The organism is Pectobacterium polonicum, assembly GCF_005497185.1.
Taxonomy (GTDB): domain Bacteria; phylum Pseudomonadota; class Gammaproteobacteria; order Enterobacterales; family Enterobacteriaceae; genus Pectobacterium; species Pectobacterium polonicum.
In genome coordinates this window covers 57672-115342 of record NZ_RJTN01000016.1, presented here as the reverse complement: position 1 = coordinate 115342, position 57671 = coordinate 57672, and the positions used below count along the sequence as shown (strand labels likewise).

At 47.7% G+C, this 57671-nt stretch carries 54 protein-coding genes, 2 tRNA genes and 3 pseudogenes (1 of these 59 only partly in view); 28 read left to right on the top strand and 31 right to left on the bottom strand.

Annotated features, from left to right (window positions below):
* A protein-coding gene (locus EDI29_RS15905) for a class I SAM-dependent methyltransferase (protein WP_137741667.1) crosses the window boundary here: on the top strand, positions 1–701 show its 3' portion. Its footprint begins 34 nt before the window's first position; the window shows 701 of its 735 coding nt (coding positions 35–735); the start codon falls outside the window, past its left edge; its stop codon occupies positions 699–701.
* 91 nt (positions 702–792) lie between these two features.
* Here the strand turns inward: EDI29_RS15905 and EDI29_RS15900 are convergent.
* A pseudogene (locus EDI29_RS15900) lies at positions 793–1723 on the bottom strand (IS3 family transposase); the annotation flags it as partial.
* On the opposite strand from EDI29_RS15900, the pseudogene EDI29_RS15895 reads away from it, so the two are divergent.
* Positions 1720–1854 (top strand): annotated as a pseudogene (locus tag EDI29_RS15895) (IS110 family transposase); the annotation flags it as partial. The pseudogenes EDI29_RS15900 and EDI29_RS15895 sit on opposite strands and share 4 nt — an antisense overlap.
* Before the next feature lie 218 nt (positions 1855–2072).
* Here the strand turns inward: EDI29_RS15895 and EDI29_RS15890 are convergent.
* Positions 2073–2188, bottom strand: a pseudogene (locus EDI29_RS15890) (transposase); the annotation flags it as partial.
* Positions 2189–2388: 200 nt separating this feature from the next.
* Between EDI29_RS15890 and EDI29_RS15885 the strand changes: the two are divergent.
* From EDI29_RS15885 to phoH, 5 genes are all read left to right on the top strand, one after another.
* Positions 2389–3843, top strand: coding sequence for a flagellin N-terminal helical domain-containing protein (locus EDI29_RS15885; RefSeq protein ID WP_120358599.1), 1455 nt, complete (start codon positions 2389–2391; stop codon positions 3841–3843).
* A gap of 32 nt (positions 3844–3875) precedes the next feature.
* Positions 3876–4673, top strand: coding sequence for an HNH endonuclease (locus EDI29_RS15880; protein WP_137741666.1), 798 nt, complete (start codon positions 3876–3878; stop codon positions 4671–4673).
* A gap of 217 nt (positions 4674–4890) precedes the next feature.
* Positions 4891–5613, top strand: a complete 723-nt coding sequence (locus EDI29_RS15875) for an RNA polymerase sigma factor FliA (protein ID WP_137741665.1) — start codon at positions 4891–4893, stop codon at positions 5611–5613.
* 203 nt (positions 5614–5816) lie between these two features.
* Complete coding sequence (fliZ, locus tag EDI29_RS15870) at positions 5817–6332, top strand: flagella biosynthesis regulatory protein FliZ (RefSeq protein ID WP_107167754.1); 516 nt, start codon at positions 5817–5819, stop codon at positions 6330–6332.
* 531 nt (positions 6333–6863) lie between these two features.
* The gene (gene phoH, locus EDI29_RS15865) at positions 6864–7652 is read left to right on the top strand and encodes a phosphate starvation-inducible protein PhoH (RefSeq protein WP_005970633.1); all 789 of its coding nucleotides are present in this window, start codon (positions 6864–6866) and stop codon (positions 7650–7652) included.
* A 342-nt stretch (positions 7653–7994) separates the two neighbouring features.
* On the opposite strand, the gene EDI29_RS15860 is transcribed toward phoH, so the two are convergent.
* The 4 genes from EDI29_RS15860 to EDI29_RS15845 all read right to left on the bottom strand — a co-directional run bounded on the left by EDI29_RS15860 (position 7995) and on the right by EDI29_RS15845 (position 11660).
* Complete coding sequence (locus EDI29_RS15860) at positions 7995–8216, bottom strand: Flp family type IVb pilin (RefSeq protein WP_137741664.1); 222 nt, start codon at positions 8214–8216, stop codon at positions 7995–7997.
* A gap of 245 nt (positions 8217–8461) precedes the next feature.
* Positions 8462–8551, bottom strand: a tRNA-Ser gene (locus tag EDI29_RS15855).
* 219 nt (positions 8552–8770) lie between these two features.
* Entirely contained in the window at positions 8771–9409 is a 639-nt protein-coding gene (locus EDI29_RS15850) for an RpiB/LacA/LacB family sugar-phosphate isomerase (RefSeq protein WP_010287191.1), read from the bottom strand.
* Positions 9410–9626: 217 nt separating this feature from the next.
* Positions 9627–11660: a choline transporter gene (locus tag EDI29_RS15845; RefSeq protein WP_137741663.1), complete on the bottom strand. Its 2034-nt coding sequence runs from the start codon at positions 11658–11660 to the stop codon at positions 9627–9629.
* A gap of 351 nt (positions 11661–12011) precedes the next feature.
* Here EDI29_RS15845 and betI point away from each other — a divergent pair, with 351 nt between their 5' ends.
* The 4 genes from betI (at position 12012) to EDI29_RS15825 (ending at position 16638) form a co-directional block, all read left to right on the top strand.
* Entirely contained in the window at positions 12012–12599 is a 588-nt protein-coding gene (gene betI, locus EDI29_RS15840) for a transcriptional regulator BetI (protein ID WP_137741662.1), read from the top strand.
* A gap of 67 nt (positions 12600–12666) precedes the next feature.
* The gene (betB, locus tag EDI29_RS15835; RefSeq protein WP_137741661.1) at positions 12667–14139 is read left to right on the top strand and encodes a betaine-aldehyde dehydrogenase; all 1473 of its coding nucleotides are present in this window, start codon (positions 12667–12669) and stop codon (positions 14137–14139) included.
* A 19-nt stretch (positions 14140–14158) separates the two neighbouring features.
* On the top strand, positions 14159–15838 hold the full coding sequence (betA, locus tag EDI29_RS15830) for a choline dehydrogenase (RefSeq protein WP_137741660.1): 1680 nt from the start codon (positions 14159–14161) through the stop codon (positions 15836–15838).
* Positions 15839–15984: 146 nt separating this feature from the next.
* Positions 15985–16638, top strand: coding sequence for a tellurite resistance TerB family protein (locus tag EDI29_RS15825; RefSeq protein WP_137741659.1), 654 nt, complete (start codon positions 15985–15987; stop codon positions 16636–16638).
* Between the two features lie 94 nt (positions 16639–16732).
* Here EDI29_RS15825 and fabA read toward each other — a convergent pair whose 3' ends face one another.
* Positions 16733–17251, bottom strand: coding sequence for a bifunctional 3-hydroxydecanoyl-ACP dehydratase/trans-2-decenoyl-ACP isomerase (fabA, locus tag EDI29_RS15820; protein ID WP_005970620.1), 519 nt, complete (start codon positions 17249–17251; stop codon positions 16733–16735).
* A gap of 91 nt (positions 17252–17342) precedes the next feature.
* Positions 17343–19112 (bottom strand): AAA family ATPase, encoded by a 1770-nt coding sequence (locus EDI29_RS15815; protein WP_137741658.1) that lies wholly within the window; start codon positions 19110–19112, stop codon positions 17343–17345.
* Positions 19113–19289: 177 nt separating this feature from the next.
* Here EDI29_RS15815 and matP point away from each other — a divergent pair, with 177 nt between their 5' ends.
* Positions 19290–19751: a macrodomain Ter protein MatP gene (matP, locus tag EDI29_RS15810; protein WP_137741657.1), complete on the top strand. Its 462-nt coding sequence runs from the start codon at positions 19290–19292 to the stop codon at positions 19749–19751.
* A 151-nt stretch (positions 19752–19902) separates the two neighbouring features.
* Here matP and ompA read toward each other — a convergent pair whose 3' ends face one another.
* Positions 19903–20988, bottom strand: a complete 1086-nt coding sequence (gene ompA / locus EDI29_RS15805; RefSeq protein WP_137741656.1) for a porin OmpA — start codon at positions 20986–20988, stop codon at positions 19903–19905.
* 362 nt (positions 20989–21350) lie between these two features.
* Positions 21351–21857 carry an SOS-induced cell division inhibitor SulA gene (sulA, locus tag EDI29_RS15800; RefSeq protein ID WP_137741655.1) on the bottom strand — a complete coding sequence of 169 codons (507 nt, stop codon included), beginning with the start codon at positions 21855–21857 and terminating at the stop codon, positions 21351–21353.
* 222 nt (positions 21858–22079) lie between these two features.
* Between sulA and EDI29_RS15795 the strand changes: the two genes are divergently transcribed.
* Positions 22080–22700 carry a TfoX/Sxy family DNA transformation protein gene (locus EDI29_RS15795; RefSeq protein ID WP_137741654.1) on the top strand — a complete coding sequence of 207 codons (621 nt, stop codon included), beginning with the start codon at positions 22080–22082 and terminating at the stop codon, positions 22698–22700.
* Between the two features lie 15 nt (positions 22701–22715).
* Here the strand turns inward: EDI29_RS15795 and yccS are convergent, their stop codons facing one another.
* Together yccS and EDI29_RS15785 are read right to left on the bottom strand one after the other, a co-directional pair.
* Positions 22716–24851 (bottom strand): YccS family putative transporter, encoded by a 2136-nt coding sequence (gene yccS / locus EDI29_RS15790; RefSeq protein ID WP_137741653.1) that lies wholly within the window; start codon positions 24849–24851, stop codon positions 22716–22718.
* A gap of 20 nt (positions 24852–24871) precedes the next feature.
* On the bottom strand, positions 24872–25318 hold the full coding sequence (locus EDI29_RS15785) for a YccF domain-containing protein (RefSeq protein ID WP_137741652.1): 447 nt from the start codon (positions 25316–25318) through the stop codon (positions 24872–24874).
* A 186-nt stretch (positions 25319–25504) separates the two neighbouring features.
* Here EDI29_RS15785 and helD point away from each other — a divergent pair, with 186 nt between their 5' ends.
* Entirely contained in the window at positions 25505–27562 is a 2058-nt protein-coding gene (gene helD / locus EDI29_RS15780) for a DNA helicase IV (protein WP_137741651.1), read from the top strand.
* A 78-nt stretch (positions 27563–27640) separates the two neighbouring features.
* On the opposite strand, the gene EDI29_RS15775 is transcribed toward helD, so the two are convergent.
* Both EDI29_RS15775 and EDI29_RS15770 read right to left on the bottom strand, forming a co-directional pair.
* Positions 27641–28099: a methylglyoxal synthase gene (locus EDI29_RS15775; RefSeq protein WP_137741650.1), complete on the bottom strand. Its 459-nt coding sequence runs from the start codon at positions 28097–28099 to the stop codon at positions 27641–27643.
* 137 nt (positions 28100–28236) lie between these two features.
* Complete coding sequence (locus tag EDI29_RS15770) at positions 28237–28761, bottom strand: DUF2057 family protein (RefSeq protein ID WP_137741649.1); 525 nt, start codon at positions 28759–28761, stop codon at positions 28237–28239.
* A gap of 195 nt (positions 28762–28956) precedes the next feature.
* On the opposite strand from EDI29_RS15770, the gene EDI29_RS15765 reads away from it, so the two are divergent.
* A complete protein-coding gene (locus EDI29_RS15765) occupies positions 28957–29370 on the top strand; it encodes a CoA-binding protein (protein ID WP_137741648.1) in 414 nt (137 codons plus the stop codon).
* An 80-nt stretch (positions 29371–29450) separates the two neighbouring features.
* Here EDI29_RS15765 and hspQ read toward each other — a convergent pair whose 3' ends face one another.
* Entirely contained in the window at positions 29451–29759 is a 309-nt protein-coding gene (gene hspQ / locus EDI29_RS15760; protein ID WP_107167734.1) for a heat shock protein HspQ, read from the bottom strand.
* Between the two features lie 230 nt (positions 29760–29989).
* On the opposite strand from hspQ, the gene yccX reads away from it, so the two are divergent.
* Entirely contained in the window at positions 29990–30268 is a 279-nt protein-coding gene (yccX, locus tag EDI29_RS15755; RefSeq protein ID WP_137741647.1) for an acylphosphatase, read from the top strand.
* A 10-nt stretch (positions 30269–30278) separates the two neighbouring features.
* Here yccX and tusE read toward each other — a convergent pair whose 3' ends face one another.
* Positions 30279–30608: a sulfurtransferase TusE gene (tusE, locus tag EDI29_RS15750; protein ID WP_107167732.1), complete on the bottom strand. Its 330-nt coding sequence runs from the start codon at positions 30606–30608 to the stop codon at positions 30279–30281.
* 155 nt (positions 30609–30763) lie between these two features.
* Entirely contained in the window at positions 30764–31423 is a 660-nt protein-coding gene (gene yccA / locus EDI29_RS15745) for an FtsH protease modulator YccA (RefSeq protein ID WP_107167731.1), read from the bottom strand.
* Between the two features lie 288 nt (positions 31424–31711).
* Here yccA and EDI29_RS15740 point away from each other — a divergent pair.
* Positions 31712–31799, top strand: a tRNA-Ser gene (locus EDI29_RS15740).
* Between the two features lie 367 nt (positions 31800–32166).
* Here EDI29_RS15740 and EDI29_RS15735 read toward each other — a convergent pair.
* Positions 32167–32421 (bottom strand): biofilm/acid-resistance regulator YmgB/AriR, encoded by a 255-nt coding sequence (locus EDI29_RS15735; RefSeq protein ID WP_137741646.1) that lies wholly within the window; start codon positions 32419–32421, stop codon positions 32167–32169.
* A 465-nt stretch (positions 32422–32886) separates the two neighbouring features.
* On the opposite strand from EDI29_RS15735, the gene EDI29_RS15730 reads away from it, so the two are divergent.
* The 4 genes from EDI29_RS15730 to EDI29_RS15715 all read left to right on the top strand — a co-directional run bounded on the left by EDI29_RS15730 (position 32887) and on the right by EDI29_RS15715 (position 34972).
* Positions 32887–33309 (top strand): NUDIX hydrolase, encoded by a 423-nt coding sequence (locus EDI29_RS15730; RefSeq protein WP_137741645.1) that lies wholly within the window; start codon positions 32887–32889, stop codon positions 33307–33309.
* An 85-nt stretch (positions 33310–33394) separates the two neighbouring features.
* A complete protein-coding gene (locus EDI29_RS15725; protein WP_137741671.1) occupies positions 33395–33919 on the top strand; it encodes an isochorismatase family protein in 525 nt (174 codons plus the stop codon).
* A gap of 4 nt (positions 33920–33923) precedes the next feature.
* On the top strand, positions 33924–34379 hold the full coding sequence (locus EDI29_RS15720) for a GNAT family N-acetyltransferase (protein WP_137741644.1): 456 nt from the start codon (positions 33924–33926) through the stop codon (positions 34377–34379).
* A 164-nt stretch (positions 34380–34543) separates the two neighbouring features.
* Entirely contained in the window at positions 34544–34972 is a 429-nt protein-coding gene (locus EDI29_RS15715; RefSeq protein ID WP_107167727.1) for a universal stress protein, read from the top strand.
* Positions 34973–35025: 53 nt separating this feature from the next.
* Here EDI29_RS15715 and EDI29_RS15710 read toward each other — a convergent pair whose 3' ends face one another.
* Together EDI29_RS15710 and EDI29_RS15705 are read right to left on the bottom strand one after the other, a co-directional pair.
* Positions 35026–35532 (bottom strand): 2-thiouracil desulfurase family protein, encoded by a 507-nt coding sequence (locus EDI29_RS15710; RefSeq protein WP_137741643.1) that lies wholly within the window; start codon positions 35530–35532, stop codon positions 35026–35028.
* An 81-nt stretch (positions 35533–35613) separates the two neighbouring features.
* The gene (locus EDI29_RS15705) at positions 35614–35799 is read right to left on the bottom strand and encodes a GhoT/OrtT family toxin (RefSeq protein WP_107167725.1); all 186 of its coding nucleotides are present in this window, start codon (positions 35797–35799) and stop codon (positions 35614–35616) included.
* 157 nt (positions 35800–35956) lie between these two features.
* Here EDI29_RS15705 and EDI29_RS15700 point away from each other — a divergent pair, with 157 nt between their 5' ends.
* From EDI29_RS15700 to EDI29_RS15690, 3 genes are all read left to right on the top strand, one after another.
* Positions 35957–36256 (top strand): hypothetical protein, encoded by a 300-nt coding sequence (locus EDI29_RS15700; RefSeq protein WP_107167724.1) that lies wholly within the window; start codon positions 35957–35959, stop codon positions 36254–36256.
* Positions 36257–36414: 158 nt separating this feature from the next.
* Positions 36415–36696, top strand: a complete 282-nt coding sequence (locus EDI29_RS15695) for a hypothetical protein (protein WP_137741642.1) — start codon at positions 36415–36417, stop codon at positions 36694–36696.
* Positions 36697–37427: 731 nt separating this feature from the next.
* On the top strand, positions 37428–39092 hold the full coding sequence (locus EDI29_RS15690; RefSeq protein WP_137741641.1) for a methyl-accepting chemotaxis protein: 1665 nt from the start codon (positions 37428–37430) through the stop codon (positions 39090–39092).
* Positions 39093–39205: 113 nt separating this feature from the next.
* Here the strand turns inward: EDI29_RS15690 and EDI29_RS15685 are convergent, their stop codons facing one another.
* Positions 39206–40729 carry a PepSY-associated TM helix domain-containing protein gene (locus tag EDI29_RS15685; protein WP_137741640.1) on the bottom strand — a complete coding sequence of 508 codons (1524 nt, stop codon included), beginning with the start codon at positions 40727–40729 and terminating at the stop codon, positions 39206–39208.
* Between the two features lie 101 nt (positions 40730–40830).
* A complete protein-coding gene (locus EDI29_RS15680; protein WP_137741639.1) occupies positions 40831–41331 on the bottom strand; it encodes a DUF2946 domain-containing protein in 501 nt (166 codons plus the stop codon).
* 442 nt (positions 41332–41773) lie between these two features.
* On the opposite strand from EDI29_RS15680, the gene EDI29_RS15675 reads away from it, so the two are divergent.
* Positions 41774–43276 (top strand): glucan biosynthesis protein G, encoded by a 1503-nt coding sequence (locus EDI29_RS15675; RefSeq protein WP_137741670.1) that lies wholly within the window; start codon positions 41774–41776, stop codon positions 43274–43276.
* The gene (gene mdoH, locus EDI29_RS15670) at positions 43269–45833 is read left to right on the top strand and encodes a glucans biosynthesis glucosyltransferase MdoH (RefSeq protein WP_137741638.1); all 2565 of its coding nucleotides are present in this window, start codon (positions 43269–43271) and stop codon (positions 45831–45833) included. The genes EDI29_RS15675 and mdoH overlap by 8 nt, the downstream gene beginning before the upstream one ends.
* Before the next feature lie 119 nt (positions 45834–45952).
* On the opposite strand, the gene EDI29_RS15665 is transcribed toward mdoH, so the two are convergent.
* Together EDI29_RS15665 and EDI29_RS15660 are read right to left on the bottom strand one after the other, a co-directional pair.
* A complete protein-coding gene (locus EDI29_RS15665) occupies positions 45953–46873 on the bottom strand; it encodes a Kdo(2)-lipid IV(A) acyltransferase (RefSeq protein WP_137741637.1) in 921 nt (306 codons plus the stop codon).
* Between the two features lie 268 nt (positions 46874–47141).
* Entirely contained in the window at positions 47142–48236 is a 1095-nt protein-coding gene (locus tag EDI29_RS15660; RefSeq protein ID WP_137741636.1) for an NADH:flavin oxidoreductase/NADH oxidase, read from the bottom strand.
* 216 nt (positions 48237–48452) lie between these two features.
* Between EDI29_RS15660 and trhO the strand changes: the two genes are divergently transcribed.
* Complete coding sequence (gene trhO, locus EDI29_RS15655; protein ID WP_137741635.1) at positions 48453–49520, top strand: oxygen-dependent tRNA uridine(34) hydroxylase TrhO; 1068 nt, start codon at positions 48453–48455, stop codon at positions 49518–49520.
* A 75-nt stretch (positions 49521–49595) separates the two neighbouring features.
* Here trhO and EDI29_RS15650 read toward each other — a convergent pair whose 3' ends face one another.
* The 6 genes from EDI29_RS15650 to pyrC all read right to left on the bottom strand — a co-directional run bounded on the left by EDI29_RS15650 (position 49596) and on the right by pyrC (position 53569).
* The gene (locus EDI29_RS15650; protein ID WP_137741669.1) at positions 49596–50171 is read right to left on the bottom strand and encodes a YceI family protein; all 576 of its coding nucleotides are present in this window, start codon (positions 50169–50171) and stop codon (positions 49596–49598) included.
* 29 nt (positions 50172–50200) lie between these two features.
* Positions 50201–50755, bottom strand: coding sequence for a cytochrome b (locus EDI29_RS15645; protein WP_137741634.1), 555 nt, complete (start codon positions 50753–50755; stop codon positions 50201–50203).
* Between the two features lie 459 nt (positions 50756–51214).
* Positions 51215–51469, bottom strand: coding sequence for a biofilm formation regulator BssS (bssS, locus tag EDI29_RS15640; RefSeq protein WP_005970542.1), 255 nt, complete (start codon positions 51467–51469; stop codon positions 51215–51217).
* A 364-nt stretch (positions 51470–51833) separates the two neighbouring features.
* Positions 51834–52091: a hypothetical protein gene (locus tag EDI29_RS15635; RefSeq protein WP_107167714.1), complete on the bottom strand. Its 258-nt coding sequence runs from the start codon at positions 52089–52091 to the stop codon at positions 51834–51836.
* A gap of 88 nt (positions 52092–52179) precedes the next feature.
* Complete coding sequence (gene dinI / locus EDI29_RS15630) at positions 52180–52419, bottom strand: DNA damage-inducible protein I (RefSeq protein WP_137741633.1); 240 nt, start codon at positions 52417–52419, stop codon at positions 52180–52182.
* Between the two features lie 106 nt (positions 52420–52525).
* Positions 52526–53569, bottom strand: coding sequence for a dihydroorotase (pyrC, locus tag EDI29_RS15625; RefSeq protein WP_137741632.1), 1044 nt, complete (start codon positions 53567–53569; stop codon positions 52526–52528).
* Positions 53570–53753: 184 nt separating this feature from the next.
* Between pyrC and EDI29_RS15620 the strand changes: the two genes are divergently transcribed.
* Positions 53754–54041, top strand: coding sequence for a putative quinol monooxygenase (locus tag EDI29_RS15620; protein WP_137741631.1), 288 nt, complete (start codon positions 53754–53756; stop codon positions 54039–54041).
* A gap of 60 nt (positions 54042–54101) precedes the next feature.
* Here EDI29_RS15620 and rne read toward each other — a convergent pair whose 3' ends face one another.
* Positions 54102–57425 carry a ribonuclease E gene (rne, locus tag EDI29_RS15615; protein ID WP_137741630.1) on the bottom strand — a complete coding sequence of 1108 codons (3324 nt, stop codon included), beginning with the start codon at positions 57423–57425 and terminating at the stop codon, positions 54102–54104.
* Positions 57426–57671 lie beyond the last annotated feature (246 nt).

Below are 57671 nucleotides of genomic sequence, written 5' to 3'. Positions count from 1 at the left end.
ATATGTATCTTGGTGATGTTTATGGGGACTTTTTTATTGAGAATATTCAGCATGGTGAAAATTTTAACCGTATAATAGATATTATAAAAAACAGTGGTGCTTCATCAGTTTTAGATTGTGGATATGGTACTGGTATTATTGCTAGTCGGCTGAATACATTGCCGTCCTCTATAGCTATCGATATTATTGAAGGTTCAGACTTGTTATGTAAACAGGCCGAGGAGCGTTTTGGTGGCCGCATATGTATCATAAATAGTTTTTTTGAATATTATGAGCCAAGTAAAAAATATGATGTTATTCTTGCTCTTCACATTCTCGAGCATGTTGAAGAACCAATAAATCTTCTGCGAAAGTTTAACTCTTGGCTTAACGTTGGTGGAGTTGTTATTGCTGCAGTTCCAAATGCGAACTCAATTCATCGTAAGTTAGCTGTTATGCTGGATCTTCAGCCTTGTCTGGAGCATTTAAGTCAGAGAGATATTGCGGTAAGTCATAAGCGCGTATATATGCCATGGCAACTAGAGTCAGATTTTAAAGCCGCAGGATTTTTTGTAGAAGAAATATCAGGATATTTTTTGAAAGTGGTACCTAATTCAATGATGCTGAATTGGCCACCGGAACTTATTTCTGCTTTAACAAAAATATCTGATAATATCCCAAGTGAGCTATTGGCTAATATATTATTGGTTGCAAAGAAATAAAATTCATAGCATTTAATTGGTAATCATTTCTAATGACTTTTTCTAATAAATTAATTTTTAAGTAGTATTAATGCATGTAAGCACACCCGTTTTAGCTCCATGCACTTTTTAAGATTTCCGGGTCTTCAGCCATCAGCCGATACTCATCCGGCGTCAGGTTATTCAGGGATTCATGAGGACGTTCGCTGTTATATTCATGCAGCCAGCGTTCTGTTATTTCCGGCGCTTCATTCAGTGTTCTGAACAGGTAAAAATCCAGTACTTCTGTTCTATACGTTCGGTTAAAGCGTTCGATAAAAGCATTTTGTGTCGGCTTATCTGGTTTAATCAATTCCAGTACCACACCATGCTCTTCCGCCCACTGCGCCAATGTCAGCGACACCAGCTCTGGACTGTTATCCATCCGCATCTTTAGCGGGTATCCACTGTTGGCCTCTATTCTATCCAACACCCGAACAACACGCTGTGCTGGGATATTAAGGTCAATTTCTATCGCCAGCACTTCACGGTTAAAATCATCCACCACATTGAATGTGTGAAAACGCTTGCCACACACTACTGCATCATGCATAAAATCCACTGACCAGCTCTGATTCAGATATTCCGGCGTCGCCAATGGTGCTAGATCACGTACGGGCAAACGTTGCTTTCCTTTACGACGAAAATTCAGTTTCAGTAAACAATAAATACGATGAACGCGTTTGTGATTCCACGCATGTCCCTCCCTGCGTAGCTTCTGGAATAACTTCTTGAAGCCGTATCCGCCATGTCGGTCAGTGCCGGAATGGCTGGCTCATCACGCCGAGTGTCAGGCTGATAAAAATAGACCGTCCTGCTCAGCGGTAACGTCCTGCATGCCTGGCGGATGCTCATCGTAAACTGCGCGGTCAGATAACTGACGAGCTCACGCTTTATCGCTGGTTTTAAAGCTTTTTTTCGATAACATCTTTGAGTGCCCGGCACTCCAGACTCAGATCAAAAAACATCTGTTTCAGTCGCCGGTTTTCGTCCTCCAGATCTTTCTCAGTGGGTTAACCAGTTAAAGGAACGGCGCGGGTTTAATAAAACGACCGTGGCGGTCGCTAACAAGAACGCGAGAATAATCTGGTCGATGCTGAAAAATGATACCGAGTATCAGGCAGTTGGAAGTTAGTACCCAGCCAGACGAGTTGCAGTGTACTGAAAAATGGTGACAGGTTGCACCTGCACAATCGGAGCCTGACTATTATATTGGCCTCAGAGGCCGTCCAGTTGTTGAGGCGATTGTGTGCGGATTACCCATTTGGGCACAGGTTTTCCTGATGCCGGATAGATGTAAGCAACAACCCAAAACCAGATTCTGTACTTGCAAAACGGAGGTAGTCCATAGATATAAAAAGTAGCCTCAGAAATACCCATCTTTCTGCAGACTTCCCGATGCGGGTGCCGGTTTCGGCCTGCTTCAACGCAAACGCAATCTGTTCTTCAGTATAACGGGTCTTTTTCATGGCGATACACCTCTCTGTGAGATGAAAGAAAGACCGGATACTTCAGTTTAGCCTTGTACTGTTTTCAGGGGGAAGGTCAGTACGAAGGAAATAGTTTTCAGGCATATAAATATTTTGTAATCTGTTTTAAGTAAAATTTCGCGCCCACGGTTAGGTGCTTTTGCTATTTACTAATACGTCAAATAATAAAAAGGTATATCATGGCTTCGATTAATACCAATATGTTCTCTCTGACAGTACAAAATAAAAGTTCTCATTCGGCATCAGCACTTTCTCAAAGCATCGAGCGTCTCTCTTCTGGGCTACGAGTCAATAGTGCTAAGGATGATGCAGCCGGACAGGCGATTGCTAACCGGATGTTGGCGAATTTAAATGCCAATGATGTTGTGGCACGCGGCGTGAATGACGGTGTCAGTCTGATGCAGATTGCAGAAGGGGGATTGGGTGAGGTCAATAACCTTGTACAGCGAGCAAGAGAATTAGCCGTTCAGGCGGCAAATGAAACGCTGTCTAGCATCGATCGAGCGAGCCTGAATGGGGAATTTCAGCAGGTGCGTGCGGAAATTGATCGTATTGCATTTTCAACTACGGCATTTGGAAAATATCCGTTAGCGCCCTCAACACAGCGTGAATTACCTATTAATTTAGGGAGTACGCCGCCGCTGGCGGAAAAATTTCCAGTAAGCGGCGCAAGCCGTTCTTTTCCCTCTGGCATTGTTTCATTAGCCTATATCCCTGTGGGTGCTAAAAATTTAACAATTACTATTGATTCATTGGGTGCGGATGATGATATTCAGATATTTAGTCGAGATGGAAAACATTTAGTTGGAACGCCATTAATCGGAGCTGATGCGGATATTGTCTGGCAACAAAATGGAATAACCGATGCTGCATCGGCTAAACTGCGTGTACTAACGGAAGATAATGCTTTTTTATCCTCCGCAAATTACTCTGACAGTGACCTTGCGCAAGGCGGAGTAAGTTTTAATTTGAATGGCAGCGCCACTGCTTCTTATAATGGTATGACTATTACTTACAGTGGTGATGGCGATCGCTATGAAGATGACAGCAACGGGAAGTTTAACGATGGTGTCAATGGTGCTGAACGTAATGAACGCATCCATATCGATGAAACGACAGAAGATTTGATTGTTATGGTTATTGGAAAAGGATCATTTACGGGGGTTGCTACCTGGGATGTGTTGCCTAACCCAACACAGTTACCACCTCCGCCTCTGCCCCCTGTCAGTACGCCGACCGATATTGTAGTTAGTGCTAATTATGGCGAAGGTGTGGAAGCAGTGACGATTAATCCGACACCTTCTGATAGTGAATCTCTGGGGTTGAAAAATACAGCATTAGACCCTTTTGAGGAGGCGCGTAAAGCCATTGATTCATTTGATCATGCACTAGAAAAAATAAATGGCTATCGCAGTGAGTATGGGAGCCAAATCAATCGCTTTGAGTCTATTCGCGCTAGTATGTCTGACGTTTCTATTGCTACAAGTAATGCACGTTCACGCATTTTGGATGCGGATTATGCTCAAGAAGTGTCTCTGATGACAAAACAGCAAATTCTCCAGCAAGCATCTTCATCAATGTTAGTACAAGCGAACCAAGCCCCACAGGCGATGTTGATGTTATTACAACGATAATAGATTTATTTTCTATATTTTTAGGCTGAATAATGAATAAGAAATTTGGTGAGCTATTTAGACTATCTCGCTATCAACATTGCAAGAATGCCTACTTAGTATATGGAAAATCAAGGCTTGATGAACAGAATCGAGGCCTCCTTGCAGAAAATAAAACCGGTTATTGGAAGATTAAATCAGGAAGAATCAATAAAGGTGATCTCATCGTGCTACTGCTTGAGGTCGCAGATAAGCCTAAATGCTATGAGTTATTTTCTGGAATTATGCAAGATATTGAGAGGGTTCGGTCTAAGATTACGGGCGCTGAACGTTCTGTAATTACTGTTGATCGGTTTGATAAGTTTACTGACATAAATGATCAATCGATAATGAGCTATCTTATGGGGAGCTCGATTCCTCAAGGCAATAACGTCAATCAAATAACGCTGGCTAACTATGTATCAAAAGTATCAGTACCAGATGACTTTATTGATGAAGTGATTGAAGAACGTAATGAGTTTCTAGAACAGGTAATGAAGGCCGCATCGGATTCAACGGCGGCTCGTCGAAAACGACTAGCGAAGAGTACACAACACGATCCTGCTTTCAGCATTAAGAAAACAAAAATATACCATCGAAATCCCGATGTCGTTGCAGAAAGGCTTCATTTGGCAAAAGGGATTTGTGAAGAGTGTAAAGAAAAAGCCCCGTTCATGCGCAAGAGCGATGGAAAACCTTATCTTGAAGTTCATCATCGTATTTCGTTGTCGCAAGGTGGTGCAGATTCAGTGGAAAACACCATTGCGATTTGTCCAAATTGTCATCGTCAGGTACATCATGGAGTGGTGTAGAGCGATTATCCTTCTATAGGCTTATGATTTTTATGAAATATTAAATAATTAATAATCCGTTGAACGATAGAATAAATCGCAAAAAAATGCAGTTGTGAGCATAACTGCATTTTTTCACCTAAATAACCCCCTTTTTTTGACGCTATTCAGGCGATTGGCTACCCTACCTAAAAGCATAATAGTGTCGATAACATTATCATCGTAGGTATTTGTCACTGTGAGCGATTTGTATACCGCCGAAGGCACAATGGATAAAAATTCCCTTTGGAAGCGCTATGTTCCATTAGTGCGCCATGAAGCCTTGCGTTTACAGGTTCGTCTCCCCGCGAGTGTTGAGCTTGACGATCTGCTACAGGCTGGTGGCATTGGCTTGTTAAGCGCTGTTGAACGTTATGATTCGTTACAAGGTACGGCGTTTACCACCTATGCCGTCCAACGAATTCGGGGCTCGATGTTGGATGAATTACGTAGTCGTGATTGGGCTCCACGCAGCGTACGGCGTAATGCACGGGAAGTGGCACAAGCAATGCAGCAGGCTGAACAACAACTCGGTCGTACTCCAACGGAGCAGGAAGTTGCGCAGACCCTGAATATCACGCTTGAGGATTATCGTCAGATATTGCTGGATACGAATAACAGCCAGCTTTTTTCTTACGATGAATGGCGTGAAGAGCATGGTGACAGCGCAGAAGCTCTACTGGAAGGCAATGAAGATGCGAATCCGTTACATCAATTGATGGAAGGTAATTTGCGCCATCGAGTGATGGATGCGATTGAAAGCCTGCCAGAACGTGAGAAATTGGTGTTGACGCTCTACTATCAGGAAGAGTTGAACCTGAAAGAGATCGGTGCCGTTCTTGAAGTCGGAGAGTCGAGAGTCAGTCAACTGCATAGCCAGGCGATAAAGCGCCTGCGCGTGAAATTAATGAATGATATCTAATTGCGTCGCGTAGGAATATTGTTATCAACATATATCTTCAGCCACTGAAGTTGTAAGCCATAGCAATTTTTGAATATCGATAAGTGCCTTGCACCAGTATTCAATTGATTAATGCTACCTGTTTTCAGTTCGCCAGATTCTCTGACGTCATGAAAAATGCTACTGCTTCACGTTGAGATTATGTATTGTCATGGAATGGATTCATGCACTCATCAATTCGGAAGAAACAGCTGTTAAGCCGTTATCTGAAAGACTTCAAACATAGACAGACCAACTGTTCCCAGTGTGATAAAGAGCTCGATCGTGTTTCACTGGTATTTCGCAATCAGCTTATTAATAAAAAATCGATTGGCAGCATCGACAGGCTTATCGATGACGAAATATGGTCTGGCCTGCAACAGGAATTAATCCCCCTTTGCCGCTTTTGTAGCGAAATATTATGCAATACCACTGCTAGCTATTTCGATATAAAAGCTTTCACACAATATCTGATCGAGCAAACTGAAGTTCGCCACAGCACGATGCGCGAGTATGTCATTCGTCTACGGCGTTTGGATGAGCTGTTGGCTGCAAATGATTATCCTGCGGAAACCTTTTCCCGGCATCGTGATGGGGTACAACAGCGGGTATGTGACTACCTTCCCGATATTGAGCAAAATATCTACCGTAGCGCGCTAAGAAAATACGATCAGTATTTGGACTGGCAGCGACATTTCTGACGCGCAAAGTGCGTGGTTCTCAGGTTGACATTGCCAGCCATGGGATACTGATTTATATGTAAATGTTATGACAGTGTAAAAAATGCTTGCATTGCAGGGGCAAATTATTGCACTGTCATACTACTGAAATCATTCGGCACTAATTTTTAGGTAAGGGTTAGTAGTAGTTCTACGATGCGATCAATCATTATTCAGTGGAATAGTTGTTGTCACAGTGAGGAACGCGGATGGTAATGTCCTTTTTTGGACTTTGTAGTCGATGCCAAGATTCTACGTTGCTGACTCGCCGATGCGAGGGATTTTTCTCCCACTTATTTTCTATACTGCGCCACTCTCTTTTCACCCAAACTCTTCGTTTATTTTCTTTTCTTATCCATGAATACCTGACCCAGTTGTCACTCGGTTCGTGGATGGCTCGTGTGTATTTCCAGTCCGCTATTGGCTTAATAAGGAAGCCTAACCTCGTTAGTGAGTTAAACGTCACGCGCTGCAAAGCAGTGCGGTAAGTGAAACAAACTGTAAGGTGCCACTATGGGAAGACAAAAAGCAGTGATCAAAGCTCGTCGTGAAGCCAAACGTGTTATCCGTCGTGATTCGCGTAGCCATCGTCAGCGTGAGGAAGAATCGGTCACTTCTCTGGTACAGATGGGCGGGATTGAAGCAATCGGAATGGCGCGTGAGAATCGTGATAATTCCGTGATTCAAGCTCGTACCGCCGCCCAGGAACATTACTTGTCTGCGATAGAAAACAAACAGTTGATTTTTGCCACAGGTGAAGCTGGCTGCGGTAAAACGTATCTGAGCGCTGCGAAAGCGGCGGAGGCACTAATCCATAAAGAGGTTGAGCGTATTATTGTTACGCGGCCAGTATTACAGGCTGATGAGGATCTTGGTTTTTTACCCGGAGATATTTCGGAGAAATTCGCGCCTTATTTCCGGCCCGTTTACGACATACTCTTGCGGCGGCTGGGATCGTCTTTTATGCAGTATTGCTTACGGCCGGAAATAGGCAAAGTCGAAATCGCGCCTTTTGCCTATATGCGCGGACGGACGTTTGAAAATGCGGTTGTAATTCTGGATGAAGCGCAAAACGTGACAGTGAACCAAATGAAAATGTTCCTGACGCGTTTAGGAGAGAATGTCACGGTTATCGTTAATGGTGATGTGACACAGTGCGACTTGCCTGCTGGGGTTAAGTCTGGCCTGCGGGACGCATTGGAGCGTTTTGTTGAGGATGACATGATTGGCGTGGTCTCTTTCGGTAAAGAGGACTGTGTGCGCTCGGCACTGTGTCAGCGTACGCTTCATGCCTATGGTTGATGTCTGTGTGGGATGGGAATAAAAGTGTCCGTACCATCATCACAAAAAACGCCCTTAGCGTAAGTTAAGGGCGTTTTCATATCATGCTGCCTATTATTAAAATGAAATATAGTAATGAGTAGTGCACCTTAAGTCATTCGAATTACAGGCCGCGATGTAGTAAAAGATTTGTCAGGAAAAAATTTAACCAGCTAAAGGCTTACTTTCGGTAAGTGAAAATATGCAGTTTGCAGTGTATATAATACAAAAATTCTGAACATTATTAAGGAATAAAGTGCTAAAGGAAAATATATCGCACGAGTCATGCCCTAAAAAATATTATTCTTAATCTTATTATCTGTTTTATTTTTTTACTGCAAAGCACGAAATTCCGGGTTCGTCTGTTCCACACGATTTAATTATTTGATGGGTTTCGTCAAACTTATCATTAAGTGCATTAATTAAAATACCACTATCACCAAAGATAAAACCAACCGCTGCGGCTATCAGCGCCGCAAGAATACCGTACTCGATTGCTGTAGCACCGCGCTCGTCACCTAAGAATGATCGAAATGTTAATTCCATCGTCGTTTCCTCCCTTTTCCATACCTAAAAGTACGTGGATGTTTTTATCTTATAAACCCACCTTAATGATAATGAGTTTTATTAACAAGATCAATGGCGAAGTCTGGCTGATTGGTGAGTACAAGGACAAAAGTTGACTCAGTAGAGGGTACTGGATTTTAGATACAAAAAAATCCGCCGAAGCGGACTTTTTATGTAGAACATAATCAAAAGCATTACGTGAACTTTCGACCTTGTTCAAAATATGGCGGTGAGGAAGGGATTCGAACCCTTGATACGTTTTCACGTATACACACTTTCCAGGCGTGCTCCTTCAGCCTCTCGGACACCTCACCGGGGGTTGCCTATAAGGGGCAACGGGGCGCTACTATAGGGAGTCACTTAGCTTCGGTCAAGCAGTATTTAGCGCGAACGGTGCGTCTGGCTAAGCATTGAACGGTAACGGATAGTCCGCATGACGGTGTCGTGAAAATGCAGGCAAAATGGACAGGGGATGGGCATAAAAAAAACCACAGACCGCGATGGCCTGTGGTTTTTTGTCAGCTGTAGAACGATTACGCCAGCAGCGTTTTGATGTAGCTGGTCAGTGCTTCGTCTTTGCTGTTAGCGAAGAAGTATTCCTGGAATTTAGGACCAGCAATTGCGCCTTTAACCAGATCCTGATCGAGACCTTTCAGAATGGTGATCAGATCGTTGTAGGTTACGGCTTTTACCGCATCCAGGATTTTCTTGTTACGCTGTTGAGGAGCAACGCGATCGCTCGGATAGCCTCTGCCACCTTCTTCTTTGAACAACTGGGTAAACAGGTTTTCCAGGTTCAGTTCAGCGCCCCAGCCAAAGCCTTTAGCGTAAGGAACGGATACCGCGTTACCGTTGTTGATCTGAGAGAACAGGTAAGCATCAGATGGGTCAACAACCAGACCGCAGATTACGCCAGGGAAAGAGTTACAAGCCAGCATTGCGCCTTGGCCTGTACCACAACCGGTCACAACGAAATCAGCCGCGCCAGAGTTCAGCAGGATAGCTGCCAGAATACCGTTCTGGATGTAGGTCAGCTGTGCTGCATCTTCAACGGCGTATTGGCCGTAGTTGTGTACAGTGTGGCCCAACGGTGCAACCGCTTTGGTCAGTGACTCGGCGATGATAGCGTTTTTGGCAGCCTGGCTGTTCTCGTTAATCAGTGCAATTTTCATGTTCGTTCCTTTTCTGTGACGGACAAATACATTTTTTAAAACTGTATTTCAATTTGATGTGTGCAGTATACCGTTTCAAAAATAAAGCGCAAATCGTGGAAGCAAAGAATGCGGCATAGCCCATAAATTCGGGAAAAACACGATGAAGAAAAAAGGCATGATGAGGAGGTAATTAATTGAAAAATGGCGCTATATTTCAGCGCCATCAGGTTGAGAGTTATGCATCAGGGAAGGTGAGTGTATTGCCCGGCGCTTCTCGATTAAGATGAAGAAAATTCAGGTGTCGTTCGTACTGATCCAAAATGTCATTAATCACCTGTTCTTTACTGTAATCCATTAGGTCATTTCCCTGACTTCCTTCCAGCAGGAAGGTTTCAAGCCGGTAATAATCTGATTTTCCTGACCGAGCACGGTAGGTAAACGCCGGGACGCTATAACGCTGTGGCCAAATTTGATAAAGAAAGTTCTGTTCATCGCCCAAATCCACCAGCAGTTCGAGGTGGTTCAAGCGCTCATCTTCGACAGGCGGCAATTCGTTGACTTCAACGCTGGCACCCCGTAGACGTAATTCACGTGCAACATCCTCCATGGCTGCTTTACAGACGTTCTCCAGCATTTTCTGTGTATGCGTTGTGCCAGGGAAATTCATGACGCGTGAGATGCGCTGTTTCCAGTTCAGGCGATCGTCGCCTGAGATTGGCATCGGAGCTGAGGTTTGCAAGGAACTGGCTTTACGGTAATCCTCAACCCGCAATGATTTATATAACCCCGCCATAATAAAGAACATCACAAAGCTAAACGGCAACCCCATGATGACGGTGGTGTTTTGTAATGCTGAAACGCCGTTTGTCATCAACATACCCAGCGTCAACAGGCCAATCGCGACTGACCAGAAAATCCGTAGCCAGTTTGGTGCATCGTTGTTGATGTCGCCAAGGCGAGAGGTAAAATTGCCCAGCACTAATGAACCGGAGTCGGCAGACGTGACATAGAACAGCAGGCCGGTAATAGTTGCGACAGATGCGCTCAGGCTGAAGCCAGGGTACTGCGCCAACAGGCTGTAGAAACCACGTTCTGGGTGCTGCATAACCTCGTTTGCAAAGTCCAGATTACCGTGGATCACCTGATAAAGCGCACTGTTGCCGAAAATGGAGAGCCACAGCAACGTAAAGACAAACGGGATGATCAGCGTGCCAACGACGAACTGGCGAATGGTTCTGCCGCGTGAGATACGTGCCAGAAACAGCCCGACAAAGGGTGCCCACGCGACCCACCATGCCCAGAAAAACAGCGTCCAGCTATTCATCCACTCTGTCGGGCGATCGAACGCAAAACTGTTGAGCGTCATGCTCGTAAAGCGATTGATGTAATCCCCGACATTAAGCACTAACGCGTTCAGCAGAAATTCGGTATCGCCCCAGAAGAGCAGAAAGAGAATCAGCCCCAGTGCGAGCAAAACATTAAGCTCAGAGAGAATACGAATGCCGCGATTGACGCCGGATGTCACGGAAACGGTCGCCATGATCACGGAAAGCAGGATCAGAGAAGCCTGAACGGTGAGGTTTTCTGGAATGTGGAACAGCACTTTCAGCCCATAATTAAGCTGAACAACGCCGATGCCTAGTGTGGTCGCGATACCGAAAATGGTTCCGAGCACGGCCGCAATATCGACGCTATGTCCAATCGGGCCATTGATGCGTTTGCCAAAGATGGGATACAGGGCTGAGCGGATCGTCAGCGGTAAATTATAGCGGTAGCTGAAGTAGCCCAGCGCGATTCCCATCAGCGCGTACATTGACCAGCCTGTTAGCCCGTAATGAAACAGCGTCCAGACCATAGCCTGTCGTGCTGCTTCCATCGTCTGGCCTTGTCCTTCAGGCGGCATCATATATTGCGTAATCGGCTCTGCGACGGAAAAAAACATTAAATCGATGCCGATCCCCGCTGCAAACAGCATTGCTGCCCAACTCATCAGGCTAAATTCAGGTTTCGACTGCTCTGGCCCAAGCTTAATTGAGCCGAATCGAGACGATGCGATGAAGATGACGAACACGATGTAGAGCGTGGCGGCAAGCAGGTAGTACCAACCAAATGTGGCTGAAACCCAGTTGAGTGCGTGGGTAATCCAGTCGTTCGCTTCTTTGTTAAACAGCATGGTCATCAGCGAGAAGGTCAGGATTAATCCCGCTGATGTGTAGAACACGACAGGATTTAGGCGATCCTGTTGGGGCGTAGTTTCTGTGGCTGGCATGGTTATCCCTTGCGTTATGTGAACCGATACTCTGACTCCTCTCTCCACGAAGCGCGCTTAGCGCATATCAAGAACCGGTCGCAGGACATCCGCTGAGTACGCTTTCGGTTGAAGATAGTCTTCAGAACAAAAAAGAAATTATTCTTTTTAAGTTGGCGTTATCGTCTGAACTGACACCACTTTTCGTGATAATTGATACAGATTTTTAACCTTTCAGCAATAAAAGATATTCATTTTTTATTGAACGTTCAATCAAAAAAAAGTTTAATGGGATTAATCGGATCACGAATCATCGTCTTTTACCGTGATTCATCACAAGAAACGAAGGGAAGAAAATGAAGGGGAAGTGTAGTGCCTAAAGTCGGAATGCAGCCCATCAGACGGCAGCAACTCATCGAAGCGACGCTGGCAACGGTTAACGATGTGGGCATGCATGACGCCTCGATCGTGCAGATTGCCCGACGTGCAGGGGTGTCGAATGGAATCATCAGTCATTACTTCCGCGATAAAAATGGCTTACTGGAAGCGACGATGCGTTACCTGATTAGCCATCTGGGGATGGCGGTGAAATCAAGGTTGATGAGCCTGACAGAAAATACGCCTCGTGTGCGTTTGCGGGCAATTGTTCAGGGGAATTTTGACGATAGCCAGACGAATAGCGCGGCGATGAAAACTTGGTTGGCATTCTGGGCCAGTAGCCTGCATTCCCCTATGCTCCATCGCTTACAGCAGGTTAACGATCGGCGGCTTTACTCCAACCTGTGCGTCGAGTTTAGCCATTGCTTGCCGAAAGATAGCGCGCGTATTGCGGCAAAAGGGCTGGCTGGTCTGATTGATGGGCTGTGGCTGCGCGGTGCGCTAAGTCATGATGCCTTCAACCGCGAAGAAGCATTAAGCATTGCCTACGACTATATCGATCAGCAGCTCATTCGCACGTAATCCTATCTTATTATTTTGCCTTTTCTGCCCGGACGTGTGATCGGGCAGTGATCAGACAGGAGAATTTATGTCTCGCTACGGTTTACAACAACTTTATATCAACGGTACCTATGTCGATAGCACGGGTAACGATACGTTTGATGCGGTGAACCCTGCAAATGGCGACATTATTGCCCAGCTTCAGTCGGCCACTGCCGCTGACGTTGATCGCGCCGTCAGCGCAGCTACCGCAGGGCAGAAGATATGGGCTGCGCTGACGGCGATGGAGCGTTCGCGAATTTTACGCCGTGCCGTGGATATTCTGCGTGAGCGCAACGATGAGCTCGCGTTACTCGAAACGCACGACACTGGCAAGCCGCTCTCGGAAACACGCACTGTCGATATCGTGACTGGCGCGGATGTTTTGGAGTATTACGCGGGGTTGATTCCTATGCTGGAAGGTCAGCAGATCCCCCTACGCGATACCTCGTTCGTCTATACCCGGCGCGAACCGCTTGGCGTGGTCGCCGGTATCGGTGCCTGGAACTATCCCATCCAGATCGCATTGTGGAAATCGGCACCCGCGCTGGCGGCAGGTAACGCAATGATCTTCAAACCCAGTGAAGTCACATCGCTTACTGCGCTGAAGCTGGCGGAAATCTACACCGAAGCGGGGTTACCGGCTGGCGTATTTAACGTGCTGACGGGAACGGGGAAATCTGTTGGTCAGGTGCTGACCACACATCCGGGGATTGCCAAAGTCTCTTTCACTGGCGGGATCGCCAGCGGGAAAACGGTCATGGCTAATGCCGCAGGCTCGACACTGAAAGACGTCACGATGGAGTTGGGTGGAAAGTCACCGCTGATTATCTTTGATGATGCCGATCTGGATAAGGCGGCGGATATCGCCATGATGGCGAATTTCTTCAGCTCAGGTCAGGTGTGTACTAACGGTACACGCGTCTTTATTCCGCAGGCATTGCAGGCGCAGTTTGAGGAGAAAATTCTGGCGCGTGTTCAACGCATCCGTATCGGCGATCCGACTGACGAGCTGGTGAATTTTGGTCCTCTGGTTAGCTTCCCGCACCGGGAATCCGTACTGCGTTATATCGAAAGTGGAAAACGTGAGGGCGCACGTGTGCTGGTGGGCGGTGAACCCATGACCGACGGTGACTATGCCCAAGGCGCCTACGTTGCTCCTACGGTGTTCACTGACTGTCGGGATGACATGAAGATTGTCCGAGAAGAAATCTTCGGCCCGGTCATGAGTATTTTGACGTATCAGGACGAGGGGGAGGTTATCCGCCGCGCCAATGATAGCGCATACGGTCTGGCGGCCGGTATCGTGACCCGCGATCTAAATCGAGCACATCGGGTTATTCATCAGCTTGAGGCCGGGATTTGTTGGATCAACACCTGGGGAGAATCTCCGGCTGAAATGCCTGTGGGCGGCTACAAACATTCGGGTGTCGGACGTGAAAATGGCATAACAACGTTGGAACACTACACGCAAATTAAATCTGTACAGGTTGAACTGGGTGAATTCCGCTCGGTATTTTAAACGAAGGGGAGAAAGCCTAATGGAATATGATTACATCATTATCGGAGCCGGTTCCGCTGGTAATGTGCTGGCAACGCGCTTAACAGAGGAAAGCGATGTGAGCGTGCTGCTGCTTGAAGCGGGTGGCCCGGATTATCGGTTGGATTTTCGTACACAGATGCCTGCCGCGTTAGCTTTTCCATTGCAGGGAAAGCGCTATAACTGGGCATATGAAACCGATCCCGAACCCTATATGAATAATCGCCGTATGGAATGTGGCCGTGGTAAGGGGTTGGGTGGATCGTCGCTGATTAACGGCATGTGTTACATCCGTGGTAATGCGATGGATTTTGATCACTGGTCGACGATGCCGGGTCTGGAAGACTGGAGTTATCTTGATTGCCTGCCGTATTTTCGTAAAGCGGAAACGCGCGATGTAGGGTCGAATGACTACCATGGCGCGGCGGGGCCGGTTTCGGTGACAACGCCGAAGATGGGAAACAACGAACTATTCCACGCGATGGTTGAAGCGGGCGTACAGGCGGGCTATCCGCGTACGGACGATCTCAACGGGTATCAGCAAGAAGGCTTTGGGCCGATGGACAGAACCGTCACGCCGAAGGGGCGTCGCGCCAGTACCGCTCGAGGCTATTTGGATCAGGCAAAAGATCGTAATAATCTGACTATCGTGACGCATGCCTTAACCGACAAGATTCTCTTTGACGGAAAACGTGCTGTTGGCGTTGCCTACTTTAAAGGCGAAAGTGCCCAGACGGCGAAAGCTCGTCGCGAGGTGCTGCTATGTGCTGGCGCAATTGCTTCACCGCAAATCCTGCAACGCTCCGGTGTCGGGCCGAAAGATTTGCTTCAGGGGCTCGATATTCCTGTGGTACACGATTTGCCCGGTGTCGGTGAGAATTTACAAGATCACCTGGAAATGTATTTGCAATACGCTTGCAAAGAACCTGTATCGCTGTATCCGGCGTTGCAGTGGTTTAATCAGCCGAAAATTGGTGCGGAATGGCTGTTCAATGGCACGGGTATTGGTGCCAGCAACCAGTTCGAAGCTGGTGGTTTTATTCGCAGTCGTGATGAGTTCACCTGGCCGAATATTCAATACCATTTCCTACCCGTCGCGATTAATTACAACGGTAGTAATGCGGTGAAAGAGCACGGGTTCCAGGCGCACGTTGGTTCCATGCGTTCACTTAGTCGAGGGCGTGTGCAGGTGCGGTCGAAAGATGCACATGAGCATCCCAGCATTTTATTCAACTATATGTCGACGGAACAAGATTGGCAGGAGTTTCGTGATGCGATCCGTATTACGCGTGAAATCATGGCACAGCCAGCGCTGGATAAATATCGTGGGCGAGAGATCAGTCCTGGCCTAGAGGTTCAGACTGATGAGGAACTGGACGAATTTATCCGTACTCACGCTGAAACGGCATTCCATCCTTCCTGTTCCTGTAAGATGGGGGAGGACGATATGGCGGTTGTCGACGGGCAAGGTCGTGTCCACGGTGTAGAAGGATTACGCGTGGTGGATGCCTCCATCATGCCACAAATTATTACCGGTAATCTGAATGCGACAACCATTATGATTGCCGAAAAAATTGCTGACCGAATCCGTCGGCGTCAGCCGCTGCCGCGTAGTAAAGCGCGTTACTATGTTGCTGGAAATACACCAGTGAGAAAAACTCCGCTGAAACCTGCCTCGTGATGTTCCCTGCGTAGTCAAATGGACCGCATAGAAACCGCGGTCCATACTTTTCATTGTTATACACAATCTGACAAACAAACGCCTTCCGCACCATTACTATGAGTGACAACACCATCAGTGATGTCACTTTTCCTTGAGGAATGAAAATGAATAATTGGCTGCAACAAATTCAGGGCTTATTAGGTTCCGCTAGCAAGCAGGGGAGTCATCATCAAGGGGGAAAAAACGGTAATTTGGGCGACATGCTGAAGCCCGCAGCGCTGGGTGGTTTGGCCGGCGTCTTACTGTCAAATAAATCCACGCGGAAAATCATCGGTTCATTGGGTAAAAATGCCCTGATCATTGGTGGCAGCGCGGCGGCAGGTGTCGTGTTGTGGAACCAATATAAGAAACGCGTTCGCGACACGCATCAGGATGATCCGCAGTTCGGCACTCAGTCTTCTACTGACAATATTCGTGCACGGCGTTTGATTCAGGCTCTGGTTTTTGCTGCCAAGAGCGATGGGCATATTGATGCAACGGAAAAGCAGCGTATTGATGACAATATTCAGCAACTGCAATTGGGCAGCGAGGCGCAACGTTGGGTGCAGGAAGCGATAGAACAACCGCTCGATCCGATTTTGTTAGCGAAAGACGTGAAGAATGAAGAAGAGGCGCTTGAGGTCTACTTCCTCAGCTGCGCGGTCATCGATGTTGATCACTTCATGGAGAAAAGCTATCTGGATGCGTTAGCGACAGCGCTGAAAATACCGCAAGACGTGCGCCAGTCGATTGGCAACGAGCTGAAAAGCCCAACATGATAAGTCGAGTGGTTTAGGGCTGCGGTTGGATGCAATCGAATATAGAAGGGATGTTGCGGGCGAAAAATTCTTCGCCCGCAATATAATCTGGCGCTTAGAAAGAACTGGTGTCTTTGAACAGGCCGACTTTCAGTTCGTCAGCAGTATAGATCTGTTGACCATCAACCAGCACTTCACCATCAGCAATACCCATTACCAAACGGCGATTGATTACGCGTTTAAAGTGAATGCGGTAAGTGACTTTCTTCGCCGTTGGCAGAACTTGCCCGGTGAATTTGACTTCACCCACGCCGAGTGCGCGGCCTTTGCCCTCGCCGCCTAACCAGCCCAGATAGAAGCCGACTAGCTGCCACATGGCATCCAGACCAAGGCAGCCTGGCATCACCGGATCGCCAATGAAATGGCAACCGAAGAACCACAGATCGGGCGTGATATCCAATTCGGCTTCCACATAGCCTTTGCCATACTTACCGCCGTCTTCGGTCATTTTAACGACGCGGTCCATCATTAGCATGTTAGGGGCGGGCAACTGAGGGCCTTGTGGGCCGAACAGCTCACCACGACTGGAGGCAAGGAGGTCTTCTTTTGTATAGGATTCGCGTTTATCTACCATGGTCTCTGTAAGCCTTGTTTTAATGAAGGACGCAGGTTAGCGTACACCTGTACGCTGGGCAAGTCTGTTGCGTCTGGTTGAACCAGTTGGTTTAACGAAAAAACCAAGGAAAACGTCGACGCTCCTGCGGTAAAAGTTGTCCAATTCGCTCACGAATCGCCGCTAACAGATTTGGCTGCTGCTCATCGTCATAAGCAAAATTGGTCAGTAATGATACCGCTTCCGGCGCAGTTTCTACTGGGAACAAGTGGAATTTACCTTCACGTACCGCCTCAACGACATCCTCTTGTAAACAGAGGTGGCGTAGGTTAGCCGCAGGTAAAATCACACCCTGAGTTCCCGTTAGTCCACGACGCTGGCAAACCTCAAAGAATCCTTCGATTTTCTCATTCACGCCGCCAATTGGCTGTACGTGACCAAATTGATCGACGGAACCGGTAACAGCAAACTGCTGATTGATTGGTCGCAAGGACAGAGCGCTGATTAGAGCGCACAGCTCTGCCAGTGAGGCGCTGTCACCATCAACTTCGCTGTACGACTGCTCGAAGACCATGGACGCCGAGAAAGGAAGCTGTTGATCAAGTTCCAGTTCGGTAATCAGGAACGCCTGCATGATCATCATGCCCTTGGCGTGTAAGTTGCCAGCAAGTTCAGCTTTGCGTTCGACATCCGTGAACTCACCGTCGCCGGCATGAACGACACAAGTGATTCGTGTAGGTTCGCCAAAAGCAACGGGATAGCCAGGGAATTCCAATACGGAAAGCCCGTTAACCTGACCGACAACGTCGCCTTCCGTTTCGATCAGGATCTGGCCGAGTTCTATTTCATCCTGCATGCGCTCACGAAGGTAGCCTTCACGCCATTGGCGGGCGGCAATCGCGTCGACCAGCGCCTGTTCTGTGATCTGACCATCTCTGGCGTATAGTGATGCATATTTTAACTGGCTGATTAGCCAGCGCGGGCATAATGGCAAATTACCTTGATCGCCGCTGTAACGTACCGCGCTGTTGACGAATGCCGGCCAGGCATCTGCATCCAGTAGCGGCAGTTGATTTTCGTTGCATAACGCATTGATGTAAGTACACCAGCGCGCCATGTCATCTGTTTCAATCAACTGGAGCTGCGCTTCGAACTCACCGTAAATCGCGTGTTCGCCTAACTCTGGCTCCATATCATGAATGTCCGCCAGGCTTTCCCGATCCCCGATAATAATTAGACGAATATCAAGTGGCATCGGTGGTACATCAACTGGAAGTGGTTTGCGCTCGTCTGGCGACAGCCAACGATAGATTCCCTCAGCCATAATCTGCTTCAGACGCAGCCACATCAACGGCTGAGCCAGCAGTGCTCTGACGGACAGGATCAACGTCCCCCCATTAACCTGATGAATCAGCCCTGGATGCAGCGTGATTTCATCGTGGAAATTGCGCAGACAGCCGAAGAGTTGCTCAGGTTCAATCCATTCCTGATAGCCACAGAGCTGCTGGGCGGCAAAGTTATCCGCTAGCTGTGTGGCGGGCTCGACCCGGATATGACGACCCTCAATGATATATTTACTGCCATGTATCGCCCCGGAGTCTGGCCTGATGGCGCTCAGCGCACGGGCGATCAATGCCATATATTCATCGTTCTCTTGCGCTTTTAACAGCATAAAGCGGGAAGGGGAACGAGGGTGGCAAAAGAGCGTCAGACTGTCTGCCAGACGCGACTGAATAGCGGAGAATTCAGCAGGAGCAAGCTGAGCTGCCTGAGTGAATAGCGTTTGATAAGGCGTATTATTGGGCAGTAAGTGCTGCCATGAGAGTCGGTTACTGGTCAAAGTATCAATGTAATCGTCTAAAGGAAAAGCGTGATTATACAAGAATAATGCGGACTGCGCATAAGGAGAGTCATCTCTCCGTCATCTTTCATTCGCCGAAGATCAGAACCTGATTGGCTAATCATCTTAAAAGCCGCGAGAAAATTGCCAGAAAGCGGCCAAAATCAGGGAAAACTGTTATGCTGGAAGTAACGTTACGCGGTCACTGAAGAATTTAATATGAAATATCAACAACTAGAAAATCTTGAGTGCGGATGGAAATGGAAATACCTGGTGAAAAAACATCGCGAGGGAGAAGCGGTTACGCGTTTTCTGGAGCAAAGTGCGGCGGATGATGCGGTGCAGGCATTGCTTAAAATGGAAAACCAGCCAGTGAAAGTGTTGGAATGGATTGCGCAATGTATGAATCCCACCTTAGAAAATCGGATGAAGCAAACGATCCGCGCACGGCGTAAACGTCATTTTAATGCGGAACACCAACATACGCGCAAGAAATCAATCGATTTGGAATACTTGGTCTGGCAGCGCCTGGCGGCTCTCGCTCAGAGGCGTGGGGTGACTTTGTCGGAAACGATTGTGCAGTTAATTGAAGATGCCGAACATAAAGAGAAATATGCCAGCCAGATGTCGCTGCTCAAGCAGGATCTTAAAGACATTCTGAATAATAAAGACGAAAAATGATCGGTATTTGCCATTTACCTTGCTGAAAAACGGACATAAAAAAGCGCAGGGAGCGTTTTCCAACGTTGCGCAGCAACGGCCCGCAGGGTGACGAACAAGGATGACATTCATAAAAAAACCTCGCCGAAGCGAGGTTTTTTTCATTAATAACTTAAGCCTGAGGCTGAGTTACAACGTCTTTGATGCCTTTAACTTCGATCTCTACGCGACGATCTGGTGCCAGGCAGTCGATCAGCGCAGCACGAGGTTTCACGTTGTCACAGGTAGAACCGGTAACTGGTTGAGATTTACCCAAGCCACGAGCAGAGACTTTGTTCGCAGGGATACCTTTAGAAATCAGGTAATCCACTACGCTCTGAGCACGTTTTTCAGACAGAGCTTGGTTATATTGCTCTGAACCTAAACGGTCAGTGAAGCCCAGAACAACAACGGAACCGTCTTTCGGGTCCAGAGAGCTCAGTTGGGTGTACAGTTGATCCAGTGATTGCTGGCCTTCTGCTTTCAGCGTTGCTTTGTTGAAGTTGAACAGAACGTCAGATTTCAGGGTGAAACGCTTGGTTTCAACAACTGGAGCTGGTGCTGGGGTTGGAGCCGGAGCAACAACAGGTGCAACACGGTCATCTTGGCCGAAGCGATAAGACACGCCAACGCTCATCAGCAGGTTGTCTGGACGGGCACCAACGGTACCAGCATCACCAATGTTGCTTACCCACTGGTAGTCAACACGGGTAGCCCAGTTTTTGTCGATAGCGTATTCAATACCAACAGCGGCCAGCGGAGAAACGCCAGTGTCGTTGTTGTTGATGTCGCCACCGTTGATAGCCGCGTGGCTGTCAGTGCGCCATACCAGACCACCCAGGCGGGTATAAACGTCCAGCTCAGGTGCAACTGGGTAGCTCAGTTTAGCCGCCAGTTGGATACCCTGTGCCTTGAAGCTCGCGCTGTCAGTGCCGTTATTAGTAGAACCAGCATACTTCAGACGGCCCAGCCAGTCATAGCCCAGTTCAAAGCCCAGGTACGGGTTAGCTTGATAACCAACAAATGCGCCAGCGCCTAATTTGCTTTTGATCGGGTTGTTAGTGATACCGTTGTAGCCGTTGCCGTAGAAACCAGTATCGTGGAATTGAGACACGCCCAGTTTACCACCGGTGTACCAAGTATTGTCTTTAGGAGCTGCTTGCGCGATAGTCGCGAAGCTAGCCAGTGCCACTGCAACTGCGATAGCTGTTTTTTTCATTTTACGCCTCATTATCATCCAAATCGGCAATTAACCTGGAGGGCTAATAAACCTTTGGTTAAAATCCTTTGGTTGGAGACTTTGCCCTTATTTATGACTCACTGTCAGTCAACTGACGTTATAAAAGAGCAACTCCAGCGAGTTAAAGTCTACAACGTGATGAGAAAGTTACAAGTATGATGTGACTTACGTCATAAGAAAAACGCACGAATCATACACACTTGCTAACAAATAGTAGATGGTTTTGACAGATCTTACGCCTTTTGGTTGTATCAAATATAGCCAAAAAGCCCGCAGAATACCGCTTTGCGGCGATCCACAGCACATATAACGTAATTGGGCTGAGAAAAATCTTAATTTACTTAATGATACAATGTCGAATGAATTTTAAGGCTGGGAAACAGTCTATAGGCGTCCCCATTGGCACTTTCTGGCCGCATAATAAAGCCATATGTATTTCCTGCCTGTGCGGCGTCCCGTAACCGAACCTTCTCTTCTTCCGTCAATTCGTGCGGCAACCAGCACAAAACGGCGCTGTAATTTCCTGTCAGTAATGCTCTCTCCATGGCATCAACAGTAAACAAGGGATTGATGTGGCTGAGCTGTACTATTTTATCCAGCGGCAATCCAGATTGCTGTACCCAGGGGCGACTCAATTTTTGCTGAGGAGAGAGCCATAGCAGCCAACGAGACTGTGTGCCTAGCTGCTGTAAGAGCGGCAGTAATAGGTGTGTGACTATGGGTTGATCGGCGTTGTACACGACTTCGCTGATAATACCGCCCGTGGCAACCGAAGATTTTACTGCGTGTTGATTGGCAGAAAACGATGATGACTGGACGTTGTGAGAGCTGATTGATTGCATACGCATAATGAGTTCTACCCATAGTGTTACTGTATGGATGTACAGTAACTGCTGTATGCGCGAAAATCAACCTGATTTTTTGAAAGCGCTTCGCATATTCTTTATGCAAGAGACAGTAAACACATTTACTGTTTGAAGCCACCTCGGGGGTGTGGTTAATTATTTGTTCCTGCTACGAATATTTTAACTGTTCAGGAAGAGATCATTTCAATACTAAGGATTATGGCAATGAAGCAATTATGCAAAAAAAGGATTTTGCAATCTCAGCATTCTTTTTCCTCTCTAGGGGATATCACTTCACGTTCCCAATTTGGTGGCTACAGCATCGCAGCAAATAAAACGATTTTCGGATTGGTGTCGGAAGGGGAGCTTTATCTTCGCGCCAGTAAAAAAGATGAAAAATATTTTCAGCAGCGTGATATGCCGCATCTGATTTATACCAAACGCGGTATGCCGTTACCGCTGAACTACTTCCTTGTTGATGACATATTATGGCAAGAGCCACAGCAGTTATTATATTTTGCCCGACTGGCGTTGGCAGGTGCGCAGCATGATCAGGCCCTCAAATGCACAAGCGGGCGCTTAAAAGATCTCCCTAATCTTAACCACGACATCGAAAGGCTACTGTGGAAAGCGGGAATAAAGAATATTGATGAATTGCAGCATTATGGTGCGAAAAACAGCTATCTCGAGCTGCGAAAGGTGCGCGCTAATTTAAGCGTGAATGTGTTATTGGCGCTTGCTGGCGCAATTTGTGGCACGCATCAAGCCGCGCTCCCCCGCGGTATTCGTAATGAGCTTTTAGAGTGGTATAAAAATAATGCAGTTTCCAAAGGGCCAAAACACTAAGAGTACGCCCCTGTTTTACTGTGCAACTATGTCATTTTTTAGCTGTACGAGTTCAGGTAAGAGGCCGATCAGCAGGCCGATTTGCTGAATAATTAATTGTTCTTTACTGTCTGACTCAAGTGAAAGGGATTGAATGCTGGTAGCAATAGCTTTCAATCCCTGATTGATACGTAGGCTATCTTCTTCCCGACAGTGTAGCGCGTCGTCAACATGACACACGGCATCATCCAGAAATTGCAGCGTTTCCGATGAAGCCATTTTCCCACGGTGTGCGCCGAGCGTTGAGATATAACTTAATAACGTATGATTCAGGCACATGAAGCGGAACGCATTGTCCAGCTTGTTCTTGGTGGTGTGAGGCTCCGAGGACATATTTGACACAACCGATGCCAATTCTGCGTCGCAATTATGCGCATCGCGACGGGCAATACGATAAGGCAAACTATTATCTTTCCCCTGATGATATTGAATCATGATCGCGTCAAGATAGCGGCAGTTGGCATTTAATGTTTTATTGATAACGGTAGGCAGGCCGCGGAAACGCCAATCTGGCCAGATAAAACTCACTGCCGCCCACGCGATGGCGCACCCTAATAAAGTATCAATAATACGCGGTACTGCGACTTCAAAGCCTTCGCCCAACAGGTTGAAACAAAGTAGGACAAGCAGCGTAATAAACATGGTCGCATGTGCGTATTGCACGTTACGAAAGGCAAAGAAGAGTACACCGCTAATGACGATCAGCGTGAGTTGTCCTTCCTGTGAAGGGACGAAGTACAGGATAGGAAGGCCGATTAAAATACCGGTCAATGTCCCGATCACCCTCAGCGTCAGTCGCCGCCGGGTTGCGTTATAGTTGGGCTGACAAACAAATAGGCTGGTCAGCAGAATCCAGTAGCCGTGCTGCAAACCCGTTACCTGAATCAACGCGTAGCCGCTACAGAGCAGCACGGACATGCGAATGGCATGGCGAAACAGCGCCGACTGTGGCGTTAGGTGGCGACTAATGCGTAAACGGATATCGCTCCAACCCGTGATGTTGTCATCGGCCAGCGTGTTTTCTGGGTTGTTTTCTTGCTCAATGCTCTGCTCGGATTCGATGGTCGCTAATTGCGCATCAATAGCACGCAGATTATTCAATAAATAAGTGAGCGCTTTAATTTGTGCGGAATCCGCCATGTTGTTGGCAGCGACACGCGCAATAGCGGATTCAAGATGCACAAAAGCCCGCTCAATGCGGCTGTCGTGCTGATATTTTTGGTGCAGCAGAATGGATTGCGATAACTGCTGGCAGGCTTTGGCCTGCATGCTCAGCAGACGTTGAAAGCGAAATAGGACGTCGCTATAGCGCAGTTTTTCACGCAACTGTGGATAGTAAACATGCGACGAACTGGCACGTTCATGAATATCTTGGGCGACAAAATAGTAGTGCAGTGTTTGGCGTGTTCCTCGCTGTCCGCGATCGCCACGCAGGCGCGTTAACAATGAGGATTTGGTTTGGTTGAGCATCGCAACCAGTTGGCTGTTTGCCATGGCAACATCAATAAGGGGCTTGTCAGTTTCTTCTTCAATATCGGGATCGAATAGGTTGGCTTTTGCATCTAAGTAGCGAGCCAACTGTTGATAACACTGTGCGAGATTGTCCTGCAACGGGCGGATCGGGAAGAGGAGATGTCCGAATAGCGTCAGCAGATTGTACCAGGAGGCTCCGATTAACAGCATGATGGGCTGCTGATACCAGTTGTCGTAAAGGGATATTCCCAGCATGGTGTAAATCGCGATCAGCAGTGCACCGAATGCAATTGTCGCATAGCGTTGCCCTAATGCGCCGAGCAGGATAAAGCCGCAGGTTGAGACCGCCAAACCAATGCCGAACAGCCATGGATAAGGAAAAAGCAATTCGATCGAAACGGAAGCAACAAAAAAACAGGACAGCGTAATAAACAAATTACGTAAACGTCCAGTGAGGCGATCGTCGAGGTCGGTAAGGGCCGCGGCGACGACCCCCAGAGTGACCGGAATTGTTGATGTTGGTTGACCTAGCCACCAGGGAACGGCCGCTGCACCACTGAGTGCAATAAGGATGCGGATGCTATACAGCCAACTGCTGTTATAGACGTAGCGACGAATTCCTGGGGCGAAGGTGAGCAACGTAATATCCTTAGATGCCGTTAGCGATAGTGACGACGGGCATTATTTTCCCGCGCAGCCTGCGCGAGTTCGACGGAAACCACGCGACGTCCGACAGGCCATAGCGCGATGGCAGCAATTTTAAAATTAGCGATGCCGACTGGAATGCCAATGATCGTAATACATTGAGCGATACCGGTAATGATATGCGACAGGCAAAGCCACCAGCCAAAGAAAATGAACCAGAAGATATTGAGTAGAGAACCGCTAGCGCTGAGAATGGTGCTCTTTTCATCGGGGCGTAACTCATCAACATGGATGGCTTCATTGCCATAAGGAAAAAACGACAATTTAGTGATTTCCCAGCATGAGCGCGTTAGCGGCAAGGTGAAGATCAGCAGCACGCTGACGATGGTTGCCAGAAGCCAGGCTAATGTGGTGAAAAACCCACCCAGTACGAAATTAAGGATGTTCAACGCAGTACGCATAGTTTCTCCTGTGTTTGCAAGGTAACCAAACTTGCTGATGATAAAAGAATTATCACATTAAGCATCAGGATATCCTAACCTGTTTTTAAGGCTAGAGCGTGAAGTCCGATAACGGGTAAACTAGGACACTGAGCAACGCTAACAAATGTACCAATGCCCCTCTCACATAGTCATGGCGCGAACATCATGGAACTGAAATCTACCTCATTAGGTAAACATCTGGCTCAGCATCCTTACAACCGGGTGCGGTTACTGAATGCGGGTGTCGAAGTGAGTGGCGATAAACATGAATACCTGATTCCTTTTAATCAGTTGCTGAATATTCACTGTAAAAGAGGGTTGGTGTGGGGTGAGCTAGAGTTTGAATTGCCAGCCGGAAAAGTGGTGCGTTTGCATGGTACTGAGTGGCAGGAAACGCAGGCTTTTTACCGCCACCTTCTCAAATCCTGGCTTGGCTGGAGCGAGGAGATGAGTCTGATCTGTGCTGAGGTTTTGCTGCGTCAAATGGACAGCATCCATACGCTGACGCAGCAGGATAAATGGTTTAGCCGTCAAGCTCTATCAACGTTGCAGAGTGCTGTCCGCAATTCGCTGGAGTCTCTGCCTCTTCCTATTGTTCGCCTTGATACCTTCGATAACTGCCGTGATAACTACCAACATTGCTTGCGTTGGCTTGAGCAGGGGGACGAGATGCGCACTGCGGCGAATCAGGCATGGATGGAACGCACGTTGGCAGCAGAGCAGCCTTTCTTTGAAACGGTAGAGAGTTCGCCATTAAATGTGTCTCAGAGCAAAGCAGTGATGAATGGCGAAGAGGGCGTGCTAGTGCTGGCGGGCGCAGGCAGTGGTAAAACGTCCGTGTTGGTGGCTCGTGCAGCCTGGCTAATGCATCGTCAAGAAGCTGCGCCCGATCAGATTTTGCTGCTGGCATTTGGCCGTAAAGCGGCAGAAGAGATGAACGAGCGCATTCAGGAACGGCTTCATACGGATGAGATTCAGGCTAAGACATTCCATGCGCTGGCATTGCACATCATTCAGCAGGCTAGCCGTAAGGCACCGATGATAAGCCAGCTTGAAAGTGATGCAAAACAGCGCCGCGAGCTGTTGATTTCACACTGGCAACAGCAATGTGCCGAGAAAAAAACGCAGGCGAATGGATGGCGGCGTTGGTTAACGGAAGAGCTGGAGTGGGATGTGCCAGACGGCGATTTCTGGAACGATTCGAAGCTGGCGGCTCGGCTGGCTGGACGGCTTGAGCGCTGGCTGGGATTGATGCGTATGCACGGTGGTAGCCAGAGCGAAATGGTGGAGCAAGCGCCAGAATCGATTAGGGCTGAATTTCAGCAACGTATTCGCCTGATGGCACCGTTATTGAAAGCCTGGAAAAAAGCGCTTAAGGACGAAAACGCAGTCGACTTCTCTGGCCTTATCCATCAGGCCGTGAACTTGCTGGATAAAGGGCGTTTTGTCAGTCCCTGGAAACATATTCTGGTCGATGAATTTCAGGATATCTCACCACAGCGCGCGAGTTTGCTTGCTGCGCTGCGGCGACAAAATAGCCGTACCTGCCTGTTTGCCGTAGGGGATGACTGGCAGGCAATTTATCGTTTCAGCGGTGCAGAATTGGCGTTAACGACGGGTTTCGAACAGCATTTTGGCGTAGGTGAACAGTGCGCGCTAGATACGACCTATCGCTTTAATGAACGCATTGGTGAAATTGCCAACACGTTCATACAACAGAATCCGTATCAGTTAAAGAAACCGCTTAATAGCTTGAGTAAGGGGGATAAAAAAGCGGTAACTATCCTACCTCAGGAGCAGCTTGAACCACTCTTGGATAAATTGAGCGGCTTTGCTAAAGCCGATGAGCGTATTCTCGTGCTTGCTCGCTATCATCATTTGCGCCCTGCTATTTTAGAGAAGGCTGCGACCAAATGGCCGAATTTACATATTGATTTCATGACGGTGCATGCCAGTAAAGGTCAGCAGGCTGAGTATGTCATTATTGTAGGGATGCATGAGGGTAAAGATGGGTTCCCGGCTCCGGCAAGAGAATCCGTGATTGAGGCCGCACTGTTACCTGAGCCTGAGAATTTCCCTGATGCGGAAGAGCGTCGCTTGCTGTATGTCGCGTTGACGAGAGCAAAGCATCGCGTCTGGCTGTTACAGGATATGGCAACCCCCTCAGTGTTTGTTGAGCATCTTCAGCGCTTAGGCGTGCCAGCACAGCGTAAGCCCGGATAACGAAAAATAGAGAAGTGGAACAGTAGAGACCAGCGCCGGGTGTGCAACTCGCCGCTGGCCTATTTTTATGTGTTCGTGTTATTTGAGGCGGTCTTGCAGGTAGCGCTGATAATCAGGGATGGTTATCTGAACAGGTTCTTTAAATAGCGCAGAATTAACCAGGAAATCCGCCGTTGCACGGTTGGTGGCAACAGGAATGTTCCAAACGGTCGCGAGTCTCAGCAGCGCTTTTACATCGGGATCGTGTGGCACGGCGTTAAGTGGGTCCCAAAAGAAGATCATTAAATCAATTTTCCCTTCGGAGATGAGGGCACCAACTTGCTGGTCGCCCCCCATTGGCCCACTCAGCATGCTTTTTACGGGCAGGCCCGTATTTAACTGAATCAGGTTTCCGGTAGTACCGGTGGCGTAAAGCGTGTGCTCTTTGAGCTGTTCTTTATTCGTACCAACCCAATCCAGCAAGGATTGTTTACAGTGGTCGTGTGCTACCAGCGCAATATGTTTTTGCGCAGGGATGGTACGGGTGGTGAACTCCATGGTTACGTCCTTCAATCTGGTGTAGTAAAGCTGACGCTAGGGTACAGACAGATTACGGAAACGCTGTTTCAGTGCAAAGCAATAAAAGCAGGAAAAGGCGAACGGGTATCAAAAATCTGATGTGACTGCGCGTTAAATCACCAGGTTACGGATTCATTCAGCGCGCTAGCAAAACCAGCAACTGAAGCCCCTTTTGCTGCTGCGTTGTATTCCGACATTTTTCGCTCTATATCGAGTAGCTCATTGTCTGCTATTACAAGCGCATCGGTACGTACGGGGATAGCCTGATTTTTTTCATCAAGCAATTGATATTGGGGAAGGGCTGTGAAGTTTTTGCGATCCTGGAGGGTTTGCAGCGGCGGTAGCTTAAATGACACCGATGCCACTTTTTCGGTGTTAAAGGTCGCAATAAATGTTGAAGGAAAATAGGTCGCTGGTGCGCCCGTCTGAGTATCAACAGTATCGACAACCTTGAACAGGATCTGGTGTTGTCCACTGCCAAGCTCGAGGCTATCGGCACCCTTCAGCAACGAGCCTGACATCCTCTGCCCGTCAACCATCAGGAGATCGATTTTCTGATCTAATTTCAACGTTGTTGCCGCAATTGCCGAGGCACTTAAACCTGCAATAAAAAGGCAGACAGTGATGAAGCCGAATTTCATAATTTTCTCAGATGGTACGTCATTCGGGTATTGTTGAGGAATTGTCTGAATGTGTCAAAGGTTTCAATTTGAAACAGGCTGTTATGGCATTTTTCGTGCCATGCTGCATCAGATCACGGATGCTGTAAGCCATTTCACGCCATTCGTTGAATGTAAGATACACTGTAATAAATCACGCAAGAGAGGCTGAATAGCATGAATGACAGTGATATTGAATCGGTACTGAAAACGGTAAAAACCATTGCGTTAGTGGGTGCCAGCGATAAACCGTCCCGTCCAAGTTATGGTGTAATGGCCTATTTACTTGAGCAGGGCTATAACGTCATCCCCGTCAGTCCTAAGCTGGCTGGTCAGACGCTCTTAGGCCAAAAAGCGTATTCCAGCTTGGCGGATATTCCTGATTCTGTTGATATGGTTGATGTTTTTCGTCAGCCAGAGGCAGCCTATGAGGTGGCTAAAGAGGCTATCGCCATCGGTGCTACCGTCCTGTGGTTGCAGATTGGCGTCATTAATGAGCAAGCGGCAATTTTGGCTCACGATGCAGGGTTGAAAGTGGTGATGGATCGTTGCCCGAAAATTGAAATCCCACGGCTGGGTTTGGATAAATAAGCCGTAGGCACTGAGCGATGTTGACTATCACAACATCGCCGATGTCTGATTGTAGTGCCAATATTTACTTTTGATGAAAGTTAGTGGCGCAACTGAGGTGCTCGGCGTTGAATGACCTCAGCTAATTCATTTAACGAAGGGTGATCGTGCTCAGAAAGCTCTTCCTTCATCAACTGTGCCTCCGCCAAATAAGTATGTATCGGTTGGCCTTCGTCATCTTCCATCACAACGTGATACCACGGTTCAGATCGCGGAGTGTCATTGCCGCTAATTTCTTCCCAGGTGGGCGTTTCTAGTGAATATTCGGGATCGATATCGATAATGACCCCTGGAAACCCTAGAAGCTTATGACGAATCTGTTGTCCGATGCCAAATTTGCTGACGATCATATAACCCCCTGGAAATTGATTATACTTTCTACTCGCTGCGGATTTTGCGGGGAGAGGATCGCCGCATCCGATAACATTTTTAGCGTTCAGAGGTGTTTTCAAGCGATGATGCCATGGGCTCGTTAGTGCATCACAGGCTGAACTCATTATTAACAGTATGGTGTAAATTTTTAGAAGATACAGTCCGGCTAATAAATGTTGTTTAGTGGCTTAGGGGGGAAGTGGGGAAGATGGCAACGATAGCGATGGCAGCTTATGTTTATGGTGTGGTTCAGGGTGTCGGTTTTCGTTACAGTACGCAACGTCAGGCAATACAGCTTGGTCTCACTGGGTATGCACGCAATTGTAATGACGGCAGCGTGGAAGTGGTGGCAAGCGGTGAACCTGATGCGGTAGATGCGTTGATTGAGTGGCTGAAACAAGGAGGCCCACGAAGCGCCAGAGTTGATAGGGTGCTTATTGAGCCGCATAGCAAGATAGCCTACGAAGACTTTGCGATCCGCTATTGAAACGGAGAAACTAGATGCATTTCACGGGTTTGGGTAAGCCAGCTATTTTGGTCGCCTGTTTTGCTGGCCCTTTTGGAAACAGTTTATACAGATAGCGGCTATTGCCTTTCTCTTCACCGTATTTTTGTGCCATTGCTTTAACTAACATGCGTATAGCGGGGGAGGTGTTAAACTCCTGATAAAAATTCCGCACGAACCGGACGACTTCCCAATGTGGTTCTGTCAACGCGATGCCTTCCTGTTCAGCTAACACGAGAGCCAATGCTTCACTCCACGTAGTGCTGTCCATCAGGTAACCCTGTGCGTCTGTTGCGATCGTTCGCCCTTCAAACTCCAACATCTTCTCTCCGACTGCGATATCTCAGCCGTAGTTTAACAAATTTTTCGATATGTACCTGAATAAAAAACACCCTGTCAGCGTACGGCTCACAGGGTGGGGTGATTATCTTATTCGCGCACCCGCGGAGTTTTTCTCAGTGCGGGGACTCACTACCTTTAGTCGTTACGCATGATGCCCAAGATGCTCAACAGGCTAACGAAGATATTGTATATTGCGACATACAGGCTAACCGTTGCACGGATGTAGTTGGTTTCGCCGCCGTGGATGATGTTACTGGTCTCCCACAGGATGGCGCCTGCTGAGAACAGAATAAACAGGGCGCTGATTGCCAAATGCAATGCCGGAATCTGTAAGAACAGATTAGCAATGACGGCAACAATCAGAACAACGAAACCTGCCATCATCATGCCAGACAGGAAGGACATATCCTTACGCGTTGTTAAGACATAGGCTGAACAGCAGAAGAACACCAGAGCCGTACCGCCAAGCGCCAGCATGACAATGTCACCTGCACCGGAAGAAATCAGTGAACTTAAGATCGGGCCCAGCGTATAACCCATAAATCCAGTTAGTGCGAATGCCGCCAAAATACCGGCAGGGCTGTTCGCGAGTTTATGCGTCAGGAACATCAGACCATAAAACCCAACTAGCATCAGAATTAAACCCGGAGCGGGTAGGTTAAGTACAGTACTTGCCGTTGCGGTAACGGCGGAAAAACCCAGTGTCAGCGACAGCAGGAAATAGGTATTGCGCAGCACTTTGTGAGTGCTGAGTAACGAACTTTCACGGGTAGAAGAAACAACAATACGATCCATATCAGCGACTCTCTCTTCAGGGTGCTATTATCCAATGTCAAAGAATAAATAGTTTCAAGACGTTATTAAAGATGGTTTACCCTTCTTTACGCTGCAAATTCGCGATACTCCGTACCTGCATTCGTGTTTTACCCTGCCACCATTATGATGGTGGGGATAAATTGCTCTATTTTGTGTGTCGTGTGACGATTTTACGCTCAATTACGCCGTGTTAGATTGTTTTTCAGGCAATTGAGCGCCGTGATGCTTTACAAGATCCCACACACTGTTTATAGTTCGCGTCATTGCGGAGGAGTGGCCGAGTGGTTGAAGGCACCGGTCTTGAAAACCGGCGACGCGAAAGTGTTCTAGAGTTCGAATCTCTACTCCTCCGCCAAAAAAATTCAACGGGTTAGCTTAGGCTAGCCCGTTTTCGTTTCTGCTGCCGAATCCGATATAGTGTTTTTTATTGTGGCGTTGTCATCTCTGCCAGAGTCGGCGTGTGCTAAGTGGTTTAAACCTGGGCGTGAATTATTCATCGCTTATTTATTTTGAAATGAATGCTAACGATTAGCAAAAAAATAAATATATGTCATGTCGGGGGATTAAATATGTTCATCCATAATGAAAAAATATGGCAATGAATGTATTTCATTCTTCCGACCCCACCTATTCATTATCGATGGTGCCGTTGATTAAATAAAATAGCCTCTCGATAATACGAAAATCTTACCGAGGTGATGGTCGAATGTATTGACAGTGCATTAAATCAGGAAATCGTCCTGAGTTTTATAAACCACCAATTCCAGCAATGCGCGGTATTTTTCCTGAAAAGCGATATTGGCTTCTTTTTCAATTTTGTTCACTAATTTAGCAATGATAGCTTTGTTACTAACGGAATGACCGGATTGAATGATTTCTTCCACAATGTTGCCAAGTATCTCCATATCACTAGCCTGAGAATCAAGGCCAAGATCACCCGATGTGGGGTGCTCGTTTTGGGACACCTCTGGATGCATGACCTCTCCTTACTTTCACGCTTTGGGCTGAGTTTATGCACACTGCCAGACAGCGTTAATACACCATCCACCAAGTGTGAAGACACGGTTAGTTAACTTTAGCGCATCACGCGCATAAAACCAGTCAAGATGATAAATAAACACAGCCTTACCCAGTCGCTTGTACGATCGTGAAAGGATGACGGCGATCAATGGTCAGGTGAATAAATATGAATTTGCTATTTCTCACCAATAATATGTCTGGAATAATTATACGAGATGACATGACTTCAATAAGTTAAACATGACGGGATGCTCGGAGGTTGAGGAAAAAATTAGCTGAACATAAAGACTGTTAATGTATTTTGAGCACGACTTATAGACCTTTATCTGTACAAGACGGTGACATTTTCCTGTGGTACATATCGTTTTATCAAAAATGTCTTTTTATCAAAAACAGTGCGGTAGTTTACCTGGAGCGTTGGCATGCAGAAGATTAGAGCAAAAGCAGTTTGTCTTTTCCGAAACCATAACAAAATTCTATTAGCTGAAGGGTATGATCCTATAAAAGATGAGCATTATGTATTGCCACTCGGCGGTGGCATTGAATTTGGCGAGTCGTCACAGGTGGCTGCGGAGAGAGAAGTTCAGGAAGAAATTAGCGCAGCGACCAAGGACTTTTCGCTATTGGGTGTTTCAGAAAATATCTTTTCCTACAATGGCAAGGCAGGGCATGAAATTGTCTTTGTCTATGAAGCCCGTTTTCAGGATGAAGCTCTTTATCAGCAAGATATCATTCATGGCATAGAGACAAATGGCGTTCCGATCGTTACCCGCTGGTTTGATATTGATTTGCTGCGTTCCGGGAAAATCAACTTTTATCCTCATGGTATAGTGGACATGATCTAGCGGGTATCGAACGGTCAGGATGATGTCTTGCTACTGCCTTTGTGATGATGAGATGCTGATATTAAGCGCCAAAAAAGGAAAGAAAATGCACGTGTTAATGGTCATTGATATGCAGAATGCCGTTTTTGCAACGCCGAGAGCGCGACAGGCGCAGACGGTTGCATTGATAAACCAACTTTCAGGCGCAGCAGACCAGACGATTTTTATTCAGCATGAAGAAGATGGTATGTTGTCAGGCAGTGACGGATGGCAATTATTATCTGAACTCCATCAACCCGCAGGCAGTTTGTTCGTCACTAAAACGGCATGCGATGCGTTTTATCGTACGCCGTTAGCGGATGTGCTGGCTGAATTGAATGTTAACCACCTTACGATTTGTGGGTGTGCGACGGATTATTGTGTTGATGCAACTATTAAAAATGCAGCCAGTCGAGGCTATGCGTTGACGATTGCAGCCGATGCACACACGACGGCCAATCGTGGTGAACTGAAAGCAGAACAGTTAATCGCGCATTACAACGAGGTGTGGCGGAATTTTATTATTCCTGGCAACTCGATTGCGCTAGAAACAACGCAACACATCGTTGATTCATGGAAGATGAGTCGCTAGCCTCATGTTGAATATTATTTCGATCCGAAATCGCCCTGAATACAAAGAACGGGCGATCCGTTATTTCCAACGCCATTGGGCATCAGAAGAAACGTTGATGCTTTATGAAGACTGCATTAGCCATTGCATTGATGCTGAAAACCCACTGCCTGATTGGTATTTGTTGGAAAAGGATGGACTCATTATTGGTGGTGCGGGGTTAATTACCAATGATTTCATCAGCCGTATGGATCTTTATCCTTGGCTGTGTGCGCTTTACGTTGAAGAGAGCCAGCGTGGAAAGGGGTATGCGGGGCAATTGATCGAGCATCTTGCTCAGGAATCTCGGCGTGCTGGTTTTTCTACGTTGCATCTATGCACCGAGTTATTCAGCTTTTATGAGCGATATGGTTTCCACTTTACCGGAATGGGCTATCACCCTTGGGGAGAGTCGTCACGCATCTATACCCGATCGCTTTAAAGTAAATCGGCAGTGAGCTAACGGCGCATTTTATGCGCTCATTAGGTTAAAAATTGCGGGCAACATGCGTAAAAGTGAACGGGATCATATTCTGCTGACGACGAGCAGACTACGCTTCTTACATACTGACAGATAATCAGTTATCCACGTGAGGAGAGGTGATTATGTACACAAGTATCCTGGTGCCAGTAGATATAGAAGAAGATGAACTCACCAAACACGCGCTTACGCACGCAGTCAGGTTGGCCAAAATGTCAGGTGCTGCAATACACCTCTTTCACTCCCTTCCTGATGCGTCGGCATTTTTATCTGCTTATTCCTTTGGAATAAAAGAGTTTGAGAATGAGGCCGTGGTGAAAGCGAATGACAAGCTTAAATCACTGATGAAAACGATCGAGCTTCCTGCATCACGTGTGTCATGCAGTGTTAGTTTTGGCTCTGCCAGAGACGAAGTATTATCGCTGGCAGAGGAGATTAATGCGGATTTAATTGTAATTGGTTCGCGGCGACCTGATGTGAAAACCTATTTACTCGGTTCAAATGCTGCCGCCATCGTTCGCCATGCAAAGATGTCAGTATTAGTGGTTCGTTAATTCTTTGTCTAACGCTGCTGCTCATTTGGGATGGGTGACCGACAGCAGCGTTGCTATACGTCAGTATGACGATCGCAATATTCAACACGTTCGATTAGTCGTTCGATCTCACAATCGGAAAATACTTCTATACCATGGTGACGTAGCAACTCGGCGGTAACGCCACTACCAGCCATTTGTGAACCATCAAATTGTCCGCTGTAGATAATATTGCTGCCACAGGATGGGCTCCCTTCAGTAAGGAGAGCAAAGCGGCAGTTATGCTGTTGTGCCATTTGTAGCGTTAACCATGCCCCCAGAATATAACGCGCGGTCACATCGTTGCCGGTTGCTTCAACAACTCGGGCACCAGCCTTGATGACGGAACTGTCACCAAAGGCCGGAATAATCTCCGCTGAAGGCCTGGGGGTTGAGAAGCCCGCAGCGAGCTCAGGGCAAAATGTAATCAACCGCGCCTGTTGTCGCCACTGGGCAAGATAGTCGCCGACAGATTTCTTTTCAGTACCGTTATAGCGCACGGGGAAACCTGATAGACAAGCACTGATCAGAATGTTACTCATCGCGGAGCATTCTCTCTGGAAGGTGGGCATAGGCGTTGCGGCATTGAGTCATTAAACCTGTCATCAGGAAGATAAACGCTTTTAAAAAATGGAGAACAGCAAGACAACAGGAAAGCTCAATGGCCAGGTTAGAGCTACCATTAACGAAGCAAAAAAGCGAATGAATAAGGATTTGTCTTTACTTAACAAGAAAGTAACGATCAAGGAAACGACAAAACCGATCATGTAGGTAAGTTTAATGAGTTCCCATAGGGAGTGATGTGGCACGTTTGTTTCCTTTTATCCTCGAAGCGCCTGCATTTTATGTCGTTAATATTTTATGATCAATTTTTTAACCCATAATGAGTAGTCAGATAAGACCCTGTTCGGTGGTACTTATTTTGTACTACAGTTAACAACCTCTGCGTAAAGTGAGACCTTCGGTATGAAAATAACGTTGGCTGTTGCGATGGTTTTTGCTGTGACCTTGCTTTCTTTTTCTACACCTAGTATGGCGAAAAATTCTCGGATTTCTGACGAGCAGATCAAAGAAAAGATCATCCAGGCATCGATTTCTGCTTATTCAGGAAATTGCCCTTGTCCTTATAATTCAGCACGTAATGGCAGTCAGTGTGGTAAGCGTAGTGCATGGAGCCGGGCAGGGGGCTATTCGCCAATTTGTTACAAAGGCGATGTGAGCAGAAAAATGATTGACGACTGGAAAATGAAAAACGGAAATAAATAGCCCATGTTGGAGAAATAAAAATAGCGAAATAATAATCTTCTTGCTAAGAAAATAATGGAGCTATTTATGTGACAGAAATATTAAATTTTTATTTCAGTATGGACATTGCTGACTAGGTGTCATAGCTTACTCTTTTACCCCATGAGAAAGGTAATAAAATGAGTGAGATATCTAGCCTGTCCCTGAAAATTTCCCCAGAGCTGAAAGAAAAAATTAAAGCAGCAGCATTGGAAAACGAAGTATCAATCAGTGCGGAAGTCAGTGCTCGGTTACTGCGGAGCTTTGATGAAGGCCATCTAATCTCTGACCTGTCTTCTGAATCAGTGGACAGCCAGGGGACGGAAGAGGTGGGTACAGAAGCGCCATTGACGCAAAAAGAACTCAAAAAACTTCGGGAATTGCTGAAAGGTAAATCCAAAGTAACGTCTAAGAAAAAGTAATGCTGGAATATGACTCGGCTCTTTGAGCAGCGTAAACATAAATAAAAATATTAAATCACCCAGCCATCTTGATGACAAGATGGCTGGGTGAGTCTTTTTTACCTAAGGCATAATGTTCTTGTAGAAAGTGAACCTTATTAAAGGAAGGTTACCTCATATCGTTCGTTTACTTCCACCTATATCCCTATTCCTGTCCGCGCTATAATATCAATTCAAGTGGTTTTTGTTTTAATTTATGACAAATTGTTATTATTTGTTTTTGGGTTTATTGTTACATTCCAAATGCAATATTTCTGTTTATTTAAAATGCTTATATCTTGTAAATAGATAGATTGTTGTAAAATGATCGATTAAATAGATATGAATACCATAAGTTAGAAAATATAAAGATTATCTACAAAAGGCCGATACCGCCTTCGGCGTAAGGAAAATTTGCTCTGACTTGTATTAGGTATTTGTCGTTGCTATTCAACCCTAATTTTAGTGGCGGTAATTCTCCCAAATTTTATGGGACGTGAGTATGTAAAAGTCAGGCGGCTACGCCACGATGCCTGTGGTTTGATGAGCATATCTATTTGCATATTGTTTAAAAGCCTATAAACGATCTGTTCAGAGATGTGTATTTTTTGTTATGAAAAAAATATTGGGACTATCTGCATTTATTAATAAATATTAATTTTTTAAATTACATATTTTTATACAGATAGAGAATATTAGTTAAGGAGATGTTAATGGGTTTGTCCAACTGGCGTATAGGATATCGATTAGGAGCAGGGTTTTCTTTTCTTGTGTTAATGCTTCTGATAATTGGTAGCGTTGCAATTTCAAAGCTAAGTGATTTTCATGAGAAAATGGATGATATCGTTTCTCAAAACTACCCATTAACTGTCAAGAGCAATAAACTCATTGATGAGCTAAATGGTTACCTCAACAATCAGCAACTGTTGTTATTACTTAAATCAGAAAGTGAAATCAATAAACAGTTGTCGTTGAACAAAGCGCGTTCAGGAACGATATCTGAACTCATGGAATATCTGAATCAATCCGTTAATGACGATAAATCTATTGCAGTGCTGCGCGATATTGGCGACATCCGACGTGATTTTCTTAGTTCAGCGAACAAACTTTCTTCACTGGTCTCGGCAGGGAATACGGATGCGGCGGCTGAAGAATATTTCAATGTCACGCGTGTTACTCAAGAGAAATACACTAGCAAAGTAAAGGCGTTCATCGATATACAGGATGATAAGATGTCATCTTCAGCGCAAGAAGTCGGTGAAAGCTATAAAAATGCGCTGATGGTTCTCGCTACGATCATTATAATTAGTGCGCTAGCGGGGCTGATTATTGCTTCATTGATTACCCGCAGCGTCACTCAACCGCTACAGGAAGCTCTCGTTGTTGCTGAAAATGTCGCAAAAGGTGATTTGACCTCTGAAATTTATACTGACCGTAAAGATGAGACTGGTCAGTTGTTATCCGCCCTGAATAACATGAACGGTAGCTTGAGACAGATTGTCAGCCAGGTGCGTGACGGTGCAGAAACGATCTCCAGTGCCGCATCGCAAATTGCTGCGGGGAATCAGGATTTATCCGCCAGAACGGAAGAGCAGGCAAGCTCACTGGAAGAAACGGCGTCGTCAATGGAACAGTTGACGTCGACAATAAGAAATACTGCGGATAATACGACGCAGGCGACAGATCTTGCGGCTAGCGCTTCTGCAACCGTGAAGAAAAGTGGTGCGATGATGGAAACGGTAACGCAGGAGATGCGTGGTATTCGCGATTCCTCGCAGCGTATGGCGGAAATTATCGGTGTGATTGATGGCATTGCCTTCCAAACCAATATCCTGGCGCTGAATGCGGCCGTCGAGGCAGCGCGTGCGGGTGAACAAGGGCGAGGGTTTGCCGTTGTCGCCAGTGAGGTTCGTGCGTTGGCTCAGAGAAGCGCTACGGCGGCAAAAGAAATCAAAGAACTTATCGATGATTCGTTTAAGAAAGTACAGGATGGCATGGGGCTGGTGGAAGAAACCGGCGTCACGATGAATTCACTGGTGACAAATGTGCAGGGCGTAACAGGAATCATCAGCGAAATTGCGCAGGCTAGCCGTGAGCAAAGTGACGGCATCAATCAAATCAATCTGGCCGTTGGGCAGATTGATACCACAACCCAGCAAAATGCGGCGTTGGTTGAAGAATCTGCGGCGGCGGCTCTCTCTTTGCAGGATCAGGCAAATAGCCTCGCGCGTACGGTCAGTGTATTCAACCTTGGGGCATCTTATAAAAGTGCTGCGTTAACGAGAAAAGCAGAAACGCCTGCGCTGGCCGCACCTAAAAATAATCGTGCAGAAAAAACATCTGGCAAAGGTGAATTGGCGGACTGGACCACGTTCTAATTTCGTGTCGTTCGTCGCGTACTGCTGATTAACCGCCGTTGTGTTGCACAGATTGTGTTACACAACGGCGGTTTTTTCTATTGCTGAGTCGAGTGACGATGGTCGTGAAGAAATCAGTTTTTGGCAATAGCCTGTTTGGGATGGTTCATATACCACCGAACAACGTCAATCAGTAGGAAAACCAGTAGGCTAACCCCCATAACGGGCAAACTCAGTGCCAGCATCAGCGTAATGAGCGCAATGAGTACCCGGTGAAAAACCGGAACCCGCAGCAGTGTGGCCGTCAGCGTATTGACTGGATTCGCGCCATGACGATATTTGGGACGGCGTATCCACCACATCCGATAGCCCCACACGATCATCACACAAAGCCCAAGGCCAAATGCCGCAAGAATCAACTGATTTGGTAAACCGAATAACACGCCCATGTGCGCATCCACTCCCCAACGAGTGAGTTTGGCGGCGAGTGGGAAGGTGTTGAAATCGGTTTTGTCTACAATCTCCAACGTATCAGGATTAATCGACACGGCATCAACCTGCGTTGGCCAAGCACGATCGATCTCACTGACGGTCCAGGCACTATGTGGCTTAGTGGCGGGGCGAATTTCGATTTTATTGGCATCAATCCCCGCGTGACGAGCGGCAGCCAGCATCTCATCAAATAACGCTGGTGAATAGGTTTCGACATCCCCCATTGGCATTGACGCATGGTGCTCCGCATGTTCATCGGTAGCCATTGTCATATCGTGGCCGTGCATCATGTCATGGTGAGACATCGGTGCGGGCAACTGGGTTTTTACCGATGGGGTTTGCCATCCTAAAGCGGTACGTGCGACAGAGATATTGCCTCCTGCCCACTGTGACCAGGTTAACCCTGTTGCGGAGAAAAAGAGCAAACCAAGCACGAGGCTGAGTCCCATCGTGGCATGCCAATGGCGTAGACGCTGCGTTTTCGCTGCCGTCGTCTGGCTGTTTTTTAACTTCCGCCGTTTGGTCGCTGATGATATATGCCGGGTTGACCACCAGATGACAATACCGCCCAAGGCCGCAACCCACAGCCAGGATGCTGCCAGCTCACTGTAATTACGCCCGACATCGCCTAATCGCAACCCGCGATGCAGATAATCGAGCCAGGTACGAAATGGCAAAATGCCGCTGGTGCCATAGACAATCTCGCTGCCGCGATTTTCCAATGAGACGGGGTCAATGAAAACAGCACGGCTTTCTGATGGACCCAGCTCCGGTAAAGCGAACATGACCCGGGTCGTTTCTCCGGCGACGGGAGCAGGACGTATCGCAAGCAGTTTTGCACCTTGATGATGAGTAAGCCCTGCCTGCGCAGCATGAATTTGGTCCGCTAGCGAATGTGGCGTGCCCTGGCTTTCAGTGAAAAGCTGGTGCGAATACAGTCGGTTTTCAATCTGCGGCGTAAGGACATACAGCGTTCCTGTCAGGGCTGCAACGAAAATAAAAGGACCGACAAAAATACCAATATAAAAGTGAAGCCGGATGAACAGGGCAACGATCGCGGCACGTGGCGATATGTTATCCATAGCGTGCTTATCCAACGTCGTTTCTCCAGCTAGGCGCGCGCCGGAAGCGGCAGTCGTGACTGATGCCTGATTAGGGTGTGACATAGAACCCTCTGAAATCATTTAGCAAAAAAATACTCAAACACCATACCGGAAGGAGTATAGCGGATGTGTTATAAATGCCCGCAGGCATGATAATGCAGCATTCAGAACGGCGGGGCGCGCACCACAGGAGAGGTGTAACGCTCGGGAAGAGCAATCCGGGAAATAAAATGTATGGGTAGCGCTTCAGATAAAGACGCGGTCAAGATGGGATTAGGAGAGCCTGTTGCGAACAGTGCGGGGGTATACGCAAAAAGGACACAATAACCACAAGCGGCATGATCCATCATCATGGATGGCGATGAGTGCGAATGGTGTGATTGCGTCGCGTGATGCCCAGACATCGTGTGTCCAGCATGATTGTGGTGCTGCTCAGCGATATCGCTGTTATTACTGGCGGGCACGGTTATATCATGTACGTCTCTACTGTGAGAGGTCGTACTATTGTGCGTGGTGGTACTATGTGTGGTTATACCATCATCATAAAGCCCATGCTCACGAGGCTCCAGTGTCTGTGAAATCACTGGCGCAATAAAGATGGTCAAAATAGCGAAGATGCCGACCCAGGCTGGGAAACTTCGCCGTCGTAGTGCGGACAAAAGCATAGCAGTCTTAATTCAATAATACCGGGTTCAGCCAAAGGGATACTTTACTTGTCCTTGCTTTGTTACACAAATGTTTATGCCGATCATGCTTTAGGCTATATGTGTGTTAGCGTAGCCGTATGTTGTGATTTTTATCGGTGGAGTTAGAGAAGAGGGTGCAGACGTAAACGGAATAATCCTACGCCCGTATAGATCGATATTCGCTATAGTCCGTGGCTGTTTTCCATTTTTACAACCCGATTTATCATGCTTTAGCGTTCTCTTTGTTTAAACGCTAACCTATTATGATGAACAATATCTTTATCAAGTTGTAGGAAAGCTAACTTATCCATTAATATGGATTTTAGTTGATTGAAGCACACCAACAGGGGGAGCTGTGCTGGATAATAAATTTGGGTTTAAACAGCGGGTTGCCAGCCTTCGCTGGCTGTCCGCCGCCATTATGCTGTCTGTAAGCGCAGTGCCTGCTTGGGCATTCTCTATTGATGATGTGGCACAGCAGGCTGAAAAGCTGGCACAAAAGGGGTTTGAAGCGCCGAAAAGTAATCTTCCTGCGCAATTCCGTGATATGAAATTTGCGGACTACCAGCAAATTCGTTTCAATAACGATAAATCATACTGGAATAATGTACAGACGCCCTTCAAGTTACAGTTCTACCATCAGGGGATGTATTTCGATACTCCGGTGAAAATTAATGAAGTCACGGCGACCACGGTTGATGAGATTAAATACTCGCCTGAGTATTTTGATTTTGGTCCCGTCAATCACGATCCCGAAGCGGTTAAAAATCTCGGCTTTGCCGGTTTTAAAGTTCTCTATCCGATCAATAAAGCAGATAAGAACGATGAAATCGTCAGCATGCTGGGTGCCAGCTACTTCCGTGTGGTAGGGAAAGGCCAGATCTATGGTTTGTCTGCCCGCGGTCTGGCTATCGATACGGCGTTGCCTTCTGGTGAGGAGTTCCCTCGTTTCCGTGAATTCTGGATTGAACGTCCAAAGCCGAATGATAAGCATCTGGTTATTTATGCACTGCTGGATTCTCCGCGTGCCGCAGGGGCTTACCGTTTTACCGTTTATCCGGGGCGTGACAGCGTAGTAGACGTTCAGGCTAGAGTCTTCCTGCGCGATAAAGTGGGCAAACTGGGTATTGCTCCGCTGACCAGCATGTATCTGTTTGGGCCGAACCAGCCGTCACCGACGCTGAACTATCGTCCGGCGCTGAACGACTCTAACGGTTTGTCAATTCATGCCGGTAATGGTGAATGGATTTGGCGTCCGCTGAATAATCCGAAGCATCTGTCTGTGAGCACCTATGCGGTAGAAAATCCGAAAGGGTTTGGTCTGCTGCAACGCGGTCGTGATTTCACTGCCTATGAAGATCTTGATGACCGCTACGATCTACGTCCAAGCGGTTGGGTTGAACCGAAAGGCGAGTGGGGTAAAGGAAAAGTTGAGCTGGTTGAAATCCCTACTGCGGATGAAACCAATGACAACATCGTTGCTTTCTGGACTCCCGATGTATTGCCAGAAACGGGCAAACCACTGGATATTAAATATCGTCTGCACTTTACGCGCGATGAAGATCAACTACATTCCCCGGACGTTGCCTACGTTCAGCAGACACGCCGTTCTGCCGGTGATGTTAAACAATCTAACCTGATCCGCCAGCCTGACGGCACGATTGCTTATATTGTGGACTTCATTGGGCCGAATTTAAAAGAGCTGGATGAGAACGCTCCAGTAGCCTCTCAGGTCAGCATTGGCGATAACGGCGAGATTGTAGAAAATAATGTTCGCTATAACCCAGTAACTCATGGCTGGCGTCTGACGCTGCGTTTACGTGTGAAAGATGCGAAACAGCCGACTGAAATGAGAGCTGCATTGGTTAATGGCGAGACGACACTGACTGAAACCTGGAGCAATCAGCTGCCTGCTAATGAATAAGTCAACTTCTTCTCTCGATTATATTGAGAAACTCCCTCTGCCTGCTGAGCAGGCAGAGGTTCTTCGCGAAAAATTACCGCAAGCGGCCTGGAACGATCAGGCCGTTTTGCATCAGGCCTTGTCTGAAGGTAATCAGTCTGAAGGTAATCAGGTTAATGTTCAGGCCGAGGAGGATGTCGCGCTGCATTCCGTGCAGGCACGTTTAGACATGGCTTGGTCTGATGGTTTGGATAATGGTAAGCAACTCGGCACAGACAGAGAAGGGCGGACGGCATTAAAAGCGATGCCTGTCATTACCCGCGCTTCGATGTTCCCCGATGTTTGGCGGACTAACCCACTGGTTCGCTGGTGGGAAAGCTTGCTAGGCAGGACTGTGCCACCTCGTCCTCATTACAGCCCGGAAGAGAAAATTTCCGAAAATCGCTGGCGCCTGGTGGGAACCATTCGCCGCTATATCCTGCTGGCGCTGACGCTGTTCCAGACTGCCATTGCAACCTGGTACATGAAAACGATACTGCCTTATCAGGGCTGGGCGTTGATCAATCCGTTTGAAATGGCGGGGCAGCCTTGGACACGCTCGCTGATGCAACTGCTGCCTTACGTGCTGCAAAGCGGCATACTCGTTTTATTTGCGGTGTTGTTCTGCTGGGTATCGGCTGGTTTCTGGACGGCGCTGATGGGATTCCTGCAACTGCTTATTGGGCGGGATAAATACAGTATCTCTTCCACGACGGTGGGTAACGAGGCACTGAATCCTGAGCATCGTACGGCATTGATCATGCCGATTTGTAACGAAGACGTAGAACGTGTGTTTGCGGGGTTACGTGCGACGTATGAGTCGGTTGAAGCGACGGGTAACCTTGAACATTTCGATATTTACGTTCTGAGCGACAGTAACGATCCCGATATCTGTGTGGCAGAGCAAAAAGCCTGGATGGAACTGTGTCGTGATGTTGGGGGCGCTGGGCGTATTTTCTATCGTCGTCGTCGTCGTCGTGTTAAGCGTAAAAGCGGCAATATTGATGACTTCTGCCGTCGCTGGGGTAACCAGTATAGCTACATGGTGATTCTGGATGCCGATAGCGTCATGAGCGGTGAGTGTCTGACCTCTCTGGTCAGACTGATGGAAGCGAATCCGAATGCGGGTATTATCCAGTCTTCGCCGAAAGCCTCCGGCATGGATACGTTGTATGCGCGCTGTCAGCAATTTGCAACGCGTGTCTATGGACCACTGTTTACCGCTGGCCTGCATTTTTGGCAACTGGGTGAGTCGCATTACTGGGGGCATAACGCGATTATCCGCGTGAAACCGTTCATCGAGCACTGTGCGTTAGCACCACTGCCGGGTGAGGGTTCGTTCGCTGGTGCGATTCTTTCTCACGACTTCGTTGAAGCGGCGCTGATGCGTCGTGCCGGATGGGGCGTGTGGATTGCATACGACCTGCCTGGAAGTTATGAAGAGCTGCCGCCTAATCTGTTGGATGAACTGAAGCGTGACCGCCGCTGGTGCCATGGGAACCTGATGAATTTCCGGTTGTTCCTGGTTAAAGGTATGCATCCGGTTCACCGTGCCGTTTTCCTGACTGGCGTGATGTCTTATCTGTCCGCACCGCTGTGGTTTATGTTCCTGGTGCTCTCTACGGCCTTGCAGGTTGTGCATACGCTGATGGAGCCTCAGTACTTCTTGCAGCCCCGACAGCTGTTCCCCGTCTGGCCACAGTGGCGGCCAGAGTTGGCTATCGCACTCTTCTCAACCACACTGGTGCTGCTGTTCTTGCCAAAACTGTTGAGTGTGATTCTGGTGTGGGCGAAAGGGGCAAAAGAATACGGCGGCGCTTTACGCGTATTCCTTTCCCTGCTGCTGGAAATGCTGTTCTCGGTTCTACTGGCACCGGTTCGTATGTTGTTCCATACGGTGTTTGTGGTTAGCGCGTTCCTCGGCTGGTCAGTGCAGTGGAATTCTCCGCAGCGTGATGATGATGCGACACCGTGGAGTGAAGCGTTTGTACGCCACGGTTCCCAACTGGTTCTGGGTCTGGTCTGGGCGATAGGCATGGCATGGTTGGATCTGCGTTTCTTGTGGTGGCTGTCGCCGATTGTCTTCTCACTGATTCTGTCGCCGTTTGTGTCGGTTTATTCAAGCCGTGCAGCATTGGGACTGAGTTGTAAGCGTGCGAAGTTGTTGATGATACCGGAAGAGTTCAACCCGCCGCGTGAACTGGTTGCCACGGATGAATATTGCCGGTTGAACCACCAGCGTAGGCTCGATGACGGGTTTATGCAGGCTGTCTTCGATCCGTCCGTTAACGCCCTTGCCAGCGCAATGGCGACGGCGCGTCACCGTTTTAGTCGGGCGATTGAGAACGTGCGCGAGCAGAATGTACGTGATGCTTTGAATCGAAAACCGGAAGAGGTGAGCAATAATCAGCGTCTGGCGTTGCTTAGCGATCCTGTTACGATCTCACGCTTGCACTACCATGTATGGCAAAAACCGGAAGCCTATGCGGCGTGGGTTGAGTCTTACCAAAAACTATCCGCACCTCATATCAAAAGCTAACCGTTTGTCGTGTGAAAGATTGGTAGCATGAACGATAAAGCAACGGCAGTCGCCGTTGCTTTTTTTTCACCCCTAACAAGGCGCTGCTATCCTTGAAATGAGTAACAAGAGCGTATGAGTTAATAAAGGGACGGTTCGCCTTCTGGGCGGGTTTTGAAACGGCGATGCAACCACATGTACTGATCCGGTGCGAGCAGAACATTCTTTTCAACAACCTTGTTCATCCACGCTGCGGTCGCGGTTTCACTGTCTACAGGCACACCTTGCTCAGGAGGTTGGATTCGCAGTTCGTAGCCTTTTCCTTCAGGCAATCGGCGCGGCACAAAAGGAATGATTGCCGGGCGTGCCGTTTTGATTAGCATATAGCTACCGCGGGTTGTGGCCGCTGTATCTACGGCAAACAGAGGGGCAAATACGCTGGTGCGTGGGCCATAGTCGTGATCTGGAGCATACCAGATGATGTCACCCTGTTTGAGGGCGCGTATCATGCCTTTCAGATCTTTCCGGTCGAGCATGGATTTGTTAGAGCGTAGCCTGCCCCACGTCTGTAACCAGTCAATCAACTTATTATCATTTGGACGATACACGCCGATACCCGGGTTGTGCATACCAAAGACTCGAGCCCCGAGTTCCAAGGTTAAAAAATGCAGTCCGATGAGCAACACCCCCTGCTCTCGTTCATTCTCTGGACGTATATGCTCAAGGCCTGTGACCGTAAACCAGCGTTCAAGACGCCAATTCGGCCAAAACCAGGCCATACCCGTTTCAACCACACCCATGCCGACAGATTCGAAATTTTTTCTGACTAATGCATCACGTTCAAGCTGTGGCATCTCTGGGAAACACAATTCAAGGTTGCGGGCGGCGATCTTGACTCGTTGCGGCAGCAGGCGCATTGCGAGATGGCCAAGCGTGACACCGATACGGTAAAGAACGGGATAGGGCAGCAAGACGATAAGGTAAAGGACACCGATTCCTAACCAGGTGAGCCAGTAACGCGGATGTAGCAATGAACGATTAAAAGAAGGGATTTGTGTCATAGTCTCAGTATCAACATTGTGGTACGGGTGCGAGCCAGCACGTGAACCGTTAAAAACGAGTTAATAGTTAGCAGTAAGACGGATTATTACGGTTATCCGCCAATAAAACAAATTATTACCCTATTATTAACTGCTTTATAGTCTAAATGCAGCGTTAATTGCATTCTATCCAGAACGTATTTTTTCGGGCTTTGGTAGCATAACGCGTGATGAAATAGAAAAGGGACGACCCCAACTGCATCGTCCGCCTGGTGCAACGTATTCACCGTTATTGCTTGAAAATGCCTCTGGCATAACGCGGCTCGCTGCGCCAGTACTGAGGGGGAGCCGATACCTGTGCTCCTAGCCTGACGGCAGCATGCCATGGCCAGCGTGGGTCGAAAAGTATCGCGCGAGCCAGCCCAATCGCGTCTGCCTCACCCGTTGCAACGATGGCTTCCGCCTGCTCTGGCTCGGTTATCAACCCCACGGCGATAGTGGTGATGCCAACTTCTTGTTTGATCCGCTGCGCATAGGGCACCTGATAATTAGGTGTGGCATGAATCTGCTGTAACGGTGAGAGTCCGCCGCTGGATACATGGATGAAATCGCAGCCTAACTCGTGTAGCGCTTTACTAAGCTGTACGGACTGCTCCAGATCCCAGCCTCCTTCAACCCCATCTGTTGCAGAAATACGCACGCCGACGGCTTTATGCGCCGGGAAAACGTCTCGTACCGCACGGTAAATTTCAATGACCAGACGCATCCGGTTTTGAAGTGAGCCACCATAGTTATCTATGCGCTGATTTGTCAGCGGAGAAAGGAACTGATGCAGTAAATAACCGTGGGCGGCGTGAATCTCTATCAGATCAAAGCCCAAACGGTCTGCACGTTTCGCTGAGTCAACGAAGGACTCAACTAACGTGCGGACGTGCTGTTCTGACATCGCCAATGGTTCATCATCGCTGGCGTTGTAAGGGATAGCCGATGGTGCGAGAGTCTGCCATCCTCCCTGTTCTGGACGCAGGAATGCCCGCCCGCCCCACGGAACGCCCGTTGACGCTTTACGCCCAGCATGTCCCAACTGTATACCAAGAGGCATAGAAGAATAAGTTTTGACCGACTGAATTACACTGGCAAGTGCTTGTTCGGTTGTGTCATCCCACAATCCAAGATCATGCGGGGAAATTCTGCCTTCAGGTGAGATCGCCGTGGCCTCAATAATGAGCAACCCAGCTCCAGAATGTGACAGGTTACCTAAGTGCATCGTATGCCAGGCTGTCGCCTTGCCATCCTCAGCCGAATATTGACACATTGGCGCGATGATGATTCGGTTGGATAGTTTGAGTTGCCCAAGAGATACAGGGGAGAAAAGCTGGCTCATAATGACAGATCCTTCGATGATGATGCTTCATGAAAGCGCAAGTGAATCACAAGAATAATCTATTTACGGTAGATCACTCTTTATCGTTTCGCTATGCATTTCATGCCCTGACAGCGTCGATGCTATCAGGTATGATGCCGGGCGATTCACTATGCCTGGCTACAGCTCGGCTATCAGTGTTACTCACTAACCTCAATGAAGACAGGAACGTACACCATGCCAGTGTTACATAACCGAGTTTCCAATGAGGAACTGAAGGCACGTATGCTTGCGGAAACCGAGCCACGTACCACAGTTTCCTTCTATAAATATTTTACGATAGATGACCCAAAAGCGTTTCGCGATCGTCTGTATATCCAGCTTGAGCAGCATAACGTCTTTGGGCGCATATATATTGCAACCGAAGGCATTAATGCACAAATCAGCGTCCCGAATAGTCAGTTTGATGTTTTTAAAGCGACCTTGTTCAGCGCACACCCGGCACTCGATCAGATTCGCTTAAATATCGCTCTGGAAGACGATGGAAAGTCCTTCTGGGTATTGCGCATGAAAGTACGCGAACGGATTGTAGCTGATGGGATCGATGATCCCACGTTTAACCCGGCGAATGTCGGGCAATATCTGAAAGCCGATCAGGTTAACGCGATGGCCGACGATCCTAATACCGTATTCGTTGATATGCGTAATCATTACGAATATGAAGTCGGGCATTTCGAGAATGCATTGGAAGTGCCGTCGGATACATTTCGTGAGCAGTTACCGATGGCTGTGGATATGCTTGATGATGCGCGTGATAAAAATATTGTCATGTACTGTACGGGTGGGATTCGTTGTGAAAAAGCCAGCGCCTATATGTTGCACCATGGCTTTAAGAATGTGTATCACGTAGAAGGCGGTATTATTGAATATGCGCGTCAGGCTAAGGCGAAAGGATTACCGTTGAAGTTTATCGGAAAAAATTTCGTGTTTGATGAACGTATGGGAGAGCGTATATCTGATGATGTTATTGCGCATTGCCATCAGTGTGGTGCTTCATGTGATAGCCACACTAATTGCCGTAATGAAGGGTGCCATCTTCTGTTTATTCAATGCCCAAGCTGCGCCGCTAAATATGACGGCTGTTGTAGCACACAGTGTCAGGATGAAATGAAACTTCCGTTGGAAGAACAAAGAGCAATACGCAGCGGTCGTGAAAATGGAATGAAGATTTTCAATAAATCTAAAGGATTATTGCAGTCAACGCTGCATATTCCCGCGCCTGTAGCGAAAGATAAACCGGAATAGCTAACGGCGTAGCCATTAATATAAAAGCCCTTTCAAGAAGAAAGGGCTTTTTGTTGTCAGATGTGTGGTGGTGCCTTATTTCTGGCGAACACCTTCAACGGCAATAATCAGCTCTACATCCTGTGAAGCAGGACCCAAATCTGTCGTAATGTTGAAGTCTTTCAGCTTGATCGTACCTTCTGCCTGGAACCCTGCGCGATAGTTACCCCATGGGTCATCCCCCTGACCGATGAGTTTGGCATCCAGCTTAACGGGCTTGGTGACGCCATTTAAGGTCAGATTACCGGTAATATCGTAATCTTCACCGTCTTTCTTCACCTCTGTTGAGGTAAACGTTGCTTGCGGATGCTTGGACGCGTTTAAAAACTCTGCGCTACGCAGATGTTTGTCACGTTCAGCGTGGTTAGTATCAACACTGTTCGTGTTGATGGTGACATTCACTTTGTCCGCAGATGGGTTTTTCTCATCAAAGGTAAAAGCGCCGTCGAAGTCGTTAAAGCTACCGTAAAGCCAACTATAACCAAGGTGCTTAATGCGGAATTCAATAAACGCGTGCTGGCCTTCCTTGTCAAACTTATATTCTGCTGCCAGGGCCGAGCCAGCAGAAGCAAGCATGGATACAGCGGTCAGGCTCAGTAGTGTTTTCTTCAGCATTGATTTTTCTCCATAAGTACAAAAAGTTAAGGGACGTTGCGACCCAACATCCGTTTCAACGTGCTATCACCATCGATAAAGTGGTGTTTTAATGCGGCGAAAGCGTGTAGCGCTGATAAAGCAACCACCGCCCATGCAAGATAAAGATGCACGTCGCCTGCGATATCGGCTTGATCCGTCAAGCCGCTAATAGTGGCCGGAATAGAAAACCAACCAAAAACTGAGATCGGGTGTCCTTCCGCCGTGGAAATGAGATATCCGCTGATGAGGATGCCAAATAACACGACATAAAGAGCGATATGAGCCAGCGTCGAACTGACGCGAGTCAATGTAGAGTAACTTTCTAACGGCGCTGGCGGGGGAGAGATAAAACGCCACACCACGCGAAAAATTATGATGGCAAAGAGCAGCATACCAACGGCTTTATGAATTTCTGGCGCTCGGTGATACCAAATATCGTAATATCCCAATGTGACCATCCATAGTCCTAAAGCGAACATTCCATAGATAGCCAGCGCTGCAATCCAGTGCAGAAGAATGCTGATATGGCCGTAACGCGAAGAGGTATTACGCCAAAGCATGATGAGAACTCCTTATCTTAACGATAACATTGTGGTGGCTAATAATTAATCATTGGAAAACATAAAAGCAATATAAATTTTTCAATTTTAACATTATCATAATTATGAACAGTTTTTTTGAATTTAAATTTATATTTTATTCAATTTAGTTATGAGTATTTTTCAGAAATAAATATTGCGTCGAGCTATTTCTCTGACAAAAGAGAGGGGGCTTTGCGAGAAAATAAGGTGTTATGGCATTTATCGGATGCAGTTTACTGAATAATAATGACGTGAGTGATTAATTAGAGGTGAGGAAATTAGCATTAAGTGCGGTAATAAATAAAGAAATGAGAATATGCTGAAAATAACAACACCGCCATTGAGGCGGTGTTGTTATTTTAACTAGTATTACGAAAGAAAATGTTATTAAGAAAAATTAATAGGTATTGAATGTAATATTAATAACGCTATCAATTACTAATGTTTTCGATAATCACTGACGTCACAGTCTGTCGATTCGATTTTCGCGATACCGGCTTCGAGTATGTGTATCAATTGCCTGGCAACATCGGTTGTTAGCCAAAGCGTCCGGTCTACATGGGCTTCATCTGGTGCTTGATCCGAGGTGGATAAGTAATGCAAACGGATCATCATGGCGTCATAACTGTCAACGGTGCTGATGTCCCAACCTACAAGAGGATGTGTCTGAATAACTTCATTTTTTCTATCCATAAATACCCCTTATTGACTAGTTACTAACATGAGTGACTAACGAGGCTTCAGGTGGCTCATTATTCTTAAACGAGCTTTATCAGTATACTGCTGCTTATTTAATTTATGGGAAATATTTTCAATTTTTCGTAAAAAGATTACATCTTAGGAATGATATACCCCAAATAATTCGAGTTGCAGGAAGGCGGCAAGAGAGGGAGTCCCGATGAGCTTACTCAGGTAAGTGATTCGGGTGAGTGAACGCAGCCAACGCACCTGCGGCTTGAAGTATTACGGGTATAGAGAGATAAGTAATGTACCTAATGAGGTGTCGGGACGAATAGATTTCCATCCCGAAGGTTCAGCTACTGGGGCGGTAGAGCCACTATTCCGTGCTGGACCCAGCATTTTTCTCTAATGCGGCAGCCAGTCGGGCAAGGTATTTCTTCACAGTAGGGTCCCGATTCTCATTCTGAGATTCCAACGTCAGATTGTGAATCATCAGTTTGTTTGCTTTTTCATCGAAGCAGAATGCCAGGGATGAGAAAGCGAGCTCCAGAGCATCGATCTTGCGCTGCTGCTCGCCAATCAGCTCCAGCAATTCCCCGAATGTCATTGCCTCTTCTGGTTTTTCTACCGTCATAATAGATACCCTCGATCGTAGCACATGGCGGAATGCCGCTTTAAACTGCCATTACAGCCTATGTCTTCGTTATCTTTCAAGCTTTAGATTACTCTGCTGCAAACCAATCATCGGCACTTTCCCACGTTTCCTGCAAGATTTCAGAGATACGATCTTTGTCATCTTTGCCTGCGCCCATCACTGTCAGGCTATTAGCGGATGCATAACGAACTTGAATGGGCGTGTCGGGATAAATTTTGTGAATACGCTTTTCCAGCTCATGCTTGAGTGCGTCGACTGCACCAGCGGGTAAAGGCGTTGTCTTTGCAAGAGTGATTTCTACGCGCATGCTGACCTCCAAATTTTAAACTGTTTATTTATACAGTTATTGTGAATGAAGAACAAGACACGCACTAAAATTTAGCCCATCGGCATAATGCTGATGGGCTTGTCGATTAACGGACTGACCAGTTGAGGCTTTGGCCAGCCAGGAAGGGGATTAGCGATTCGTCGCCGAGAGCAATTTCTTCGGGGAACGTGACGGTTTCACGATGAAGCTCAATCCAGCTGTCGTTTACCGGCAGGTCATAAAAACGTGGGCCGTTCAGGGAGCAGAATGCTTCGAGTTTATCCAGCGCGTTCATTTCTTCAAAAACGGTGGCATAGGTGCTTAATGCCGCCTGAGCATTGAATACACCTGCACAACCGCAGCTGGACTCTTTTCTGTGTTTTGCATGGGGCGCGGAATCCGTGCCGAGGAAAAGCCGATCACAGCCGCCAGCAACCGCTTCACGCAGCGCCTGCTGGTGTGTGTTACGTTTTAGGATTGGTAAGCAATACAGGTGAGGGCGAACGCCACCAACTAGCATATGATTGCGATTAAACATTAAGTGCTGAGGGGTAATGGTTGCCGCGAGATAATCATTGCCTGCAACAACGTACTGCGCTGCTTCTTTCGTCGTGATGTGTTCAAGGACGACTTTCAGCTCAGGGAATTGTTGGCGTAACGGCTCCAGTACAGTTTCGATGAAGCGCGCTTCCCGATCGAAAATATCAATGGCGGGGTCGGTCACTTCACCGTGAATGAGCAATGGCATGCCAATTTTCTGCATTTTCTCCAGAATACCGGAGATATTGGCGACGCTGGTTACGCCATGGCTGGAGTTCGTTGTCGCGTTGGCTGGGTAGAGTTTGGCAGCGGTAAATACACCTTGCTCAAAGCCGCTCACGATCTCATTGGCATCGAGTGCATCAGTCAGGTAGCACGTCATCAGCGGATGAAAGTTATCCCCCTGCGGAACCGCGGCTAAAATACGCTGACGATACGCAATCGCGCTGGCTACGCTGGTAATCGGCGGCGTCAGGTTGGGCATAACAATCGCACGGCCGAAGAAACGGCTGGTATAGGGGAGAACGGTTTCCAGCATCCGATCGTCACGTAGGTGAATGTGCCAATCGTCAGGACGACGGATTTTAAGAATAGTGGGCTGTGCGGTCATGGAATTGCGCTCCGGCGGTCAGTAGAAAAACAGCGTCTTTCGGTTGGTTTTGGGACTGATACGGCGGGGGATAAGGATAAGCGTAAAGCCATTTGAATGCATCCGTTTGTTGATGAATGCTTGAAATTAAGCGTCGATTGGCATCTGATAGCATTATCTTTTCATTGATAAACAAGGGATGTATATGGAAATTCGTATTGTTGCCACTATTCAGGCAAAGGCTGAGTTCATTGCTGATGTTACCGCAACGCTAAAGCGCGTGGTATCACCTAGCCGACAGGAAGCGGGTAATGTGCAATATGATCTGCATGAAGTCGTGGATAAGCCCGGTTCATTTGTGTTCTTCGAGCGCTGGAAAGATCGGGATGCTTTGGCATCACATGAACAAAGCGCACACTTTAAAAGTCTGTTGGCTGAATTGAGTGGCAAAACGGACAGTGTAGATATCAAGCAATTGAATTTTTTAGGCTAATAAAAGGCTGCCCATAAAAAAACCCGCCAATTGGCGGGTTTTTGTCTATAAACGTCAGCGTTACTCGTTGACTGGCGCAGGTTTGGTTGCTGGCGCAGTTGATTGGTTAACTGCGGTATGGCCGCCTGCCGAGCCTTTCCCAGAGAATGGATAGGTCGGGCGTACCCAATCACTGTGTCGAGCAGGTTCGGCGTTGTATGCCGGCGCTGGGGCTTTAGTCATTGGTGCCGTCGCATGGAGCTTATAGCGAGGCAGCTCAACGATAGTCACAGCTTTTGTTACGTTCGCGGCAGATTCTTCTACAACCACTGGTGTGCTGGTAGCGATCGCCAGCTCATCCTGAACGCTTTGTGGTTGGCTGACTTCCTGTACTTCCGAAACCGCCGGGGTAGAAACTGACGCTGCCACATCAGTTGTTTCAGTCGCGTCAGCGATATCATCTGCCAGTTTTTCTTCAGCAACGACAGTTTCAACGGTCTGTGTGTCTTCAACTGCCTGAAGCGTAACAGTATCATCAACCTCAACAGCTTTTGCTTCTTCAACCGCACTCACAGCAGCCGCTGCGATGACATCATCGATAGCCGTATTCTCAGTAACTACTGGTTCGACAACGATGTTTTCATCCACAGAGTTCAGGTCGACATCCGCTACATTGCTATCCTGGATAACGTCGGCAGATTGTGCTGTTGCGGTGACAGCGGCTTCTTCGTGAACTACCGCTTCAGTAATCGCGACGTTTTCAACCGCGTTGGATTCCACTGTGTCAGTTTGTGCAGTCACTGCGGATTCGACAAAGGCAGGTAACAGCGGTGTTTCAATTGCTGCTACGTTCTCTTCCAACTGTTGGTTTTCAGCCTGCTGCGGTTGTGCGACAGGATAGCTAACCCATACTTTTCCTGATGCCATTTCCGGTGACGCGGCAGCAAATTCCAACTGCATTGGCGACTGAGACGGGTAACGCTCATCACGATAACGACGGCGGCGCTGGCCGCTAACACGCAGGTGGCGAGGTGAACGACGCGAACGACGTGGCATACCGCCATTTTCGCCATTAGCACGGTTTGCATCGTTTTGCTCGTTATCGCTCTCGTTGGTGTCTATCGCAGCATTGTTTGGCTTAACGTAAGACTGAGCCAGTTCGGATGCTTCCGCCACCGGTGCTGCGTTATCAGAGAGCGTATCCTGCTGCGCTTCAGACTGAACACGTACTTTCTGCGTTAACTGACGGCGTTGACGGCGTTGCATAACCGGAGTCGGTTTATCCTGATCGGCTGCATTGTCATCGGAATCAGGGGTTGCTGGTTGAACTTTTTCCTCTGTCTGAGCTGGGCGGCGCTCATCCTGACGACGACGCTGACGTTCAGCACGCGGTTCACGGCGCGGATGTTCTTCCGAGCCCGCTTTTTCCACATTTTCCGTAACGCGGTTTTCCGCAACCGTTTCGTCGTTTTGTCGCTTGTTACGGCGCTGATCATCACGCTGTTCACGATTGTCACGATTGTCACGATTGTCACGATTGTCACGAGAGCCACGGTCACGGCGATTATTACTCTGACGGCGTGAATTACGACGTTCAGAGCGTTGGCCTTCAGTAGACTTCTCTTCTTCGGCTTTCTTCTCGTCAACGCTATCCGCTACTTTTGCTGCTGGTTCAGAAGCAAAGACGCTTTTTAAAGCACCGAAGAAACGGCTAATGAGGCCAGGCTGAGCCTCTTCTGCGGCTTTCGCTACCACCGGAGCTGCTTTGGCAACCGGTGGTGCAGTTTCTGCCGGCATTTCAGCCATACTGAACGTTGCTAAAGCGGGTTGCTCAGGCTGTTTACGTTCGATCGTTTGTTCATCTTGCAGTTGCTGCGTTTCCGTTTCCAAACGCTGAGGCAACAGATAACTGAGCGTCGGTTTTTCTTCGCCTTTACGGACACGAACCACAGAGTAGTGCGGTGTTTGCATACCGTCGTGTGGCACGATGATCGCGCGCACACCACCCTGACGTTTCTCAATGGCGTTGACGGCATCACGCTTTTCGTTCAGCAAATAAGACGCAATCTGGACTGGAACGATGGCGTGAACTTCTTTGGTGTTTTCTTTCAGTGCTTCTTCTTCAATCAGGCGAAGAATCGACAGTGAAAGTGATTCATTATCACGAATTGTCCCTGTGCCGCTACAGCGCGGGCAAACGTGATGGCTGGATTCGCCCAGTGAAGGGCTCAGACGCTGACGTGACATTTCCAGCAGACCGAAACGGGAAATCCGACCGATCTGAATACGCGCACGATCTTGGCGTACTGAATCACGTAGGCGGTTTTCAACTTCGCGTTGGTGACGAACTGGGGTCATATCGATGAAGTCGATAACGATCAGGCCACCGAGGTCACGCAGGCGAAGTTGGCGGGCAATTTCATCTGCGGCTTCAAGGTTCGTATTAAATGCCGTCTCTTCAATATCACCACCGCGTGTTGCGCGGGCGGAGTTGATATCAATTGCAGTCAGCGCTTCGGTCGTATCGATAACAATAGAACCGCCGGACGGCAAGCGAACTTCACGTTGGAAAGCCGATTCAATCTGCGATTCGATCTGATAGTGGCTGAAAAGCGGAATTTCACCACTGTACAATTTGATTTTGCTGCTGAAGTCAGGGCGACCCAGCGCAGAAATATGTTCTTTCGCCAGATCGAGAATTTTGGGGTTGTCGATCAAAATCTCGCCAATGTCTGGGCGCAGATAATCACGGAAAGCACGGACGATCACGTTACTTTCCTGATGAATCAGGAACGGTGCCTGGCGACCTTCAGCGGCTTTTTTGATCGCGTCCCAGTGTTTCAGACGGAAAGCCAGATCCCATTGCAGTGCTTCAGCGGATTTACCCACACCAGCCGTACGAACAATGAGTCCCATGCCATCAGGCAGTTGTAACGATCCCAATGCTTCTTTGAGCTCAGTACGATCGTCACCTTCGATTCGGCGTGAGATACCGCCTGCGCGAGGGTTATTCGGCATTAAGACCAGGTAACTACCCGCCAGACTGATAAAGGTGGTCAGCGCTGCACCTTTGTTGCCACGCTCTTCTTTGTCTACCTGAACAATAACTTCCTGACCTTCACGTAACACGTCTTTAATGTTCGGACGACCATGGGAAGCATAGTTGCTGGGGAAGTATTCGCGGGCGATTTCTTTAAGAGGGAGGAAACCGTGCCTTTCAGCGCCGTAATCAACAAAAGCCGCTTCAAGACTGGGTTCGATGCGAGTGATTTTACCTTTGTAGATATTTGCTTTCTTCTGTTCATGACCTGGGCTTTCAATATCCAAATCATACAGCCGTTGACCATCAACCAAGGCAACACGCAACTCTTCCTGCTGAGTTGCGTTAATTAACATTCTTTTCATCTTCAACTTACTCGTTATTTTTACTTGCATTATTGATAGAGCTGCGGACAAAAGAACCGCATGACCGGAGTGAACCGATGGCCTCGTGGCTTATCGCAGGGACGTCAACCTCCCGGTTGTCGCCTGCATAGAGACGCATGTTTCGGTAGCCTGTGTTTGCTTATGGAAAACAGCGCATTTACTGAGGGAACAGCTTCTGAATAATGTCGCCAGATCTGATTCCATTTGCCGGCCAAGCTGCAATCC

Excerpts from the sequence above, each read along its gene's own strand:
- EDI29_RS15680 (WP_137741639.1), bottom strand. The coding sequence starts at position 41,331 with ATGCTTTTGTCCGCACTACGACGGCGAAGTTTCCCAGCCTGGGTCGGC.
- EDI29_RS15735 (WP_137741646.1), bottom strand. The coding sequence starts at position 32,421 with ATGCATCCAGAGGTGTCCCAAAACGAGCACCCCACATCGGGTGATCTT.
- EDI29_RS15825 (WP_137741659.1), top strand. The coding sequence starts at position 15,985 with ATGAATAATTGGCTGCAACAAATTCAGGGCTTATTAGGTTCCGCTAGC.
- fliZ (WP_107167754.1), top strand. The coding sequence starts at position 5,817 with ATGCACTCATCAATTCGGAAGAAACAGCTGTTAAGCCGTTATCTGAAA.
- trhO (WP_137741635.1), top strand. The coding sequence starts at position 48,453 with ATGCCAGTGTTACATAACCGAGTTTCCAATGAGGAACTGAAGGCACGT.
- mdoH (WP_137741638.1), top strand. The coding sequence starts at position 43,269 with ATGAATAAGTCAACTTCTTCTCTCGATTATATTGAGAAACTCCCTCTG.
- EDI29_RS15645 (WP_137741634.1), bottom strand. The coding sequence starts at position 50,755 with ATGCTTTGGCGTAATACCTCTTCGCGTTACGGCCATATCAGCATTCTT.
- yccA (WP_107167731.1), bottom strand. The coding sequence starts at position 31,423 with ATGGATCGTATTGTTGTTTCTTCTACCCGTGAAAGTTCGTTACTCAGC.
- EDI29_RS15635 (WP_107167714.1), bottom strand. The coding sequence starts at position 52,091 with ATGACGGTAGAAAAACCAGAAGAGGCAATGACATTCGGGGAATTGCTG.
- phoH (WP_005970633.1), top strand. The coding sequence starts at position 6,864 with ATGGGAAGACAAAAAGCAGTGATCAAAGCTCGTCGTGAAGCCAAACGT.
- ompA (WP_137741656.1), bottom strand. The coding sequence starts at position 20,988 with ATGAAAAAAACAGCTATCGCAGTTGCAGTGGCACTGGCTAGCTTCGCG.
- EDI29_RS15700 (WP_107167724.1), top strand. The coding sequence starts at position 35,957 with ATGAAAATAACGTTGGCTGTTGCGATGGTTTTTGCTGTGACCTTGCTT.
- fabA (WP_005970620.1), bottom strand. The coding sequence starts at position 17,251 with ATGGTAGATAAACGCGAATCCTATACAAAAGAAGACCTCCTTGCCTCC.
- yccX (WP_137741647.1), top strand. The coding sequence starts at position 29,990 with ATGGCAACGATAGCGATGGCAGCTTATGTTTATGGTGTGGTTCAGGGT.
- EDI29_RS15845 (WP_137741663.1), bottom strand. The coding sequence starts at position 11,660 with ATGCCAGCCACAGAAACTACGCCCCAACAGGATCGCCTAAATCCTGTC.
- EDI29_RS15715 (WP_107167727.1), top strand. The coding sequence starts at position 34,544 with ATGTACACAAGTATCCTGGTGCCAGTAGATATAGAAGAAGATGAACTC.
- EDI29_RS15770 (WP_137741649.1), bottom strand. The coding sequence starts at position 28,761 with ATGAAATTCGGCTTCATCACTGTCTGCCTTTTTATTGCAGGTTTAAGT.
- EDI29_RS15795 (WP_137741654.1), top strand. The coding sequence starts at position 22,080 with ATGAAGCAATTATGCAAAAAAAGGATTTTGCAATCTCAGCATTCTTTT.
- EDI29_RS15885 (WP_120358599.1), top strand. The coding sequence starts at position 2,389 with ATGGCTTCGATTAATACCAATATGTTCTCTCTGACAGTACAAAATAAA.
- EDI29_RS15720 (WP_137741644.1), top strand. The coding sequence starts at position 33,924 with ATGTTGAATATTATTTCGATCCGAAATCGCCCTGAATACAAAGAACGG.
- matP (WP_137741657.1), top strand. The coding sequence starts at position 19,290 with ATGAAATATCAACAACTAGAAAATCTTGAGTGCGGATGGAAATGGAAA.
- EDI29_RS15660 (WP_137741636.1), bottom strand. The coding sequence starts at position 48,236 with ATGAGCCAGCTTTTCTCCCCTGTATCTCTTGGGCAACTCAAACTATCC.
- betA (WP_137741660.1), top strand. The coding sequence starts at position 14,159 with ATGGAATATGATTACATCATTATCGGAGCCGGTTCCGCTGGTAATGTG.
- hspQ (WP_107167734.1), bottom strand. The coding sequence starts at position 29,759 with ATGATCGTCAGCAAATTTGGCATCGGACAACAGATTCGTCATAAGCTT.
- EDI29_RS15730 (WP_137741645.1), top strand. The coding sequence starts at position 32,887 with ATGCAGAAGATTAGAGCAAAAGCAGTTTGTCTTTTCCGAAACCATAAC.
- EDI29_RS15620 (WP_137741631.1), top strand. The coding sequence starts at position 53,754 with ATGGAAATTCGTATTGTTGCCACTATTCAGGCAAAGGCTGAGTTCATT.
- EDI29_RS15695 (WP_137741642.1), top strand. The coding sequence starts at position 36,415 with ATGAGTGAGATATCTAGCCTGTCCCTGAAAATTTCCCCAGAGCTGAAA.
- EDI29_RS15850 (WP_010287191.1), bottom strand. The coding sequence starts at position 9,409 with ATGAAAATTGCACTGATTAACGAGAACAGCCAGGCTGCCAAAAACGCT.
- EDI29_RS15665 (WP_137741637.1), bottom strand. The coding sequence starts at position 46,873 with ATGACACAAATCCCTTCTTTTAATCGTTCATTGCTACATCCGCGTTAC.
- bssS (WP_005970542.1), bottom strand. The coding sequence starts at position 51,469 with ATGGATAGAAAAAATGAAGTTATTCAGACACATCCTCTTGTAGGTTGG.
- EDI29_RS15860 (WP_137741664.1), bottom strand. The coding sequence starts at position 8,216 with ATGGAATTAACATTTCGATCATTCTTAGGTGACGAGCGCGGTGCTACA.
- tusE (WP_107167732.1), bottom strand. The coding sequence starts at position 30,608 with ATGTTGGAGTTTGAAGGGCGAACGATCGCAACAGACGCACAGGGTTAC.
- helD (WP_137741651.1), top strand. The coding sequence starts at position 25,505 with ATGGAACTGAAATCTACCTCATTAGGTAAACATCTGGCTCAGCATCCT.
- EDI29_RS15765 (WP_137741648.1), top strand. The coding sequence starts at position 28,957 with ATGAATGACAGTGATATTGAATCGGTACTGAAAACGGTAAAAACCATT.
- EDI29_RS15710 (WP_137741643.1), bottom strand. The coding sequence starts at position 35,532 with ATGAGTAACATTCTGATCAGTGCTTGTCTATCAGGTTTCCCCGTGCGC.
- EDI29_RS15785 (WP_137741652.1), bottom strand. The coding sequence starts at position 25,318 with ATGCGTACTGCGTTGAACATCCTTAATTTCGTACTGGGTGGGTTTTTC.
- EDI29_RS15685 (WP_137741640.1), bottom strand. The coding sequence starts at position 40,729 with ATGTCACACCCTAATCAGGCATCAGTCACGACTGCCGCTTCCGGCGCG.
- EDI29_RS15725 (WP_137741671.1), top strand. The coding sequence starts at position 33,395 with ATGCACGTGTTAATGGTCATTGATATGCAGAATGCCGTTTTTGCAACG.
- pyrC (WP_137741632.1), bottom strand. The coding sequence starts at position 53,569 with ATGACCGCACAGCCCACTATTCTTAAAATCCGTCGTCCTGACGATTGG.
- sulA (WP_137741655.1), bottom strand. The coding sequence starts at position 21,857 with ATGCGTATGCAATCAATCAGCTCTCACAACGTCCAGTCATCATCGTTT.
- dinI (WP_137741633.1), bottom strand. The coding sequence starts at position 52,419 with ATGCGCGTAGAAATCACTCTTGCAAAGACAACGCCTTTACCCGCTGGT.
- EDI29_RS15880 (WP_137741666.1), top strand. The coding sequence starts at position 3,876 with ATGAATAAGAAATTTGGTGAGCTATTTAGACTATCTCGCTATCAACAT.
- rne (WP_137741630.1), bottom strand. The coding sequence starts at position 57,425 with ATGAAAAGAATGTTAATTAACGCAACTCAGCAGGAAGAGTTGCGTGTT.
- EDI29_RS15690 (WP_137741641.1), top strand. The coding sequence starts at position 37,428 with ATGGGTTTGTCCAACTGGCGTATAGGATATCGATTAGGAGCAGGGTTT.
- EDI29_RS15775 (WP_137741650.1), bottom strand. The coding sequence starts at position 28,099 with ATGGAGTTCACCACCCGTACCATCCCTGCGCAAAAACATATTGCGCTG.
- EDI29_RS15675 (WP_137741670.1), top strand. The coding sequence starts at position 41,774 with ATGCTGTCTGTAAGCGCAGTGCCTGCTTGGGCATTCTCTATTGATGAT.
- betB (WP_137741661.1), top strand. The coding sequence starts at position 12,667 with ATGTCTCGCTACGGTTTACAACAACTTTATATCAACGGTACCTATGTC.